The following is a 42,979-nucleotide window of genomic DNA, read 5'->3' as shown; positions in this document are numbered from 1 at the left end:
ACGGCGCGTTCGCGGGCGCGTTTGTCCTCGATGTTGATGATGGCCAGCCACAGCAGCTTGACCACGGCGTCGTCGCCGGGGAAGTGCCCGCGGGCCTTGGTGACCTTGCGCAGCTGGTAGTTCAGGGACTCGATGCTGTTGGTGGTGTAGAGCAGCTTGCGTACCGCCGGGGAGAAGGCGAAGAACGGGATGAAGCGGTCCCAGGCGGTCTCGAACACGCGGGCCGCCTGCGGATACCGCTGGCCCCAGGTGGAGGCGGAGAAGTCGGCCAGGGCGTCGGTGCAGGCGATGAGGATGTCGCGCACGCCCCGGTTGCGCAGGTCGTTCATCACCGCACTCCAAAACCGGGCCGATTCGGCGGCGGTGGCGGCATCGAGCGGGGTCTTGGCCAGCCAGATGCCCAGCACGTGCTTGTCGCCGTCGGCGTCGATGCCGACGACAAGGTAGGCGGGTTTGGCCTGGACGCTGTGGTTGTCGCGGACCTTGACCACGATGGCGTCCAGGAACACCACCGGGTAGACGGCCTCCAGCGGCCGGGCTTGCCAGGTGCGGACCTCTTCCAGCACGGCGTCGGTGATGTTGGAGATGGCCTCGTGACTGAGGTCGGTGTCGTAGATCTGGCGCAGGTGGTGCTGGATGTCACGCACGCTCATGCCGTGCGCGTACAGGCTGATGATCAGGTCGTCCAGGCCGCCGGAGACACGGCCGGCCCGCTTGGGCACCAGCACCGGCTCGAAGGTGCCGGCCCGGTCCCGGGGCACGGCCAGCCGGACCGGCCCCACCCCGGTCTGCACCGTCTTGCCGATCCTGCCGTTGCGGGAGTTGCCGCTCCCGTGGCCGGCCACCTCGTGCTTGCCATAGCCCAGATGGGACGACAGCTCGGCCTCCAGCGCGCGTTCCAGCACCGCCTTGACCAACTCGCCGAGCATCGAACCCTCACCGGTCAGCCGCAGCCCGCCCGCCCCGTCGCGGGAGCGCTCCAGCAGCAGGTCCAGCACCTGATCGCCGAGCAGGTCCCGCAACGGCACCTCGCCGTCACGGTGGGGGGATTTCCCCCGCCATGATGAGCAGCCGCCCCCAACAGCGCCGATGCGTCATCGCGCTGGTCTTGCCCCGCCGCGGCCAGCGCGGTTCTTCCCCGTGTCGTGGACATGATCGTGTTCTCCCCCGAGATGGTGAATGATCTTTACAGACTTCCGTCTACGTTTGGTGACCATTCACACACCTGGAGTGATACCCCCGCCACCCGACAGGAGCGCGCAGGGACGGCCGGGGTTCGCCGAGTTGGTGAGCGAGGTCGGGCTCGGGCATGTGGGGATCGTGCTCGGGGTGGAGGCTCCAGGCTGGTCCGCTCGGGCCGGGACTGGTATCAGTTGATGGAGCTGTGCGCGTTGGCAGGGACGCTGCTCGGCGACAGCGACGGGATCTATGATCCGGCTCAGTACAACGACCGGCTGCTGCTCGGGCTGAAGGGCACCATGTCGGAGGCGGAAATCCACCTGATCAAACAGCGGATGGCGGCGGGACGGCCGGCCAAGGCCCAGCGGGGTGAGCTGTTCTTCTCGGTGCCTGCGGACCACCCCGGCGACGTAGTTCAGGGTCTGATGCGACAAATCGACGGCGGCACGCTGATAGAAAAGCACCTGAAGCTCCTGGTGACGACGGTGTGGATTGTGGGATCAACCCCTCTACCAGGAGCTTCTTGCCGTTACCGGCCGAACCACGGCATCGCAATCCTGTGACCAGGGCACTCGCCGCAGAGCCTGGAAAGGTTTACTGGTCGTGGGTCGGCTCTTCGGGTGGGAAGACTACGTGTTCGGCGTTTCTTTGCAGGAAACGCCATGCCTCGGCGCGGCCGGAGCTGACGGAGAACGCCTCCACGGTGAAATCCTGGTCCAGTTCGACGTGGAGGTCGCCGAAGGGGGATATGCGCACGGTGGTTACGGTGGGTTGTAGTTCTGCGAAGGTGGCGTCGACGCGGTCCGCCATGAAGTCGTACATGGTTCGTTCGCTGTCGGGCTTGCCGGTGTCGCAGACGTCGCTTTCGCGCCAGGCGAGATCTGCGGAGCCGAGGATCACTCGGCTCTGGTAGGTGATTCGGAAGGGGAACTGGAGGTGGAGCGCGAAGGCGCTCCACCTGTCGTCTGTCAACGCGTCCGGTGGTGCCGGATTGAATTCGATGATCCCCATGTTCAGCGCCCGGCCGACGCCGATCGCATGCAGCCCCAGCAGAGTGCGGAGACGTTCCTCCAGACAAGGATGATGATGAGGCGGGTCGGGAAACAGGGTAGTCCTCCGAACGGCTCTGGCGCTGGCGCTGCGCTTTGGGTGGGCAACCCTATGGGCTCCAGGTGGGGCGGATGGGATCGTGTCTCGCCGGTCGTCAGCAGTTGCCGTTGCCGAACATTCCGATGACCTCGTCCAGGATCTTGTGGTAGCCGTACCCCTCACCGATAGGACGGGGTCAGGCTCTTCGGCTGCGACCTCTGCACGCATGTCGCAACTCTCATGATCCTCAACTACCAGTATCACACACTCGGCCGTACCCCCGACGAGGCTGAATGGCGGCTGATCGGGGTGGCTATGCGAGCCAACCAGAACGGCAGCATGATGCAGGAAATCTTCTGGTGACGAGCGTCGAGGGTGCTGTCGGGCGGCGTACCTGAGCGTTGGCCGCCAACTGAGCCTGCTCGTCCCGTTCGGCGGCGCGCTGGGCCGGGGCCTGCCAGATACAGCCGATTCAGCGCAGCAGGTAACGGCCCCGTCCACCGTGTAGCTGACCTTGAAGAGGCGGTTCGACCACCTCGGCGATCCGCGCTAATGTCCAGCACCGGTCTGGCAACCCGGATGCCATCCGTCCTTCATCCACAGAACCTGCTCCAGATACGCGAGCTGGGCATCATCCAGCTTGCACATCACCCTCCCATGCCTCTTGGACAGCAACGCCTCGCGCCCAGCGATCTCACGAGCGTCCGCCACTCGTCAGTGGATATCGCGCGTGCCGATCAAGCTCACTCCGGCGAAAGCATGAGGTATTGATCGACCTCGACACCGGCCCGCGCCGCCGCCAGCCAGCCGATGAGGTGCGCGCCCATCGAGATGCCCTTCTCCCGGGGCTCCTCAGCGTCGCGGAACTCCTGCACCACGATCAACGTCGCCTCCCAGCCCCGGTCGCCGGCGAGATCGCGCAGCGTTTGCGCACCCCGGTCGCCCCACGCCGTCAGCCTGCCGAACACCTCCTCCAACTGGTCCGACCCCACCTGCCGGCCGAGTGCGAGGGTCCATGAACTGAACCCGTACGGCCTGCCCGTCCTAGGGGACGGGCGGCCGTGCCGGGTGGACTCATCGGGTGCGACACCGAGCGCCTGAGTCACCGATTCCGGGTCACCGTCATCGGCGACCAGGCGCAGGTACACGTTGAACATGCGCTACTTCCACTTGTACGCCGACTTGATCTTGGCCTTGCCGTCCTTGCTGATGAGCCAGTAGTAGCCGTCCGACCCCTTGTAGACGTCGAAACTCGAGACCTTGGCGCCACGTCCGAGCTCTTCACGCTTGAACTCGTGTGGATCGAGATCGTACCGCTCTCGCAACTCCTGCTCGAGACGCCGCTCCTTCACCTTGTTGAAGTCGACGCTCTCCTCGGCGGCCTCCTCGGCGGCCCTCTCGGTGGCCGCGCAGTCCTCGCCGGGCCGCTCATCCTCGTTGTGGACGAGCACGTCCACCCCGCCCACGACGACGTGGTAGCTGTTCAGACCGGCGACCGTGAGGTTGTGCACACGCTGCTCACCCGCCGTGCGCTTGGTGACGCCGACGACCCTGACGCGGGTCTGGCCGCTGGTGAGCAGCCACATTCCCCGTTCCAGATCGCCTGCTTCCAGCCAGGCGCGGCGGTCCTGCGCCCAGAAGGGGTGTTCGGCCGTGGCCTCGACGGTGCCCTCGACCGTACTCAGGTCACCGTCGGTGTCGACCGAGACCTTGACCAGGTTCTTGGCGCCGTCACCCACGATGACGGCCTGGACTCGCCTGACGCCGCGTGCACCGGTCCCGGGATCGGCCGCCAGCACCTCATCTCCCACCCGGACCTTTTCGATCGGCTTGGTGCTTCCGTCAGCCATCACCACATGGGTGCCGGGCACGAAGCTGTTCGCCCGTTTAGGCCGTGAACAGGCGCGGCCGAGCGCGGCGGTGGCCTCCTGCACCTTCTTCGAGGCGAACTTCAGCCGATCCTTGGCATTCAGCCAGTTCTTGAACGCGGCGATGGCGTCACCCGCGTGTTTCCAAACCTTCTTGCCAAGTTCGTACGCCTTCTTCCATTTCCACGGCAGGCCGTACTTCGCCGCGAGTTTGCCCGCCAAGCCGCCGGCCAGCGAGCCGAGGACGTTCAGCGCGGTCTCGCCACAGGCACCCAGGTCGCCGGTGCTGAAGCACTTGATGCCGGCGGTGATGCCCAGCTCATCGGCAGCGACCTTGGCGATCGCCATGATGGCGGACAACAGCAGGTTCAGCTGGCGGTCCACGTCGGCTTGCGCTGCCCGCAGCTGCGCCTCGGCCTCCTGCTTACGCTTGACCTTGCAGGCCGTGCTCTTGGGTTTGGCACACGGGTCGGCCGGGCGGGCGTCGTCGATCACCTTGAGTCCGGTCGGGTCGGACAAGCCGACGGGATTGTTACCTGCGTAGGAGTAGGGATTGAGCCATTGCGGTTTCGAGAGATCGAGCAGGGGATCGGTGGAGACGAACCTGCCGATCGCGGGGTCGTAGTAGCGGGCCGACAGGTAGTCCAGCCCGGTGGAGGCGTCCTCGGTCTTGCCGAGGAAACCGCGGTCGGTGAAGGGCAGGTCATCCTCGCCCCTACGCTGCCCGAAGGGCAGGTAGCGTTCGCGGGACACCTGGCCGGAGGCGTCGTCGACAGCGAGCTGCGTCGAGCCGTGCAGGCCGGACGCCATCCACTTCAGGCTGGTTCCGGTACGAGTGGCGACGACGGCCCCGTCAGGACCGGCGTAATAGCGGGTGGCCTTGGCGCCCGCAGCCGTCGCACGGATCTCCATGGAGCCCAGGTAGAGCGTCGCGGTCCCGTCGGGGTCGCGACGGATGAGCCGCTCGCCGTCGGCATCGTAAACCATCGACGTCTCACGGCCCTCGACGACGGCCTTGTCCAGCTGGCCCAGAGCGTCCCAGGTGAAGGTGGCCTGCTGATTCGCGACGGTGCGGGCGACGAGCCGGCCGGCGTTGTCGTACCCGTAGGTGTCGGTGCGGCCGGGCCTGGCGATCGAGCTGACGGCGTTGGGACGGACGGCTGAGGCACCGGCGGCCGGGTAGGTGTAGGTCGCGGTGACGCCGTTGTCGGTGACGCTGGTCAGATTGCCGGTGGCATCGTAGGCGAAGGACTGGTTGTAGGGTTCGATGCCCTGTCCGTCGGCGCCAGCCGTGCAGTCAGCTGCCGTCGTGGTGTACGCGGCGGTGAGTCTGGACAGGCCGTCGTAGCGGAAGCACTCGGCCTGGCCGGGCATGGTGGCAGTGACCGAGGCAGCGTCGAGAACGCGAGCGATCTCGCCTGTGGCGTTGTAGGTGAAGCGGTCGTCCTGGGCGGTCTGGCTTCCAGCCGTGGTGGTGAGCCGGTTGAGCCAGCCGGTGCCCTCATCCCAGGAGAAGGTGCGTTTGACCTGAGCGTTGGCGCCGTAGGAGCGCTCGTTGAGCCGGGCGGTGGCTGAGTAGGCCATGTCCTTGACGTACGTGGTCCCGCCGCCGTAGTCCGACGTGAGGCTCTTGGCGAGGCCCAGGTCGGTGTAGGTCAGGGTAAGAGTTTCGGCGGACAGGTCGCCCTTGCCGGGCATGCCCTGTTCGATGAGGTTGCCGGCGTAGTCGTACTTGGTGGTGAAGGTGTACTCGCCCGCCAGGTCGCCTTCGGCGGCGGGGATGATCACCTTGGTGGCGGTAGGCCGATAGGCGCTGTCATAGCTGACTACCGCGTCGGTGTACGTCCTGCCTCCGACATGGCGGACCGCTGTGGCGGGGCTACCCTTGGCGATGCTGTCGTAGGTCCATTCGGCCAGCTTGGTGCCGGTCTGCGGGTCGCCGACCCACTGGCTGCTCCGGCGTCCCAAGTCGTCGTAGACCAAGGAGACCTTGGTTCCGTTGCCGTCGATGCTCCACACCTGCCTGCCGGCGGCATCGTAGCCGTAGGTCGCCGAGCCGGCGTCCGGATCGGTGGCGGCGGTGCGGCGGCCGAGCCAGTCGTAGGTGAAGGTCCGGACGTTGCCGGCAGCGTCGGTGAGCTTGGTGAGGCCGCCGGCTGCGTTGTAGATGTAGGTGGTGTCGTGGTGGGTGGAGCCGTCCTTCCATTCCTCGGTCCTGACCGTACGGTCGTAGACGTCAGAGACGGTGACGGTCTTGCCGCCGCCGGGCGGAGTGACCTCGATCCGGTCCAGGCCCGGGTACGCGGTGGTGGTGCGGCGGTATTCGGTGGCCTGCTGATAGTCGATGACCGCGGCCGGGCGCTCCATGCTGTCGTAGACGGTCTTGGTCCACGACGGCAGTGTGGTCAGGGCCGGGTTGAGCAGGCCGCTGCCGGGGGCGGCGCCGTTGTGCACGGGCTGGGAGGTGGCGGCGGTCAGGCCGCGCGCGTCGTAGGCGGTGACCGTGACAATCCGGCCGCCGGCCGGAGAGGCGGTCTGCTCTTCCCTGGTGCGGCCGAGCCCGTCGTCATAGCTGTACGAGGTGAGGTAGGTGGTACCGCGCAGGAGACGGCGCAGGGTGGTTTTGGCCGGGGCGGTGGGCTGGCCGAGGTTGCCGTCGAAGGGGATGTCGTAGGCGACGGTCGCGGTTGCCGCGCCGTTGGCCTTCGGCTGGTCAGGCTCCCACAGGGCGGCGGCACGGCCGAGGGCGTCGTAGTCGATCTCGGTGGTCTTGCCGTTGGCGTCCACGACCTTCGTGGGCAGGCCGTTGCGATGCGAGGAGTACGTGGTGACCGCGTGGCCGAGGGGGTTGGTGACCTTGGCGCCCTGGTGCGGCCAGCCGACGGCCGGGATGTAGGTCGTGGTGGTGACCTTGCCCATCGGGTCGGTGGCGGTCAGCGGGCGGCCGTAGTCGTCGAAGGTGTTCTTGGTGACCGAGATCGACGTGGCGCCGGCGTAGGAGCGGGTCTCGGTGATGTTGCCGTCGGACGGGGTGTTGGTGGCCGGGTCGGTGCCGCCGTCGTACAGGGTGATGGTCCTGCCGATCAGCGTCCCTGAGGTGCAGCTGTCGCCGGAGCGTTTCTCCACCGTGGAGGGCAGGCCGGTGATGCCGTTGGCCGGGTTGCGGGCGTAGGTGGTGCTGGTGCAGGTGTTGTCGGTGGTGACGGCGGTGTCGCCGTAGTCGTTGACCGTGGTGGGCTGGCCGTCGGTGTTGTAGGCGGTGCGCTGGTCGCTCCAGCGCCAGGTGCCGCCGGTGACCAGTTCGCGGGTGCGTTCGCGGGTGCGGTGCACGAAGGCCGGGTCCAGGACGCCGGGGCCGGTGCCGGTGGAGGCGATCTGGTATTCGTAGCGGGTTGATTCGGCTTCGGTGTAGGCGCGTGGGTCGGTGGCGGTCAGTTTCCAGGTCTGCTCTTGGAGGAGCTGGCCTTGCAGGGCGCGGGAGTCGGTGGCGGTGGTGCCTTCGAAGGTGGTGATGGTGGCGCCGTCGATGCCTCGGTAGAAGGTGTCGGAGGTGACGGTGTAGCCGTTGGGGTCGCTGCCGGAGCCTCGGGTGGTGCGGACAGTGCTGTAGCCGCGCCAGTCGCTGCCGCCGGGTGAGAGGTCGGGCTGGGCGAAGTTCACCGGGTTGGTCCAGCGCGGGGCGCCGAGGTAGTCGTAGCTGGTGACCATGTCGGGCGAGCTGCCGACCAGGTCGCGTTCGGTCACCTTCATGGCCAGTTGTTTGAAGAAGCGGCCCCAGCTCTCGTAGCCGGTCTCCTCGTTGTAGTCGTAGTCGACGCGGTAGCAGTCGCCGGTGGCGTCGGGCAGGTAGTTGGTGCCGTCGCGGCCCTTGCCGCCACCGCACGGGTCGGCCTGGCCGTAGGTGACCTCGATCCGGCCGCCCATGCCGTTGCCGATCCCCGTGACGCGGGGCACCATGCGCCAGGACAGGAAGTCGGTCCAGTCCGACCAGTTGTCGTAGTCCATCCGGCCCGCGACCATGGCGGCGTCGAAGCTGACCGGCGGCAGCTTCTGCGAGCTCGTGCCGGCCAGGCCGGTCTGCTGCACGCTGTCGAGCCACAGCACCGGGTCGTAGGCGGGGCCGAAGTCGGTGCGGGTGTAGATCCACCGGTAGCGCAAGTCGGTGCGGGTGTCCGGCTCCCACGCGCCGGAGGCAGGGTTCTTGGACTCGGTGAGGATCGAGTCGAGCTTGCGGGTGGAGTAGAACGCGACCGCGTCGTTGGTGGCGCAGGTCGGGCCGCAGGTCAGGTCGGTCGGAACGTCCAGGCCCCCGCGGTCGGAGGTGGTGAACGTCATCCGCGAGGTCGGCGTGCTGCCGGACACCTGGGTGTTGTGGCCGTAGCTGATCTGCTTGAGGAAACCGCCCCGATCGTAGGGCAGCGGCACGTAGACCTCGGAGACACAGTCGGGCATGCAGAAGTAGTTGGTCTCGCGCTCATAGGTGTAGTCGATGACGTTCTCGTTGGCGTCGATCGACTGATCCAGGTTCCACCGCCACACACCAGTGCAGGTCGGCGGGATCATGTCGTTGAAGTACCGGTCCGCGCACGGCTCGGCACGCTGGTTGCCCACGTACTGCAACTGCCACTGCGCGTCCTTGTTGTAGCCGAAGCGGTGCACCTGCCCGTCGGAGGAGGTGACCTTCCAGTACTCCATGCCGTCCGCGCCGCCGGTGAGCTGCTCGATCTTCCAGCCGAAGTCCGGCACCGTCTTCCACAACCCGCTGGTGCGGTCCTTGACGATCGAGGCCGACCGGCCGGCCAGGTTCAGCACCAGCTCCGACTGGGTGTAGTCCTTGGTGACGTCGGTGGCCAACTCGTCGGGCGACTCCCAGCAGACCGCCGAACCATAGGGGCCGTTCTCGTCGGCGTGCCAGATCAGCGCGGCGGTGTCCGGGTCGTACTCGGTCCAGGCGGTGCACCGGCGGTACTTGCGCTCGATGAACCCGGCCGACACATTCCAGCCGATCCCGGTCACGCCGGACTGGTTGTTGGTCCAGTGGCCCTCGCCGTCCACCGACGAGGCGTCGTACTGCAGTGACAGGTTCGGCCCGTTACCGACCGGTGACGGCGCCTCCGGCAGCGGGTAGTCGTAGGAGAAGCCGCCGCCGGACGTGCCGGCCTGCCAGGTGCCGGACGGCTTGAGGTCGGTGGCGCCGAAGTTGCCGTCCGGGCCGGTCATCCCGGCCGCCAGCACGTACACCGACCCGGACGTGAACGCCTGCCCGGCGCGGGCATCGGCCGTCTTGACGTCCTTGCCGCTCTGGCTCTTCGGCAGCGTCAGCGCCGCTGCCTTGCCGGTGGCCGGGTCGGTGTCAAGGTCGGCCGTCAGCGTGCCGGTCTTGACGTCGTTGTGCGCCTTGACCGGCTGCGGGCGTACGACGCAATCGCGCGGGCGCGGCGTCGTCAGCGCACACGCCGGCAGCCGCAGCAGCTGCAGGCGGGTGGCGAAGTTGCCGCCGTAGGCATCGCGGAAACTCGCATACGAGAACTCCGCTCGCACCTTTCCAGCGCTGTCGCCGGTCAGCCGGGCGGCGATGCCTATCCCGCCCAGCTTCTGCACGGTGTCGGCGGGCAGCGTCTCCACCTTCACCGCGCCGACCTCGGCCGCGCCTTTGACCTCGGAGAGCCGTACCGGCAGCGCGCCCGCCGCGACCGCCTTCTCGCCGGGATCCACCTGTGCCGTCCCAGGCTTCGGCCACACCGGATCCTTGCGTTCGACCTTCGGCTGGGACTCCTCAGCCCCCTCGGCCACCTTCGCCTTCGCCACCGGCCGGCCCTCCACCGAGGTCTCAGGATCCGGCCCGGACACCGACGCAGCCGCGGGGACCACAAGATTGTCCGGCACCCCCAACCCGGAGATCACCACCGCCATCGCCACCGCGATGACCAGCACCATCGTCCGTAACCGCCGCCAGACCTGCATGTCGCCACCTCTTCAAGGCACGCTGACGCAGGCCCCGGGAACAGGGCCACACCGCGCCGTAAGGATTTGATAAAGACGATCAGCCTGGATCGTGATCGACAATCACCGCATGGTCAACACGTGCAAGTTCGCTGCAAATGTTACGGAATGTCGCTTATGCGATTCATAGCGAGGCGCACTCCACGTCAACCGGCCTGTAAAAACCGCCCTTACCAGATGGACGATGACCTGTGACATGAGTCACATTGACGAGCCGAGTCAGACATTGCACGAGCTGTCATCCGGAAATGCCTTCGTCGCCGCCGCAGGCGAACCCGTCCCCCGTTGCACCTCTCACACGATGTCGCGTCCACTCAGTACAGAATCCGAGCGACAGGTGAGCCGAGCGCTCGGATGGACAGCTGGATCTGGGCAGTGCGACTGATCAAGTGCGCTCGATCGCGTCCAACGCCTGCCGGGGCGAGCACATCCAGGTCTACGACGTGCGGGTCAAGCCCGCACGTCGTCCAGGCCGGTGACGAGGTCCAGTTCCGGGCATGACGGGCGCGAACGCATCGTGGTCGTCTCCCAATCATCACCAAGCGCGTGGGCGCCGCCGTGGCCGCCAAGTGCTACGTCGACAAGACCCCACTACCTCCTCCCCGCGAGGAGGCCGTGACGGTCGCCGTACCGGCTCGTGGCGCAGGCCATCCCACCAAACGCGAACGCCGCAACATCGACAAGCTACTCGGACGCCGAGCAGCGGAGGAACCGGGGCCGTCTGCGCCGCAGAACCATCCCGTCCGCGACGAGGTACTCATGCCTACCGTGCTCATCCCATCTGGCGTCGGCGAGGAGTTCACCAGATCTGGAACTCACAGGAGCATCCGCACCTGCAGAGCGGGAACGTCTTGCAAGACTCCGGCCGCGAGTATCATTTCGACCAGGCCAAACGCCCGTCGAGCGATAGACGACGGGAGGTCTTGCCGAGGCGCCAATACACGGTGAGTGGCAATCAGATATCGCCCATCAGCCGACATGTTGGACTGGATACGGCTCGAGCTCTCCTAAAGCGGGTGCTGCAGGCTCGAATCCTGCCGGGGGCACTCACCTAGATCGCCATTTATGGCCCCCTGATCTGCGGTTTTACAGCCGCAGGTCTTTTGCTTTCCGGACCTTGATAGGCAGCCGACGGTGCTCGCATGCGGCCGTAAGACCATGATCAGGGGACATGCAAGGGATGATCTTGGAGGCATTTCCCAGGTCAGGTGGTGAATCCGGGCGTGTCGATCAAGCTCACTCCGGCGGAAGCATGAGGTATTGATCGACCTCGACACCGGCCCGCGCCGCCGCCAGCCAGCCGATGAGGTCTGCGCCCATCGAGATGCCCTTCTCCCGGGGCTCCTCAGCGTCGCGGAACTCCTGCACCACGATCAACGTCGCCTCCCCCCGGTCGCCGACGAGATCGCGCAGCGTTTGCGCACCCCGGTCGCCCCACGCCGTCAGCCTGCCGAACACCTCCTCCAACTGGTCCGACCCCACCTGCCGGCCGAGTGCGAGGGTCCATGAACTGAACCCGTACGGCCTGCCCGTCTTAGGGGACGGGCGGCCGTGCCGGGTGGACTCATCGGGTGCGACACCGAGCGCCTGAGTCACCGATTCCGGGTCACCGTCATCGGCGACCAGGCGCAGGTACACGTTGAACATGCGCTACTTCCACTTGTACGACGACTTGATCTTGACCTTGCCACCCTTCCGGGGCGCGCGGCGCACTGGGAAGGACGACGAGCAAGAGCACAGTCGGACGGTGTTGGCTGTTGTGAAAGGTGGGGTGACAGGACGGTTCGTTCTGCTTGAGTCGCGTCGATGTCCTGCGTTTGCGGTGGTATGTCGGACCCTGGGGAGAAGTTCATTGGCCGTGGGCTGGCTCTTCGGGTGGAAACACTACGTGTTCGCCGTTTCTTTGTAGGAAACGCCATGCCTCGGCGCGGCCGGAGCTGACGGGGAATGCCTCCACGGTGAATTCCTGGGCCAGTTCGACGCGGAGGTCGCCGAAGGGGGATATGCGCACCGTGGTTACGGTGGGTTGTAGTTCCGCGAAGGTGACATCGAGGCGGTCCGTTATGAAGTCGTACATGGTTCGTTCGCTGTCGGGCTTGCCGGTGTCGCAGACGTCGCTTTCGCGCCAGGCGAGATCTGCGGAGCCGAGGATCACTCGGCTCTGGTAGGTGATTCGGAAGGGGAACTGGAGGTGGAGCGCGAAGGCGCTCCACCTGTCGTCTGTCAACGCGTCCGGTGGTGCCGGATTGAATTCGATGATCCCCATGTTCAGCGCCCGCCCGACGCCGATCGCGTGCAGCCCCAGGAGAGTGCGGAGACGTTCCTCCAGACGATCATGATACTGAGGCGGATCGGAAAACAGAGTGGCCCTCCGAACGGCTCTGGCACTGGCGCTGCACTTTGGGTGGGCAATCCTGTGGGCTCCAGGTGGGGCGGATGGGCGCGTCTCGACGGTGGTCAGCAGTTGCCGTCGCCGAACATTCCGATGACCTCGTCCACGATCTCGTGGTAGCCGTACCCTTCTTGGTTATCGCGTTGTGCACACGCCTGCGCTCCGCCTTCGTGAGTGAACGGCCGATCTGCTGCTCGGCGTCCTTGATCGCGTCGTTGAACGCCTTGTTCTGGGTCTGGTTGTTGCGGGGGGTGCGGTATCCGTCGTCGCCGTCGCCAGGGTCCCATTCGGGGGAACTCCAATTGTTGGGGTTTACCTGAGGCTGGTAGTCGCGGGTGGGGTCGGTGGTCAGCTCGGCGTCGTGGCTGCGGGCGGGCAGGGCCTTGGGCGAGGCGGCGTAGATGGCTGCCGGGGTGGCGCGGTGCGGCAGGGATCGGTGCGGGCGGTGGTGGTGCAGACGTCGCAGAAGCGGTCGAGAAGCGCCTGCAGGTCGGCCGGGGTGGCCGGTTGGCCGGGCTGCGCGCGGAGCCGATTCTTCGTGGTCTGCTGGAAGCGTTCGACTTTGCTGCAAGTGGTGGGATGGTTGGGGGTGAAGTTCTCCTGCCGCACGTGCAGGCGGCGTAGTTCGTTGGCGTTTCGCCCGCCCTGATCGAATCGCTCCACACATCGACTGGCCATCGACAGGCAGCTCGGCCAGGCACCTTCTTCATCTTGCGTTTGATGATCCGGACGAGGCAGGCAGGGAGCTGGCCGGCCAGTTGACCCGGCCGGAGCCCCTACCACGAACCGTCACCGGACGGGCCCCACCGGCGCTCAGGTGCGTCCATTCGGCGGCCTCAGGCCTCGCCCGGGCTCGTCCTCGAAACACACGTAGGCGCCCAGGTCCGCCGCGGTGCTTTACCATATGCCGCACCTGCTCCTTCCAGGCAACGATGGCCTCCTCATCTCGCTCCAGAGCCCGCCGCGCCGTGACCTGAACCGACCAGCCGTGACGATGCAGCAGCTCGCCCCCTCAATGGGGTAGCCGATATGGAACAGCCGGCCGATCAGCGTCTTGACTCGGGTCAGGGTCCAGCGCTGGTTCTCTTCGTATCCCCAAGGCCAGCGGACCGCGCCGCAGCTCGGCCTCCAGCCGCTCTCACTGCTGGGCCGACAGCTTCTCCTTCGGGACCGACCCCTTGGACAGCAGCGCTTACAGCCGTAGACGGCCGCGCCGCTCCTGTTCTGCGGGTGTGTACCCCACCTCTTTGCCCGCGCGCCGAGCGCTATCCGTCACGACTTGAAGACACTAGGCATCCAACCTATATACGTGCTTCGCGAGGCACGTAGGCGAAGGTGGGACCGGCGCCGCCGGGCAGCGCCATCAGGGCCCGCGCCTGGGCTCTGAGCGTGAACATGGTGCGGGTGGCGTCCGTGAGCCTCTTCGGGTCGCCGTTGAATGCCTGCTCCAGCAGGTTCAGCAGGGTGCTGTAGGTGGTGTCGAACAGATCCTGCGCCGCCCGTACGGCACTTCCCGGCTCGGCGGGCCGTGGGTTGGGTGTCATCGGCAGCACGCCGTCCGGGTCGACACCGACCTTCTCGCCGGTCGGGCCGGTTCTCGGGGTGTCGCCCCGCTGGTAGCGGCGGCCGAGCTTGAGCTCCTGAAAGCGGTAGTAGTGGGCGACCTCTTCCCGTTCGGGGTGGAGGACGTCCTGATCACCGTCCCAGACCTCGCCGCGGGCGTTGCCCTCCCCCTGCTCGACGATCTCCTTCAGCGCGCCGAGCGCGGACTCCAGATCCTTGACGGCGAACAGCGATCCGGCGGTGTGGCGGAAGTGGGTGCCGCTCACCTGCCGGGCCGGGTCGCCGCAGAACACCTCCTTCTCGCCGAGCGTTTCGCACAAGTAGCGCAACCCCTGCTCGATCGCGGCGTAGAACTGTCCGATGGTCTCGTAATCGTCGTCCTCCGGTGGTGCGTCGGGCGGCGCGGGCTGTTCCAGGCGCAGAAACATCTCCAGCGCCTCCGCACCGAACGGCACCAGCGACACCTCCAGATCACCGTGAGGCAGCTTGCGCGGATGCGAAGGCAACATCTCCGGCATGTCCAGACGCGGCCTACCACCAACGGCGTTGAGCAGATTCGCCGCCAGCGCCAGATGCAGCATCTCCTCCACGAAGACGCCGCTCACCACCTCCACAGCCGCCGCATTACGCTCCGGATCCAGCGAATACAACGCCGTCAAGTACGGCGGCAACGTCGCATGCTCCAGCTCGATCGCCCACTGCAGATGCTCACGCAGGCTGCCAAGCGTGCCGATCCGCGGCTCAGGCAACGTCGTCACCCGGCCGCGCGCCGTCCTCCAGCACCTCGACCGCGTCGCGCAGCCCCCGCAGAGCGATCTTCTCGCGCTCGACGTCCGTCGGGTCGTACAGCCACTCGGTGACCGGCTGCCCCACCTCGTCCTCCGCGTGGCTGGCCTCGGCGATGATCAGCTCCTCCTCGATCTCGATGTGGAGCTCGTACAGGAACTCGTTCTCACCGTTCGAGGTGCTCATGTCTCCTCCATGGGATGTAGTCGGCCGGCATCGGCTCGATCAGGGCTGTCCGGACCCCGACCCGCGGGCTCCCGCGCCCTCGTGATCCGATCGCCAGCCAAGACAGGGCAGCCTCGGCTTTTGTGACAGATCCGGCTATTCAACGAGTTTTCCCTCGGTTGAGACCTCGCGCATGAGTGCCGCGAGCTCGGCTGGAATCGGCGGGATGCTCTCCCGCTCCACCGATCCGGGGCCGGACCACACGAGGTTGACCTGCAGCGCGGGGTCGAGTTCCGGGTAGTCGGAGCGGTTGTGGCAGCCGCGGGTCTCGCGGCGCTCGATCGCGGTTTCGATGGTCGCGCGCGCGGCGAGCACCGCGGACTTCAGGTCGAAGGCGTGGGCCAGGTCCTGGAAGCCGGCGATGTCCGGGTGCACGCCCATCCCGCTGATGCGCGCTTCGACCGCGGCCAGCTCGGCGAGGCCTTTGCGCAGGCCGTCCTCGTCGCGTACCACTCCGGCGTGCTCCGTCATGATGTCGCGGAGCGCTCGCTGCAGCGAGCGCACGTTCTCCGGGCCGTCGGCGGACAGGAGCTCGTCCACTTCCTCGCGCGCCGCGGCGAGCGCCTCGGCAGAGCGGCGCTGCGCGTCGAGACCCGCGGAATACTCCGCCGCCGCCTGACCGACGATGCGGCCGAAGACGAGGAGCTCGATGAGGGAGTTGCCGCCCAGGCGGTTGGCGCCGTGCAGGCCGCTGGCCGCCTCCCCGATCGCGTACAGGCCGTCGACGCCCGTGCCGTGGTCCTCGGGGCGTACCCAGACGCCGCCCATCGAGTAGTGCGCGGTCGGCGCGACCTCGATCGGCTTCTTGGTGATGTCGAGCATCTGCAATTCCAGGAGCGTCTGGTAGACGCGAGGCAGCCGCGTCATGATCGTCTCGCGCGGCAGATGTGACACGTCCAGCCACACACCGCCGTCCGGGGTCCCGCGGCCTTCCTTGATCTCTGTGTACGCGGCCAGCGCGATCCGGTCGCGCGTCGACAACTCCATCCGCTCCGGGTCATACCGGGACATGAACCGCTCGCCGAGCCCGTTGCGCAGGACCCCGCCCTCGCCTCGTGCCGCCTCGGAGACGAGCGTGCCCGCCGCGTTCTCCGGCGCGATGAGACCAGAGGGGTGGAACTGCACCAGCTCGGGGTCGCGGATGCGACCTCCGGCCAGGACGGCCAGGCGGAAGGAGTCTCCGGTGTTCTCATCACGCCGAGAGGAGGTGCGCCGCCAGATCCGGGTGTGGCCGCCCGCGGCCAGGATCACCGCATCGGCATGGATGACGTAGCGGCTGCCGTCGTTCAGGTCGAACCCGTACGCGCCGAAGACCGCGTTGTCGCGTACGAGGATCCGCGTGATGTACACCGTGTCGAGGACGCGGACGTCGAGCTGGGCCGCCCGGTTGATCAGCGTGCGCTGGATCTCGAGTCCGGTGTAGTCCCCCGCGTACGAGGTGCGCCGGAAGGTGTGGGCGCCGAAGAAGCGCTGGGAGATCCGCCCGTCCTGCTCGCGTGCGAACGGCATGCCGTACCGCACGAGGTCCTCGATGCCACGCGCGGCCCCCTCGGTGACGATGCGCACCGTCTCGGGGTTGGCCAGCAGGTAACTCTCCTTGAGGGTGTCGGCCGCGTGCTGCTGCCAGGTGTCCTCGGGGTCCATCGTGGCGAGGGCCGCGTTGATGCCGCCTGCCGCGAGCGACGTGTGTGCGTCCGCCTTCGGTCGTTTGCCGACCGCGAGGACGTCCACCCCGCGCTCGGCGAGTTCGATGGCCGCCCGCAGCCCGGCCCCTCCGGTCCCGATGACCAGGACGGACGTGGCGATTCTGCTCTCTGACGCGTACATGATGCTCCTTCAGTTACGTCACCTGAAAGACCGGACGGCGTCGTGATTTGTGACAGATCGCCGCAACAGCGATCGAACTCAGCGGACGATGTCGGCGGCGAGCACTTCTTCCGGCTCGGCCAGGTCGCCGGACTGGGCGGCTGTGACGGCCAGGCCCTGGCGCGGGAGGGTGATCACAATGCGGCTCTTCTCCCACTGGGTCGCGGCGGCCACCTCCGCGACGGGCGTCTCCCGCCGCTCCGACTCCTTGAGCCGGACCAGGACCTCGAAGTCGGCGGTTGATACATCAACCTGAACACATGAGGGACCGTTTCTGTGAGCGAGCAGCAGATCATCGCCGTGGTGGGCGCGACCGGAGCGCAAGGAGGCGGGCTGGTCCGCGCGATCCTCGACGGCCGCGGCGGGCGGTTCGCCGCGCGAGCCCTGACCCGGAACCCGGGTTCGGCGCGGGCCAGGGAGCTGGCCGCGCTCGGGGCCGAGGTCGTCAGGTCAGGGCCGAGCTCGACAACGAGGGCAGCCTGCGCGAGGCGTTCGACGGCGCCCGTCCCTTCCCCGCGCGTGGTCGCCTCCGGGTGAACGTCGCGGGAGGTTCGTTCGTACGCCAGGTCCGAGCGGGCAAGGTGCCGATCTTCAGTGGTGGGACCGCGGTGTTCTCCTTCACTCACGCCGACGACACGGCTATGGCCGTCGCCGCGGCGCTGGACAAGGACGCCAACGGCGTGCTCAACATCGTCGGCCACGAACCAGGCAGGATGACTTCATGCCCACGTCCTTCTTGCTCGAACGCCTGCACGCGGTGGGCTTGACCGACATCGCCGCGGTCGAGCCGGTCACCGGAGGCCTCGCCGCGACCGCGGGGCTCGCGCGCCGCGGTGACGGCACATCGGTGTTCGTCAAGGCGTTCGGCGAGCCGCCCTCGAGCGACGTCTTCGCCGCGGAGGCCGAAGGGCTCACCGTACTGCGTGACGCAGGCGGCGTCGCCACTCCCGAGATCATTCTGGCGGACCGCGACCTGCTCGTGCTGTCCACGCTGCAGCCCCGGCCGGAAACCGGGTCCTTCTGGGAGCAGCTCGCCCATGCACTCGCCCACCTGCACACCACCACGCCCAACCCCCGCTTCGGCTGGCACCGCGACAACTGGCTAGGCCGTCGCCGGCAGGTCAACACCTGGAACGACGACGGGCACGAGTTCTTCGCCCAGCATCGCCTGCTGCGCTGGCTCGGCGAACGTCGCGTCCGGGAAGCGCTCGACGCCGCGGACCGAGCGGCACTCGAGCGGCTGTGCGGCCGGCTGCCCGAACTGCTGCCGGCCAAGCCCGCGTGCCTGACACACGGCGACCTGTGGGCGCTGAACGTCATGGCCACCCCCGACGGGCGGCCCGCGCTCATCGACCCGGCCGTGTCGTACACATGGGCCGAAGTCGACCTGGCCCACCTGTGGACGACGGCACCGCCACCCGAGGCGCACGTGTTCTTCGAGCTGTACGCCGAGCTGACCGGACTCGATCGCGACTGGCGCGAACGCATGCCGATCCTTCAACTACGCCAGCACCTGGCCGTGATCGCCCAATTTGATCCTGACTGGGGCGCCGCCGACATCGTCCGCGCCACCCTCGCCCCGTTCCGGCACCGGCCCGGAGCCACTGCCCCACCCGGAGCGCCCACCACGCCAGCCCACCGGAAAGCGCCATGAGGCCGTCACGAACCAGGCCCCGCACCCGAATTCGACACCACCACCAGCCGCCCCGGACAGCGCCCGTTGACGATGACACGCGGCCCTTGCCGGTCGGGTCCGGGCTCATGACCACCAGGGTGTGGCGCGTACCACCGCGGCCAGGTACGTGGCAGCCGGAGCGGCGTGATACACAACCGACGTGCAAAACATCTTGGAGTTCCCCGAGGTCCTGCGGCTGATCGAAGACCGCTCGGCCGCGTTCCGCGCCGCGCTCGCGTCCGCCCCCGACCTCGACGTCCAGGTCCCGACCTGCCCGGGCTGGACGCTGCGCGAACTGGCGCAGCACCTCGGTGACGGCCGTCGCCGCCAGGCCGCCATCGTCGCGGCGGGCCCAGGCGCTGAGCCCCCGGCGAGGACGGACCCGAAGGGTGCCCCGACCGCGCCCCGCGATCGCGAAGCCCTGGACGCCTGGCTCGCCGAGTCGACCGAGCTCATGCTCGACGCGATGCGTGCGGCCGGCCCGGATCGCGGCTGCTGGACCTGGTGGGGCCGCTCGCAGGCCCCGGAGACCAGCGGGGCCGTGGCCCGGCACCAGATTCAGGAGATCGCCGTCCACACCTACGACGTCCAGCTCACCCAGGGGGCAGCGCAGCCGCTGCCGGCGGACGTCGCGGTCGAGGGTGTCGACGAGTTCCTGACGACCGTCGCGGCGACGTCCGTCCCCTGGCCGTTCAAGCCGGCGACCATCGACCTGCACGCGACCGAGGGCCGCTCCTGGCGCCTGACCCTCGACGCCGACGGCGTCCGCTGCGACGACCTCGCCGCCGACGCGGAGCCGGGCGACATGGCGATGCGAGGTGCGGCGAGCGAACTGGTCCTCTACTTCTATGAGCGCCGCCCGCTCGACGGCCTGGGGACCACCGGCGACACCGAGCCGATGGAACTGCTCGCAGGCTGGGACCCGAACGCGTAGAACGCTCCGAGCCATGTCGCGCGGGTCAAGGAGCGAGGTCAGTGTTTGCGCTTCTTCCGGCGGCCCCGGGCTCCTGGTGGCCGGGTGGGGACGAGGCGGAGCGGGTGTCGAGCGGTCTTGCGGAGCGGCTCGGCCACCAGCCCACGCAGCTCCCGCAAGCCCACGACATCAGGGTGCCCCGACGCCAGGATCGCCTCCAAGAACTCGGACGCGTCCCCGCCCCCCATCCTCTTGAGCTGCTCCACCAGCCCCATCGGCCCCGCGAGCTCCAGCACCGACAGGAAGTTCTCGGCCCCCACCAGCAGGTTCTCCCGCTCACTCAACGACCCGTGGCTCATCTCTCCGGCCTCGATGAGCTGCGTCCACACAGTGGGCCCGAGGACCGGGTCGTGGCGTAGGGCATGCGGCAGCCGCCGTTCGGGAAGGGCGTCGGCCAGCACGCGCAGCATCGCCCCCGCCCGCGTACGGAACGGGCAGTCCCGCACGGCCTGCAGCAACATCTCGACGTCCTGCCCCGGCCGGGCCAGCCACCCCTGGAGCTCCGCGACGGCGTCCTCCGGCGGATAGTGCTGGGCGAGCACCCCCAGCAGCCCGGCCGGCGGGGCGGTGGCCAGTTCGCCGATGAGGGGAGCGTCGCGGCCCTCGGTGAGGAGGCGGTCTCGGACGCCGCGCACGCCGAGCGGGGTGAGGCGGGCCAGCACGAGCTCAGGCTCGGCGAGGGCGGCGCGCAGGCGTTCGACCGCGTCCGGCGGCAAGGGCTGGTCGTCGTGGTCGAGGTCGCTCGCGTAGAGGGGGTCGGCGGGGCCGCGGGTGAGCTCCACGGCCCCGAGGTCGGACAAGACCTCGAACATGCGCCCCAGGTCCCGGGCGGCCTCGCGACGCCAGAGATCGCGCAGGCGTTCGTCCTCCTGATCGAGAACGAAGTGCTCCTGGCAGGCCAGCCACACCGTCTCTTCGAGCCGGACCATCGGCATCTCGTCCAGCCCGTACATGGTGTTGAGCACGTCCGGCAGGATCTCGTCGAAGACCTCGGCCAGGATGGGTTCTGGCCGCCACGTCGCGACGGGCACGGTGACCTCCCGGCCCAGCTCCGGCAGCACCTCGAACGCGCGCCGCCACAGCGCCTCCGGGTCGCGCAGCAGGGGTGCCGCTTTGGCCACGCGGAGGAGCCGGCCCTTGGCGGTGCGGGTCAGGCGCAGCTTCCTGGCCCAGGCGAGCAGCAGGTTGAGCTGCGGCAGATCGGTGGCGCTGCGGACGCGCAGCCGGTCCTCGCCGGTGCCCAGCAGGGCCGACACCTCGAAGGCGTCGGCGACGCGGAGGTTGCCCGCGTCGGTGAGGGCGCGGCCGTCTTTGCCCACCCAATCGGCCAGCGTGATGAGCCGCTGGACGGTCCGGCTGCGCGCGGCGGCCTCCGTCAGCGCGGTGGCGGGTGGCAGGGAGACAGGCGGCTGGGGGAAGGCGCGTTCCTCATCGATGCCGCCGTTCACGAAGCGGTTCTGCATGATCTTGTCGAGCACCTGCTCGTCATACGGAACGCGTCCGGCGTCGAGATCGCGCCTGAACCGCTCGAACGCCCCAGGAACGGTGAGATCGACGCCCTGATCGAGAGCCGTGTACGCCCAGAACGTCGCCACCCCCCGCAGCGTGGGATCGTCGAGCGCGGCGGCGTACTCCGCCCGCGCCCCATCGATGATCTCCTCCGCTTCCGCGAGCGTGGCGCCGCGCGGGTCGCGCAGGCCCGTCACGTCGAAATAGCGCAGGTACGTGCGCAGCACCTCCGGGGCGAGGTCGAGCTCCTCCCGCGAGGCCGTCACCTTGTACGGCACGTACCGCAGCAGGAAGAACCTGATGCCCCTACCGTCCCAGTACGCCAGCCGGCCGTCACGGCTCTCGTGCCGCGCGTCGACGGCGGCGGACAGCAGCAGGCCATCGACCGGATGCCCATGCTCCTCCGCCCAGGTGACACACCGCCGGATCAGCAGGTCCTTGGCGGCCTCGAACTCCTCGGCCTCTTCGGGCTCGAACCAGGTACGCACCGTCCAAGCCTCCCATCACTCCGGGGTCGCCGTCTCGCTCCTCGCCCGGCGAGAGCCCGCACAGCCGGCACATGGGTCTTTGGTACGGCTGGCCCTACCGCCCGTGGGAGGGCCGGCCGTTCTTGGGGTTGGGGGGTCACCGGGGTGGGGCGGAAGCACACCGATTCTTACCGTTGGGGCTGTTCCTCCACTGCGGCTTCCGCTTCGAAAGGCCGTGCCGATGTCCGAGGTCCTCGAACCCGTTCGTACGGCGGTCCCGCGCCTGCACCGCCCGCTGCTGCTGATGGTCGCCTCCATGGTGCTGCTGCTGGTCGTCTCGGCCGTGGGCATGGTGGTCGACGACCGGGTCCTGCTGGGCGCGCCGGTCTGGGGGAAGCCGCTGAAGTTCGCCGTGTCGTTCATCGTGTACGGCCTCACCCTGGCCTGGTTGCTGACCCTGCCGCACCGGGCCGGCCGCTGGACCTGGTGGATGGCGACGCTGCTGGCCGTGACCGGCATGGTCGACGTCGGCGTCGTCGTGGTCCAGGCGGCGCGCGGCACGTTCAGCCATTTCAACCAGGCGGACGACCCGTTCACCGACGGCATCTCGTTGATCTTCGGTGTGGGCGTGCAACTGCTCATGCTGGCGAACTTCGTTCTCGCCGGGCTGCTGATCTTTCAACGGGTCGGCGATAGGGTGCTCACCTGGGCGATTCGGGCGGGGCTGGCTTTCGTGATCGTGGGAATCGGCCTCGGGTTCTGGATTCCGGCACGGTCCAGCGAGGTGTGGACGGCCGTGGACGCGGCCGGGCATGCGATCCCCTTGGGTGCTCAGCACAACGTGGGCGTTCCGGACGGCGGTCCCGGGCTGCCGTTGACCGGCTGGAGCACGGTCGGCGGCGACCTGCGTATCCCGCACTTCGTCGGGCTGCATGGGTTGCAGGTCATGCTGGTCGTGGCGCTGGTGCTCGCGTTCCTGACCGGCCGGGTCGCCCGGCTGCGGGACGAACGGACCCGGGTGGGTCTGATGATCGTGGCCGCCGTGGCGTACGCGGGTCTGATCGTCCTGGTGACGTGGCAGGCGGTGCGTGGCCAGGCGCTGATTCATCCCGATGGACAGACACTGGGTGCGCTAGCTCTGCTCGTGGGCGCCACGATGGCGGCGGGCTGGGCGGTTGTCGCCACAGGCGCCACAGAGGCCACAGGTGCCACAGGCGGTTCGCCGGGCCGCACCGAGTGAAGCGCTCGGTGACCCGGTCGACGCCGGGTCATGCCTCGCCGCCACTCTCCGTTGTCAGGGTTGGGCGCGTATGGCGGCGATGGCGATTTCGCCGCTGACGGCGTGGGCCGCGACCATGGGCGCCACGATACTGTCGACGATGACCGTGGCCTGATCGGCTGAGCCGGATCTGTAGCTCACGCTGTCGATCACCGCCTCCTCCGCGACCACTACCGGCCCGTCGGCGCCGCTCCTGCGGCCGGGGATGTGGATGAGTTGCACCCGTTCCCCTCGTTGCAGGTCGTAAGGGGCCTGATCCGGCTTGAGCGACAGCCCCAGCCTGACCGGCCTCCCCGCGACCGCTCCGCCCGCGACCATCGGCCGGATGAGCAGCGTGCCCGGCAGCACCGTGACCGTCGCCACGGCCCTCGCTACCTGATCACGCTGGGACCAGGGCCAGTACGCGGCTCCGTCGTCGGCGATCCGCGCCTCCTGCAGCACGCCGCTGGTGAAGGGCTGACCGGCGGCGACCCGCCCGGTGACGCGGATGACCGATCTACGCTCTTCCGCGCGCATCACCAGCAGAGTCGTGGCCAGCGCACCGCTCGATCCGCCTGGAGCGCTGCCGGCCGGGCTACTCGGCCCAGGGGCGCGGGAAAGTGTCGCCGTCCAGCCGGTCGCCCGTGGTGAGTTCGAGGGGATCGGTCACGACGTGACCGGTTCCGCCGTAGCGGGTCGCCTCGTCCATGTAGATGATGACGTGTGCGAACCGGGCCTGGTCCGTGCGGTTGGGCAGCGCCATGTGGCCGGTGTAGCCGCTGTGGAAGGTGCAGTCGCCGGCCCGGAGGGGCACGGTGACGCGGGGGATCCAGCGGAGCGACGGGTCCATCTCGAACAGGTCCTCCTCCTGGTGGAGGTCCTGCGGGCGCAGGCCGGTGCGGTCCTGGGTGCCGGGCAGGAAGGTCATGCAGCCCCGCTCCGGCGGGACGTCGACCAGCGCGATCCACGCCGACAGCGGGAGCCGGTCACCCGTGTGCGGCCAGTACGGGCGGTCCTGGTGGAACTCCGTGGCGGCGTTGTTGTGCGGCTCCTTGACCAGCATCTGGTCGTGCCAGAGCCGGAGCGGGAAGCCGGCGAGCTGTTCGGCGATCCGGCCGAGCCGGCGGTCGAACGTGAGCTCCCGCAGCGTGCGGTCGCGTTGCCAGACGTTGACGAGCTGGCTGAAGACGCCCTGCCGCTCCAGGCTCTCCGCGCGATGGGCCTCCAGGAACGCCGCCGCGCCGGCTCGGAAGCGCTCGATCCGGTCGGGTTCGAGGACGCCGCGTACTCGGACGAAACCGTGCTCGCGGTAGGCCGCCACCAGGTCCTCCGATACCCGGCCGTCTGCGCCGATGTCGCTGACTGGGTGCTCGTTCGTGGTCGTCGTCATCGCTGACCTCCAAGGTTGACTGAGACAAGCGTCGCCGTGGGAGGCCGTTCTGGGCTAGGCCGATCCCGGCCTGTGGTCGTACGATCCCGACATGCCTGCCACGCTGCACGCGCATGCGCTGTTCGCCGGGAGCCCCGTCCTGGCAGGCGTGCACCACCTGGACCTCGACGTCGAGCCGCACGCGCACGACTTCCTTGAGATCGCCGTGATCGGAGCCGGTGACGGGCGGCACGTGACCAGCCAGGGTGAACGGACGCTGCGGCTCGGGCAGGTCATCGTGCTGCGGCCCGGCGCCTGGCACGGGCTCCGGGACTGCGCCGGCCTGACCGTCGCCAACTGCTGCCTGTCCGCCCAGGCGTTGCGAGCAGAGCTGGCGCTGCTGTACGACATCCCGATGCTGCGCGGGCTGTTGTGGACCGATCCGGTGGCCTCCGGTACGCACGGCGTGGCGGTCACGACCGTCGGCCCGGCCGTCGCCGAGGAGGCCATCGCGGAGATCGGACTGCTCGAACGGGACCTCGGGGCCGGTCGGAGCCGGCCCGGCCGGGTGCTGGGCCGGCTGGTCACCGTGCTCGGCGTCCTGGCCGACGGCCGCGACCTCGTGCGGGAGGCGCCAGAACCCGCCGTCTCCCCGGCGGTCGCCGCCACCATCGCCCGCCTGGAGGCGGAGCCCGCCCATCCGTGGCGGTTGGACGATCTCGCCCGGGCGGTCAATCTGGATCCCGCCTATCTCGGCAGGTTGTTCGTCCGGCATGTCGGGCTGACGCCGCTGCGGTTCCTGGCCCGGCTGCGGGCCGAGCGCGCCGCCACGCTGCTGGCGCACTCGGCCTTGCCGGCCGCCCGGGTCGGCGCCGCCGTCGGCTGGGACGACCCGACGTACTTCGCCCGCCGCTTTCGTACGCTGGTCGGGCTGACGCCCACCGAGTACCGGCGGCGGAGCCGATCAGCGACCCATTGGAGCGGAGCCGGCCGGCCGGAAACGCAAGAGCCCGCCGGAGGCCGGCCGGAAACGCAAAGAGCCGGTCCCTAGTCCGAGCGGACGAAATTGACCCGCTCCAGATGCGGCTCGTACTCGGCCGGGTTGGCGACGAGCTTCTCCCTGATCAGGTCGAGGCCGGCTCCGCCGGAGAGATCGACCCGTTGGAAGAGCTGAGTGCGGCCACGTTCCCGCTGCACGATGACGTGCGCGTCGTCGTACCAGCCCATGAAGGCGCGGACGTCCTTGCCGCCGAACCGGTGGACGACCTTCCCCGTCGCCGCCTCCACGATGCGGATCTGGGCCCTCGAGTCGTCGTCGCGGACCACCGTGGCGAACAGCCGCCCCGAAGGCGAGAACACCTGCGCGGCCGACCACTCGTCCGGCGCACCGACCCCCGTGTAGTACCGGCGCAGCTGTCCGCGCAGGTCGTAGACGGCGATCCGGCTCTTGGGCGAGGAGTCGTCCGCCTCGTTGTGCCTGGCGAGCACCCGAGCGGACCCGCCGGCGAAGAAGAACCGGAACTCGCGCCCGATGGACCAGTTCGAGACGATGTGGCGAGGTCCTGCTTTGACCAGCCGGGCAACCCGATCGGCCACGTCTAGGGTGATGAAGCCGATGATGGTCAGGCTTCCGTCACGGTGCTCGTCGTACGCGGTCAGCAGAAGTGTGCGGCCGTCCTGCGACCACTCGGGCGACGTCACCGGCGCGGGGAGACGAACGGTGTGCTTCCGGCCGGTCCGGCGATCGATCAGGTCGATCTTCTTCTGGGCCGTCCACAACCGGTAGTCCGGGATCCCGGCCACCCACCGCCCCCCGGGCGCCACCAGCGCCGCGCGGTACGGCGTCTTGACGAACTTCCCGCCCTCGCGCAGGTAACCGTAGTGACCCTGGCCGGCGTCGAAGACGAGCGAGTACGAGGCCAGGCGCAGCTTGCCCGCCTCGTCGTTGACCTTGCCCGACGTGCCGGCCAGCTTGATCCACGGTTTCGACTCCGCGGCCCGCACGCTCCCGGCGAGCGTGCTCGGCTCCTGCGCGCTCGGCTCCTGCGCGCTCGCCGGCTGGACGCCGGTCATCGTCAGCGCCACGGCCACGAACCCGGTGATCAGCGCTCTGATGGTCATGGAGGTCCTCCCCTCGCTATGCACTGTTGGACAGGCGGTCGCGACGTTTGGTTCGTGCCGTCCACAGCCGCTCCCGGCGGGCGGACGATCCCTGATCTGGTTCCGTGCGAGTTTGTCGGTCGGTCACGCCATACTCGCCGCTGTCGATCAAAGGCTGACGGGATTCAGGGTGGGGGTATCGGCATGAGCGTGGAGCGGACGCTGACGTTCGTGGGTGGGGGTTCGGCCAAGTTCTGGGAGGTGCGTCAGGACGGCTCGGAGCTGCACATCCGGTATGGGCGGATGGGTACGGCCGGGCAGACGCAGGTCAAGTCGTTCGGCTCGGCCGCCGGCGCCACGGCGGCGGCGGACAAGCTGGTGGCGGAGAAGTTACGCAAGGGCTACACGGAGGACGAAACGGTCTCCTCGCCACAAACGGCCTCCGATGAAACCACCTCCTCACCGCAGGCGGCCTCCAGGGCGAAGCCGTCGGCCGCCTCCGACGAGGAGCGGCTGACGTTTCCGGCCGCCTGGTTGCGCGCGCTCCACCCCCGCCGCGGCGGAGCGAAGGTCTCCGTGAAGCGGCCGGACCCGGGCGCGCCCGGGAAACTGGCCGCCGAGCTGGACAAACGCCGGAAAGAGCTCGCCGACATGGTGGCGAAGTGCCCGCAGCCGGAGCTCGCGTCCGCGGGCGCGGCATACCTGGCCGGGGAGCCCGGCAGCACGCCGCTGGGCGCGGCGGTGGTCGCCAAGGCGGTGGCCATGTCCCTGCCATGGAACGAGCGCGAGACGATGTCCCTGTTCGCCGACGCCTGGCTGAGCGAACGCGGCCCGGTGTTCGCGGCGGTGGCCGTGACCGAGCTGAGCCCGCTGGATCACGCCCACGACAGGGACACCTGGGTGGTCCGCCGGCTGGGCGACGACGAGGCCCCCGACCCTTGGGCGCCGACGCGGCAGATCGGCGCCCGGGTCCGCGCCGTGCTGGCCGCCGCGTCCGACGCCGAGTACGCCGAGGTCGTCGCGGCGCTGGCGGTGAGCCGCGAACGCGGGCTGCACCACCGTGTGGCGGCCTCCTGCCTGGCGCCCACCGAGACCGGCTGGGTCGCGACCGACTGCGCCGAGGTGAGCCAGGTTCTCCCGGCTCTCGCCGTCCGCCTGATCTCGGCCGTCAGCACGCCGGAGCAGGCCGAGCTGATCATGGACCACGTTCGGGATCACTACGTCGGGGATTCCCTCGCCCTGCCCGTCACGGTGATCGACGGCGTGGGCGAGGCGGCCGTGCCGATGCTGACCGCCTGGGTGGACCGCGCCTACGACGCCGCCAGCAAGAAGCTGCTGCTGGGCGTGCTCGCCGAGCTGCCGTACGACCCGGCGATGCGGGCGCTCCTCGACCGCATCGACCAGAAGTACACCCAGCCGGCCTTCCTGCGCGCGGCCTCCCTCTTCCCCCGCCGCGCGATGCGGATGCTGGCCGAGTCCGGCGGCAAGGTCGTGGACCTGCTGCTGCGCGCCCACGTGGCGGCCCATCCCGACCTGGTGGACGAGGCGACCCGGTCCGGAATGGCCGCCGCCGAACGCATCGACAAGATCGTTAACGTCGCGACCGTCCCCGTCGCTCCGCCGGAGGCCCTGCCCGAGGTGCTGGTCAGCCCGCCCTGGAGCCGCGCGCGCAAGGCGAGCAAGGCGGTCGTGGTGGACAGCCTGGCCTGCACCGACCAGCCGGCCCTCGTGTGGGCGCCTGGCGAGCAGGACAACTGGCGTTCCCGGGCGAATGACGGTTCGTGGGATCGGTCCTGGCGCCGGAGCTGGAAGGACATCGCCGACCAGATCGCCGATGGCCGCGACGGCTACTGGTCCGACGAGATCGCCCTGTTCGTCACCGGGCCCGAGGACCTGGCCGCGCTGCTGATCGGGACGTGGCGCCCCGGCGACCTGTGGGGGGCCGGCGACTGGATGCCGAGGGTGGTGGCCAGATTCGGGATGGCGGCGCTGCCCATGGTGCTCGACAGCGCCCGGCGCGGTCCCAGCGGGGTCGCCGCGGTGCTACTGCCGTTCGCGGCGCCGGAGGTCGCCGTGCTGATGGCCGACTGGCTGGCCCGGCTGAAGTCCGTCCGCGCCACCGCGCTGGCCTGGCTGAACCGCCACCCCGCGGCGGCCGCCAGGGCACTGATCCCGGCGGCTCTCGGCAAGCCCGGCACGGCCAGGCAACGGGCCGAGCAGGCGCTGGCGGCGTTAGTCGCGGGCGGTCACCGCGACGCCGTGGCGGCGGCCGCCGCGGGGTACGGGCCCGCTGCCGAGGCCGCGGTCGCCGGGTTGCTCGCCAACGACCCGCTCGACGCGCTGCCCGCCAGGATGCCCGCGGTGCCCGAGTGGACGGACGTCGCGATCACGACCCCGATCCTCCTGCGCGGCGACGCGGGCGCGCTGCCTCCCGAGGCGGTCCGCCACGTGACGACGATGCTGGCGATCTCCAAGCTCGGCGCCCCGTACGCCGGTCTCGACCTGGTCAAGGAGGCGTGCGACGGCCGCGGCCTCGCCGACTTCGCCTGGGCGCTGTTCCAGTGCTGGCAGCTGGCCGGCTTCCCGGCCAAGGAGAGCTGGGTGATGGACGCGCAGGCGCTGCTCGGCGACGACGAGACCGTACGCCGGCTGACCCCGCTGATCAGGACCTGGCCGGGCGAGGGCGGGCACGCCCGCGCGGTCGCCGGGCTGGACCTGCTGGCCGCCATCGGCTCCGAGGTCGCGCTCATGCACCTGCACGGCATCGCCGAGAAGGTCAAGTACAGCGGGCTGAAGCACCAGGCCAAGCTGAAGATGGAGGAGGTCGCCGCCGAGCTCGGCCTGACGCCGCAGGAGCTGGCCGACCGGCTGGTGCCCGACTTCGGCCTGTCCGCCGACGGCAGCCTGACCCTCGACTACGGCCGCAGGCAGTTCGTGGTGGGCTTCGACGAGCAGCTCAAGCCGTTCGTGGCCGATGCCTCGGGCAAGCGGCTGAAGAACCTCCCCAAACCGGGCGCCAACGACGATCCGGAGCTCGCGCCCGCCGCCCACCGGCGCTTCGCCGGGCTGAAGAAGGACGTGCGCTCGGTGGCGGGCGACGCCATCCACCGCCTGGAGCAGGCGATGGTGAACCGGCGCCGCTGGAGCGCCGCCGACTTCTCAAGGTTGCTCGTCGGCCATCCGCTGCTCTGGCACATCGTACGACGGCTCGTCTGGGGCCGGTACGACCCGTCGGGCCGGCTCACCGGCACCCTGCGCGTGGCCGAGGACCGCACCTTCGCCGACGTCGAGGACGACACGCTGACGTTGCCGGAGGACGCCGTCGTGGGCGTGGTGCATCCGCTGGAGCTGGGGGAAGACCTGGCCGCCTGGTCCGAGGTGTTCGCCGACTACGAGATCCTGCAGCCGTTCCCGCAACTGGGCAGGGAGACGTACGAGCCGGATCCGGCGCTGGTGGCCGAGATCGAGGCCGCCAAGGTCCCCACCCGCGCGGTGATCGGCCTGGAGCGGCGCGGCTGGCGGCGCGGCACGCCGCAGGACGCCGGCTGGCAGGGCTGGATCGAACGGGACGTGCCCGGCGGCAGGACCTACACGATCGGCCTCGATCCGGGCATCGTGATCGGCGATCCCGACTTCGCCGACGAGCAGTCCCTGGGCGAGCTGGGGTTCGACGGCCTCGATCCGATCACCGCCTCCGAGATCCTCCGCGACCTGAAGGACATCGCCCGATGAACGCCCAGCGGCCCCCCGCCGAGATCCGCTACGCCGACGAGCTGGCCAGGCTGCGGGAGCACGACACCGACGCCCGTCCGCCCGGCTGGGCGCTCAGCCTGCGGGCCGCCCGCCGGTTCGTCCTCGGGGACGAGACGCTGGGCGTCAGCCGCAAGTTCGTGGGCGATCCCTCGCTGATCGACCGGTCCCTGGTGACGCTCGCGACCAACCGCGGGCTGATGCTGGTGGGCGAGCCGGGCACGGCGAAGTCGCTGCTGTCCGAGCTGCTCGCCGCGGCCGTGAGCGGCACCTCGACGCTCACCATCCAGGGCGGCGCGGCCACCACGGAAGACCAGATCAAATACTCGTGGAACTACGCGCTGCTGGTCGCCGAGGGTCCCTCCACGCGGTCGCTGGTGGCCGCGCCGCTGCTGCGCGGCATGGCCGAGGGCAAGGTGGTGCGCTTCGAGGAGATCACCCGCTGCCCGCTGGAGGTGCAGGACTGCCTGCTGTCGCCGCTGTCGGACCGGGTGCTCGCCGTACCGGAGCTGAGTGGTCCCGAGTCGATGGTGTTCGCGCAGGAGGGGTTCACCGTCATCGCCACCGCCAACACCCGCGACCGCGGCGTCAACGAGATGAGCGCCGCGCTCAGGCGCCGATTCAACTTCGAGACCGTCTTCCCGATCGCCGACTTCGAGACCGAGCTGGCGCTGGTGGAGGCCGAGGCGGGGGCGCTGCTCGAACGTTCGGGCGTCACCGCGCCGCCGCGCCGCGACGTGCTGGAGGTCCTGGTCACCACCTTCCGCGAGCTGCGCCAGGGGCGGACGGCGCGCGGTGACGCCACCGACCGGCTGTCGGGGGTGATGAGCACCGCGGAGGCCGTCTCGGTCGCCCATGCCGTCGGGCTGCGCGGCTGGTTCCTGCGCGGCGAGCCGGGCACCGCCGCCGATCTGGTCTCCTGCCTCGCCGGTACGGCCGCCAAGGACAACCCGGAGGACCTGGCCAAACTGCGCAGATACCTGGAACGCCGGCGGCACGGCGACCAGTGGCAGGCCCTGTACGACGCCCGCCACCTGCTGCCGGGCTGAGCGATGGCGGTCGTCTTCATCGGCGTGCGGCACCACAGTCCCGCCTGTGCCCGGCTGGTCGCCGACACCATTCATTCCGTACGGCCCGCGTACGTGCTGGTCGAAGGCCCGGCGGAGATGAACGACCGGATGGACGAGCTCCTGCTCGGCCACGAGCTGCCGATCGCCGTCCACACGAGCTACCGCGACGCACAGCGGCGCCACAGCTCCTGGACCCCGCTGTGCGACTACTCCCCCGAGTGGGCGGCGCTGAGCGCGGGCCGCGAGGCGGGCGCCGAGCTGCGCTTCATCGACCTGCCCGCCTGGCATCCCGCGCTGGCCGAACGCAGCAACCGGTACGCCGACGCCGAGGCCCGCTACGACGAGGTGACCGGACGGCTCTGCCGCGCCTTCGCCGTGGACAACGTGGACGCGCTGTGGGACCAGCTGTTCGAGATCGAACCGGCCGACGGGCTGGCCGAACGGCTGGCCACCTACTTCGACCTCGTCCGCGGAGACACCGAGACCGGTCCCGACGACGCGGCCCGCGAGGCGTACATGGCGCGGTGGGTCCGGGCGGCCGCCGGCGACGCGGGCGAGCGGCCGGTGGTCGTGGTCACGGGCGGCTTCCACCGTCCCGCGCTGATCCGGCTGGCTGAGCAGGGCGAACGGAGCTGGCCGGAAGTGCCGGAGCCGCCCGAGGGAGCGGCGGTGGGCAGCTACCTGGTGCCGTACTCTTTCCGCCGGCTGGACGCCTTCGACGGCTACCAGTCGGGCATGCCGTCGCCCGGCTACTACCAGGACCTGTGGGAGCACGGCCCCGGCGGCGCCGCCCGCAGGCTCACCGAGGCGGTGACGGCCAGGCTGCGCGCCAAGCGCCAGCCGGTGTCCACCGCCGACCTGATCGCGGCGCGCGCCACCGCCGACGGGATCGCGCTGATGCGCGGCCACCCGCATCCGGCCCGGGTGGACGTGCTCGACGGCCTGGCCACCGCGCTGATCGGCGAGGCCCTTGAGACCCCGCTGCCCTGGACGTCCCGGGGAACCCTCCAGGCGGGCCACCATCCGGTCGTCGTGGAGATGATCGCGGCGCTCAGCGGTGACCGGACCGGCCGCCTGCACCCTTCGACCCCGCTGCCGCCACTGGTCCACGCGGTGCTCGCCGAGCTGGGCGGACCCGGCGACGAACGGCTCCACCTCGACGGGCAGGCCGGCCGCGAGCGCAGCCGTTTCCTGCACAGACTGCGCGTCCTGGGCATCCCGGGCGTGCTCCGCACCTCGGGACCGCGCCCCGCGGGCGGTCCCGAGCTGGTCGAGCAGTGGACGCTGACCGAGACCGACGACCGCCTGCCCGCGCTGATCGAGGCAGGCGGGTACGGCGTGGACCCGCAGGAGGCGGCGGCCTCCGTACTCGCCGAGCGGATCAGGGACGCCGACCTGGACCGGCTGGCGGACGTGCTGTTCGACGCCGCGCTGTGCGGCATCGGCGAGCTGGCGGGGCGGGTGCTCGACGACCTCGCGCGGGCCGTCGCCGCGGCGGCCGACCTGGGCGCGCTGGGCCGCACCCTCACTGTCGCGCTGGCGATGTGGCGGCACGACGACCTGTTCGGCACCAGTGGCAGCATCACCTTGGGCGCCGTGGTCCGGGCCGCCACCCTGCGGGCGTTGTGGCTGGCCGAAGGCGTGCGCGGCGGGTCCGTACCGGCCGAGCCGCGGCGCATCGGCGCCATGACCGCCGTACGCGACGCGCTCAGGCACGCCGGCCCGCCGCTCGGCCTGGACGTGCACGCGGCGCTGGGCGTCGCCGACCGCATCGCCGCCTGCCAGGACGCGCCGCCCGACCTGCGCGGAGCCTCACTCGGGCTGGGCTGGTCACTGCGCGGCGCCGCCACCGTGGATCCCGCACGGGCGGTACGCGGCGCGTTCGTGCCCGCGTCGGCCGGCGACTGGCTGGCCGGGCTGTTCGCGCTCGCCCGGGAGGAGGTCCTGCACACCGGCGGCATGCTGGAGCTGCTCGACGAGCTGGTCGCGGCGATGAGCGACCACGACTTCCTGGTGGCCCTGCCGGCGCTGCGCCAGGCGTTCGGCTACTTCCCGCCGCGCGAGCGGCACCTCATCGCCACCCGCCTGGTCGAGCTGCGCTCCGGCGCCTCCGCGTGGGACCTGATGCGGCTGGAGGCGGCGCCGGAGCTGGTGGCCGCCGGCATGGCACTGGACGAACGCGTCGACGCGGCGCTGCGCCGGGAAGGACTGACATGACCGATCCCACCCTCGTACGGTGGCGGCTGCTGCTCGGCGAGGCCGGCGGCGCCTGCCTCGGCGGCGGGCAGCTCGGCGCGGAGGCCGCCGGCCGCGACGCCGCCATGGACTGGCTGTACGGCCGCGACGAGGACCTGCGCAGGCGCGGCGTACGGCGGCCGGCGGGGAACGGCCCGTCGGCCCTGACCACCTTCGACTGGCTCGACGACATCACCCGCCTGTTTCCCAAGGAGACCATCGAACGCCTGCAACGCGACGCCGTCGAACGCTACGAGATCCACGACCTCGTCACCGACCCCGACGTGCTCGCCCGCATCGAGCCCAACCCCGCGCTGCTCAAGGCGGTCCTGCACACCAAACACCTGATGAACCCGCAGGTGCTGCGGCTGGCCAGGCGCATCGTGGAGCAGGTCGTCAGGGAGCTCATGGACAAGCTCGCCACCGAGGTGCGCAGCGCCTTCTCGGGCACCAAAGTACGGAGGCCGGGCCGGCTGCGGCTGGCGCGCAACTTCGACATGGCCAGGACCCTGCGCGCCAACCTCGGCCGCTACCAGCCCGACAGCGGCAAGGTCGTGATCGAGACCCCGCTGTTCTTCTCCCGCACCCGCCGCCACCTCGAACAGTGGCAGGTGATCCTGCTCGTCGACCAGTCCGGCTCGATGACCGACTCGGTGATCCACTCGGCGGTCACCGCGGCCTGCCTGTGGGGTCTGCCCGGCGTAAGCACCCACCTGGTCGCCTTCGACACCGACGTGGTGGACCTGACCTCCGACGTGGACGATCCCGTCGAACTGCTGATGAAGGTCCAGCTCGGCGGCGGCACCGACATCGCCCGCGCGGCGGCGTACGGGGCCGGGCTCGTGGACCAGCCGCGGCGGGCCATCGTCGTGCTGATCTCCGACTTCTACGAGGGCGGCGATGCCCACCGGCTGGTACGCATCGTGCGCGATCTGGTCGAGCAGGGCAGCAAGGTCCTCGGCCTTGCCGCCCTCGACGAGCAGGCCAACCCCGCCTACGACCGGGAGCTCGGGCAGCGCCTGGCCGACGCCGGGGCGTACGTGGGCGCGATGACGCCCGGCGAGCTGGCGTCCTTCGTCGCGGAGCACGTGGGCCGATGAGAACGGATCTGCTCGGGCTCACCACGGACGCGCTCGCCGCGCTCACCAATCGCGGGCTGGTCAAGCGGGCCGGGAAGGAGGCGGCGCCGGAGCTGCGTACCGACGCCGACGGGACTGTGCACGGTGACTTCGCGGGTGGGCCGAGCGCGAGTCTGCCGGTCGGGGGGCTCGACGTGGCTCGGTGTACGTGCGGTGCTGCCGGGGTGTGCCGGCATGTTGTGGGGGTGGTGCTCGCGTACCAGCACCGGCATCAGCATCAGCACGCCGGACCCGCCGCCGCACCCGCCGCCGCGCTCGCCGATGGACCCGCCACTGAACCCTCCGATACACCCGCCACCGAACCCGTCGCCGGACCCGCCACCGGGCCTGTCGCTGAGACCGCCGATGGGCCGCCCGGCGATGGGCCGCCCGGCGAGCCGGGACCCTCCGCCTGGTCGCCGGGGCAGGTGAGCGACGACGAGCTGACCGCCAGGATCGGCGCCCGCCTGATGGCCGCCGCCCGCCGTACCGAAAAATCCGGATATACCGCCCGGGTGCGCCGCGCCACCGCCGCCGATCCCGCGCCGCAGGTCGAGCTGGCCACCGCGACCGTGCGGTTCCTGATCCCCGGCGACCTCGGCTTCGTCCACACCGACGCCGTCGCGGGCAGCCGCGACGATGTCATCGCCCTCGCCGTGTGGGCGTTCCGGGTGGCCGACGAGCTGCATCCCGGAAGGCAGGAGGTACGGGTCGACGTCGGCGGCGAGGCCGCGACCGGTGCCGGATCCGGGCTGGAGCGGGCCCTGGGGCTGGCCGGCACGGTCCTGCGCGAGGGCGCGGCGCACCTCGGTCAGGGGCTCGATGTCACCATCGCCGACGTACAGCGTCATCTGGACGCAGCCGGATCTCGCTGGCCGCTGCTGGCCGTCGGCGACCTCGCCGAGCAACTGGCCGCCTACCGCGACCGCGGCGCCCACTACCGTCCCGAGCTGCTCGCGAGCCACCTCGCCGAGCTGCACGCCCGGCATCGTGCCGTGACCCGCCCCGACGCGACCCTCCGCAGCAGCGTGCTCGGCACCGCCGAGGCCGCCGAGACCCCGTTGCGCCGGGCCCGGCTGGAGAGCCTGGGCTGCCGGATCCGCGGTCTCGGGGACCGGCGGATCGCCGAGCTCTACCTGGCCCACAGCGACAGTGCGATGGTCCTGGTGCTGCGCCGCGAATGGGACGGCGACGACGACGGCGCCGCGCTGGCCCGGCGTCGTGTCGCCGGTTCCACGCTGGCCGCCCTGGCCACCGGCAACCTCGTCACGGAATCCGCGGTCCGCAGCGCCAGCCGTACGGTGCGGCTGGCCACCGGGCGGATCTCCAAGACGACGGTCGGCCCGTCGCGCGGCGACTGGGGTGAGCTCTCGCCGTCCCTGGTGGTGACCGACCTCGCCGCGCTCGGCCGCGAACTCGACGCCCTCCCGCTGCGGCCCGTCCGCCCGCGCGTCGAGGCGGAGCTGGTCCGCGTCGTCGCCGTCTCCGAGGTGGTGGCCATGACCTATGCCCCCGGCGACCAGCGCCTCGACGCCCTCATCGCCGATCAGGCGGGCAACATCGCCACCGTCACCGCCACCCACACCACCGCCGCGCCCGGCCGCCTCGACGCACTGGCCGCCGTGCTCGCCGGAGAGGAAGGCGAGCTGCGTTTCGTCAGCGGCGTGGCCGGCCGGACCTTGGGCGGTGTCGTCATCGACCCCGTCGGCCTGGCCGCCGGTGATCGGGTCGTCGTACCCGATCTGCGGCCCGCCGCAGGCGGTGGCCCGCTCGCGGTCGCCGAGGATCAGCACGACCCGCTGACCGCCGTACTGATCGACGCCCGCGCACTGCTCGCGGAGGCGGCCCACCACGGCCTGTCCCACCTGCCGCCGACCTACGCCGCCCGCCTCGACACCGCCGCGCGACGACTGACCACGCTCGGGCTCCTCCGCGTCGCCCAGGCCGTCACGGTGTTCGCGACGGCGCAGTCCCAGGACTCGGGCGAGACGACCGAACGCACCTGGATCGACGCCTACCTGCGCCTGGAGGTGGCCCTGGACCTGGCCTGACCGACATCGACCCAAACTGGGGTCAGCGCTTGTTCACCTCCACCCGGAGTATCCGGTCGTCGCCCGGGCGCGGGTCGGTGCCGCCCCAGGTCGCGCGGTCGGTGTTCGACGTGACCAGCCACAGGGCCCCGTCGGGGGCCACTTCGACGGTACGGATGCGGCCGTAGGCGCCGGCGAAGTGGCCGATGGGGGCGCCCGCCGCGGCATCGCCCGCGACGGGAAGCTGCCAGAGCCGCTGCCCGCCCAGGGCGCCGATCCACAGCGACCCCTCGGCGTACGCGAGGCCGGAAGGGCTGGCCTCGTCCGGGTGGATCGTGGCGATCGGCGGCTCGCCCGTCGAGCCGGCGGTCCCCTCGGTGTCCGGCCAGCCGTAGTCCGCGCCCGCGCGCAGGACGTTGACCTCGTCCCACGTCCGGTGGCCGAGCTCCGACGCGTACGCGGTGCCGTCGGGACCGAACGCGATGCCCTGGACGTTGCGGTGACCGCTGGAGTAGATCGCCGACGATCCCGGATTGTCCTCGGGGACGGAGCCGTCCACCGCGATGCGCAGGATCTTGCCGTTGAGCGAGCCGGGGGTGGCGGCGTTCTCGGGCTCGAAGGCGTCGCCCGTGCCGATCCACAGGTGCCCGTCCGGCCCGACGGCGATGCGGCCGCCGTGGTGCCGGTCGGCGGTCTGGATGCCGTCGAGCAGCACCCGGCCGACGGCGAGGGAGCCGTAGTCGGCGGCGATGGTGAGCGCGACGATGCGGTTCCCGTCCCGCCCGGAGACGGAGGCGAAGACGGTACGGTCGGCCGCGAACTCCGGGGAGGCGGCGATGCCGAGCAGGCCGCCCTCCGAGCTCACGTGCACGCCGGGGACGACGCCGACCGTTCGCGGGGTGCCGCCCTGGGCGGGGATCCGTACGATCTCGCCGGAGATGCGCTCGGAGACGAGCGCCGATCCGTCGGGGAGGAACGTGAGCCCCCAGGGTGCCTCCAGCTCGGTCACCAGCTCGACCGGCTCGCCAAGGGTCGCAACCGCGCCGGCGCTCGGGGTGGCTGTACCAACGCTCGGGCCGGCGCTTGGGGTGGCCGGCCGGGATGGTGCTATCTGCGTCTCACCCGCCGGCGCCGAGCATCCGCCGAGCGCGAGGGCGGCCAGGGCCGCCAGGGCCGCCACCTGCCGTAACCGGTGGCCGCTCATGGCTTGAGCTCCAGCGTCTCGCCGAAACCGAGCCGCCGGACGAACGCCTCTCGCGTCAGATCGCTGAACGCCATGACGTGATCGACCCCGGCATGCGCGGCGTCCACCACGGACCGGAACGGCTTGTCCCCGACGGGAAGGGCGAGGATGCGCCGGATCTCCTCCGCCACGTCCCGCGGATCGGCGGTCGTCCCCGGCGCGAAGAGCTGCTCGTGCGCCTCGTGGGTCCGTTCGACCAGCGGATCGAGCACGGCGTACTGCGCGCTCACGCGCTCGTCCGTGGCCATCGAGGCGTTCGCGAAGTGCCGCGTGCCCTGCGTGATCGCGCCGGGCATCACGATCGAGGTCTCGATGCCGAACTGCGAGACCTCGTACGACGTCACCACGGCGAGCGCGTCGAACGCCGCCTTCGAGGCCACGTACGGCCCGAGGAAGGGCGGGGTGGTCACGAGGATGGTGCTGCCGACGTAGACCAGCGTTCCGGAACGGTTCTCACGGAGGTACGGCAGCACCGCCCGGTTGACCCGGTGCGCCCCGACCGCGTTGACGTCGAGTAGCCGGGCGAGGTCGTCGTCGGTGAACGCCTCGACGTAGCCGAGGTACAGGTGCCCGGCGTTGTGCACGACGGCGTCCAGGCCGCCCGCGTCCGCGAGGATGTGCCGTACGGCATCCTCGGCCGAGTCCTGCGACGTCACGTCGAGCGCGACGACCCGCAGGTCCGCGCCGGTGGCGCGGGCGAGGGCGGCGAGCTCGGACGCGGCGGCGGTGTCGCGGCCCTCGGGGTCGCGCATCGTGGCGTAGACGGTGTGCCCCGCCGCGGCGAGGGTCTCGGCCGTCAGGCGCCCGATGCCGGTGGCCGCGCCGGTGATCATGACGATGGACATGTCCGGTTCCCCTTTCACGCTGCTCCGCCGTTGGCGTACAGGACCTGGCCGTTGACCCAGCGCGCGGGCCCGGCGAGGAAGGCGACGACCTCGGCGATGTCCTCCGGGGTGCCGAGCCGCTCCATCGGGTTCAGCGCGGCGATCCGGTCGATGCTCTCCTGGCTCTTGCCCTCGAAGAACAGCAGCGTCGCGGTCGGTCCTGGCGCCACGGCGTTGACCGTGATGTCCCTTCCGCGCAGTTCGCGGGCGAGGATCAGGGTCAGTGCCTCCGCGGCTCCCTTGGACGCGGCGTAGGCGCCGTAGCCCGGCTGCTGCAGCCGGGTGACCGAGGTGGAGATGTTGATGATCGCTCCCCCGGCGCGCAGGCGCCGGGCGGCGAGCTGGTCGACGACGAACGTCCCGCGCACGTTGGTGCGCTGGACGCGGTCGAAGGTGTCGAGGTCCATGTTCGCGACGGGCGAGAGCGGCATGATGCCCGCGGTGTGGACGAGGACGTCGAGCCCGCCGAACTCGCGTTCCGCGACGTCGAACACGGCCTCCATCGCCGTCTCGTCCGCCACGTCCCCGCCCGCGATGGCGGCGCGGCCTCCTGCGCGCGTCACCGCCTGCGCCACTTCCTCGGCGCGGTCCTTGCTGCCCCCGTAGTGCACGACGACGGAGAAGCCGTCGGCGGCCAGGCGTTCCGCGCTCGCCCTGCCGATTCCGCCGGATCCGCCGGTGACGAGTGCGACGCGTGCTGCGTTGTTCGCCATGTCAGAGCCTCCGCTAGGATATGAACAAGTCGTCCACATACGACGGTAGCACCGAAATGAACAAGTCGTCCATAAAAAGGGGTGGCGATGTCCGAGGAGACTGCCCAGCGGCGCGGCCGGGGCCGCCGCCCGGCCGCGGAGGTGCGCGCCGCGGTGCTCGCGGCGGCCGGTCGCATCCTGCTGGAGGACGGCATGCAGGCGGTGACGTTCGACCGCGTCGCGATGGAGGCGGGTTCGAGCAAGACGACCCTGTACAAGTGGTGGCCGTCGCCGGGCGTGCTCGCGGCCGAGGCGTACTTCGCCCAGAGCCGGCGGGCGCTGGAGTTCCCCGACACCGGGGACGTACGCGCCGATCTGATCACCCAGCTCAAGGCGTTCGTCCGCTGGCTGAAGGAGGAAGGCGCGGAGAGGCCCGTCAGCGAGCTCCTCGGGGCGGCGCAGCTGGACGCGAGCCTCGCGCGCGCCTGGTCGGAGAGCTACGCGCTGCCCCGGCGCGAACTCGCCCGGGAACGCCTGCGCGTGGCCGTGCGGCAGGGGCAGCTGCGCGAGGACGCGGACCTCGACATCATCGTGGACCAGCTGTGGGGGGCGTGCTATCACCGGCTGCTCGTGCTGCGGGTGCCCTTCGACGAATCACTCGCCGAACGCCTGGTCGACCAGGCCCTGTACGGCTCGGCCAAGCACGGCCGGTGAGACGGCCGCAACCTGTCGCCGCTGATGGCCGGCGCTCAATGTGGCATCGACCGGGCGTACCGCGCCGTGAGTTCCGCCCATCGCCCGGTGGCACCGTCCTCGGGCAGCCGGGTGGACGGCCCGCTCACCTGCATATCCCGCCAGCCGTCACCGCCCGACCGAGCCGGCTCGGCGCCGGCTCGCTGGACCAGCACCAGCGCCGTGGCGATGAAGCCCTCCATGAGGGCGTGCAGGATCGGATGGTTCGACCGCTCACCGCATCTCCGCGTCTACGCGCCCCTCGGCCGAGGGGCGCGCGAAGCATCATCACACAGCGCCCCCTCACGCCATCGAGATCCGCACACCCAGCCAAATACGCCGAATCATGGACGACCACGACGCCTCGTGATTGCCGGCGTCAGCCTGCCAGCCGGGCGAGGGCCAGGGCGTGAGCCTGGTCGAGCGACTTCGCGGCAGGGCAAGGGACGTCCGGCTGCACGCCGACGCCCTCCCAGTTGGTGCCTGAGACGGGGTTGATCGCGCGGCCGGTGGGGACGGTGGCTTCCAGGTGGGGATGCACGGTCCAGCCCTTGCACGGGTGCGCGCCCCCGCGGGTGGGCTCGCCGACGACCACGGCCCGGCCGAGTTGCTGCAGGTCGTAGGCCAGTTCCTCGGCGGCGGAGAAGGTGCTGTCGCTGGACAGCACGTACAACGGTTTGCTGCCGCCGAAACGCGCGCCGGGGACGTGCGGCAGGCTCCAGGACTGCTCGGTGCGCTCGCCCCTGCGCCAGTACATGGTGTTGAGGTGGGTGCGCTCGTCCAGGAGGTAACTGCAGACGAAGGCGACGGTGTCCGGGTCGCCGCCCCGGTTGCCGCGCAGGTCCACGATCAGCGCTTGGGCGCGGGAGGCCAAGGTGAGCGCGGCGGCCAGTGGTTCGGCGGCCCAGTCCAGCGGAAACAGCATCGGCGCCAGCTCCACCACGGCGACTCCACCGTCGAGCAAGTCCATCCGGGGCGCACCTCCCAGCGAGGTTTCGAAGTCCCGGCGGATGGACTCCAAGGTCGCCGCGCCCTCTCCGGGGGAGACCGGGTCGGCGTGGTGCTTCAGCCTCAGGTGTTTGTCGTCGTTGATGGACTGCAGGTCCGCGGTGACCAGGCGGGCGAGCTCCTCGGCACCGTCAACGTCGTAGGCGCCCTCGGCGAGGCGTCGTCGCAGCAGGCCGGCGAGCTGTTCGGCTATCTCAGGAAAAACGTAGTGCTCGGTGAGCAGCCGGGCGGTCTCGTCGATGACAGGGGCGGGCTGAAGGTTCGTCAGGGTTGTCATGGCAGGGAGTAGAGCACTGCCCTGACGAACACGTCAAAAGCCACCTGCCGCCTCCTGGGGAGATCGTGCAGACGCCACTGCCGATCGAGATCATCAGGTGTTCACGAACCTGAACTTAAAGCGGCATTTGTGCCAACATGATGACGACATTCCGGCGTAGGAGGCTGATTGGTCGTTTTCGCCTGTGCGGGGTGTGGTGCCGTGGTGACTGCGAAGGTGGCGCGGGTAGCGCTTCCTGATCATGCTGGTCAGAAGTACGGTCATGATCTGCTCTCCGGGCTGCTGGAGCCGGGGACGTACGCGGTGGACCCCGGAGACGGCCGGCCTTGGCGGTCTCTGCAGCCCGAGCCGGAAGAGCAGGGCGGCGTCCGGTTACAGACCTACAGCGTCACCGGACCTCCAGACAGGATCGGGGTCGCGCCGGGTGACGTTCGCGGGACCGTCTTCATCCCGGAGCAACTGGGCGGTTGCTGTTGTGGCTGGGACGGGCAGTACGGGCCCAATCTCGCCTGTGCCGAGTGTGGCCGGCCGGTGGCGAGCCGCATCGACGACTGCGGGTTCTGGCAGGTGGTGTGGCTGGAGCCGGACGCCGTGCGGCCCGTCGCTGTGGCCGGGCCCGTTCAGCGGGTGACGGGGCCCCGGCATCCGCAGACCGGCGAGCTTTGGCCGTGCGACGCGGGAGCGGTGGTGCCGCTGGCCGCGGACGTGTGGACCTACCTGGCGTTCCACGAGCTTCGGCAGGTGTACGGGATGCCCGCCGGTGTTCGCCGGGACGACCCGCCCCCGCTGCTGCCGACCTCACTGTTCCGCGCTGACGGGCGCGTGTTCGTCAGCACGCTGAAGCGGCTGGCGGCGCGGCAGCCGTGGGTACGCCGCGTCTATGACCGGATGACAGACCGTCCGTACGAGGATCCGTTCTGGTAGCCAGGCCTCGCAGCCTGGAAGAGCCGAACAACGCCGATCACATGTCCGCGATGAGCTTGTCCACTCGTTCGTCCACACTCCGGAACGGGTCCTTGCACAGGACGGTCCGCTGCGCCTGGTCGTTCAGCTTCAGGTGGACCCAGTCCACGGTGAAGTCGCGCCGCTTCTCCTGCGCCTTGCGGATGAACTCCCCGCGCAGCCGCGCCCGAGTCGTCTGCGGCGGCACCGATTTCGCCTCGAAGATCTTGATGTCGGCCGCCACCCGCTCCACGGCCCCGCGCCGCTGCAGCAGGTAGAACAGCCCTCGCGTGCGGTGCACGTCGTGGTAGGCCAGGTCGAGCTGCGCCACCCGCGGAGACGACAGCGGCAGGTCGTACTTCTCGCGGTAACGCTCGATCAGCTGGTACTTGATCACCCAGTCGATCTCGCGGGACACCAGGCCCAGATCACCGGTCTCCACCGCGCGCAGCGTGCGTTCCCACAGGTCCAGCACCCGGTGGGTGATCGGGTCGCCGCCGTGCCGGTCCACGAAGTCGATCGCCTTGCTCAGGTAGTCCTGCTGGATCTCCAGCGCCGACGCCTCCCGCCCGTTCGCCAGCCGGATCCGTCGCCGGCCGGTCAGGTCGTGGGAGACCTCGCGGATCGCCCGGATCGGGTTTTCCAGGCTCAGGTCGCGCATCACCACCCCGGCCTC

General features: G+C 70.1%; 33 protein-coding genes and 2 pseudogenes (1 of these 35 running past the window's edge). 14 read left to right on the top strand and 21 right to left on the bottom strand.

Annotated features, from left to right (window positions below):
• Nucleotides 1-959 (bottom strand): annotated as a pseudogene (locus AB0C28_RS42930) (IS256 family transposase); the annotation flags it as partial.
• A gap of 417 nt (nucleotides 960-1,376) precedes the next feature.
• Between AB0C28_RS42930 and AB0C28_RS42925 the strand changes: the two are divergent.
• Nucleotides 1,377-1,742 carry a hypothetical protein gene (locus AB0C28_RS42925; RefSeq protein WP_358081505.1) on the top strand — a complete coding sequence of 122 codons (366 nt, stop codon included), beginning with the start codon at nucleotides 1,377-1,379 and terminating at the stop codon, nucleotides 1,740-1,742.
• 31 nt (nucleotides 1,743-1,773) lie between these two features.
• Here AB0C28_RS42925 and AB0C28_RS42920 read toward each other — a convergent pair whose 3' ends face one another.
• The gene (locus AB0C28_RS42920; RefSeq protein ID WP_358081502.1) at nucleotides 1,774-2,190 is read right to left on the bottom strand and encodes a hypothetical protein; all 417 of its coding nucleotides are present in this window, start codon (nucleotides 2,188-2,190) and stop codon (nucleotides 1,774-1,776) included.
• Nucleotides 2,191-2,508: 318 nt separating this feature from the next.
• Between AB0C28_RS42920 and AB0C28_RS42915 the strand changes: the two genes are divergently transcribed.
• A complete protein-coding gene (locus AB0C28_RS42915; protein WP_358081499.1) occupies nucleotides 2,509-2,631 on the top strand; it encodes a hypothetical protein in 123 nt (40 codons plus the stop codon).
• A gap of 380 nt (nucleotides 2,632-3,011) precedes the next feature.
• Here AB0C28_RS42915 and AB0C28_RS42910 read toward each other — a convergent pair whose 3' ends face one another.
• The 9 genes from AB0C28_RS42910 to AB0C28_RS42870 form a co-directional block, all read right to left on the bottom strand.
• Nucleotides 3,012-3,425 carry a DUF4279 domain-containing protein gene (locus AB0C28_RS42910; RefSeq protein ID WP_358081496.1) on the bottom strand — a complete coding sequence of 138 codons (414 nt, stop codon included), beginning with the start codon at nucleotides 3,423-3,425 and terminating at the stop codon, nucleotides 3,012-3,014.
• Between the two features lie 3 nt (nucleotides 3,426-3,428).
• A complete protein-coding gene (locus AB0C28_RS42905) occupies nucleotides 3,429-10,100 on the bottom strand; it encodes an RHS repeat-associated core domain-containing protein (RefSeq protein WP_358081493.1) in 6,672 nt (2,223 codons plus the stop codon).
• A gap of 1,275 nt (nucleotides 10,101-11,375) precedes the next feature.
• Complete coding sequence (locus tag AB0C28_RS42900) at nucleotides 11,376-11,786, bottom strand: DUF4279 domain-containing protein (RefSeq protein WP_358081490.1); 411 nt, start codon at nucleotides 11,784-11,786, stop codon at nucleotides 11,376-11,378.
• Nucleotides 11,787-11,988: 202 nt separating this feature from the next.
• Nucleotides 11,989-12,405 carry a hypothetical protein gene (locus AB0C28_RS42895; RefSeq protein WP_358081487.1) on the bottom strand — a complete coding sequence of 139 codons (417 nt, stop codon included), beginning with the start codon at nucleotides 12,403-12,405 and terminating at the stop codon, nucleotides 11,989-11,991.
• 474 nt (nucleotides 12,406-12,879) lie between these two features.
• Entirely contained in the window at nucleotides 12,880-13,194 is a 315-nt protein-coding gene (locus AB0C28_RS42890) for a hypothetical protein (protein WP_358081485.1), read from the bottom strand.
• Between the two features lie 43 nt (nucleotides 13,195-13,237).
• Nucleotides 13,238-13,531 (bottom strand): winged helix-turn-helix domain-containing protein, encoded by a 294-nt coding sequence (locus AB0C28_RS42885; protein ID WP_358081513.1) that lies wholly within the window; start codon nucleotides 13,529-13,531, stop codon nucleotides 13,238-13,240.
• Nucleotides 13,532-13,832: 301 nt separating this feature from the next.
• The gene (locus AB0C28_RS42880; RefSeq protein WP_358081482.1) at nucleotides 13,833-14,843 is read right to left on the bottom strand and encodes a ferritin-like protein; all 1,011 of its coding nucleotides are present in this window, start codon (nucleotides 14,841-14,843) and stop codon (nucleotides 13,833-13,835) included.
• Nucleotides 14,836-15,066, bottom strand: a complete 231-nt coding sequence (locus AB0C28_RS42875) for a hypothetical protein (RefSeq protein WP_358081480.1) — start codon at nucleotides 15,064-15,066, stop codon at nucleotides 14,836-14,838. Before AB0C28_RS42875 ends, AB0C28_RS42880 begins: the two co-directional genes overlap by 8 nt.
• A 135-nt stretch (nucleotides 15,067-15,201) precedes the next feature.
• Complete coding sequence (locus AB0C28_RS42870) at nucleotides 15,202-16,932, bottom strand: FAD-dependent oxidoreductase (protein ID WP_358081477.1); 1,731 nt, start codon at nucleotides 16,930-16,932, stop codon at nucleotides 15,202-15,204.
• A gap of 315 nt (nucleotides 16,933-17,247) precedes the next feature.
• Here AB0C28_RS42870 and AB0C28_RS42865 point away from each other — a divergent pair, with 315 nt between their 5' ends.
• The 3 genes from AB0C28_RS42865 (at nucleotide 17,248) to AB0C28_RS42855 (ending at nucleotide 19,580) form a co-directional block, all read left to right on the top strand.
• On the top strand, nucleotides 17,248-17,508 hold the full coding sequence (locus AB0C28_RS42865; protein WP_358081475.1) for an NmrA family NAD(P)-binding protein: 261 nt from the start codon (nucleotides 17,248-17,250) through the stop codon (nucleotides 17,506-17,508).
• Nucleotides 17,509-17,692: 184 nt separating this feature from the next.
• Nucleotides 17,693-18,625: a fructosamine kinase family protein gene (locus AB0C28_RS42860; RefSeq protein ID WP_358081472.1), complete on the top strand. Its 933-nt coding sequence runs from the start codon at nucleotides 17,693-17,695 to the stop codon at nucleotides 18,623-18,625.
• Nucleotides 18,626-18,806: 181 nt separating this feature from the next.
• Complete coding sequence (locus AB0C28_RS42855) at nucleotides 18,807-19,580, top strand: maleylpyruvate isomerase family mycothiol-dependent enzyme (protein WP_358081470.1); 774 nt, start codon at nucleotides 18,807-18,809, stop codon at nucleotides 19,578-19,580.
• Nucleotides 19,581-19,618: 38 nt separating this feature from the next.
• Here the strand turns inward: AB0C28_RS42855 and AB0C28_RS42850 are convergent, their stop codons facing one another.
• Nucleotides 19,619-21,616 carry a hypothetical protein gene (locus AB0C28_RS42850; protein ID WP_358081467.1) on the bottom strand — a complete coding sequence of 666 codons (1,998 nt, stop codon included), beginning with the start codon at nucleotides 21,614-21,616 and terminating at the stop codon, nucleotides 19,619-19,621.
• Between the two features lie 220 nt (nucleotides 21,617-21,836).
• On the opposite strand from AB0C28_RS42850, the gene AB0C28_RS42845 reads away from it, so the two are divergent.
• Nucleotides 21,837-22,835, top strand: a complete 999-nt coding sequence (locus tag AB0C28_RS42845; protein ID WP_358081465.1) for a hypothetical protein — start codon at nucleotides 21,837-21,839, stop codon at nucleotides 22,833-22,835.
• Between the two features lie 54 nt (nucleotides 22,836-22,889).
• Here the strand turns inward: AB0C28_RS42845 and AB0C28_RS42840 are convergent, their stop codons facing one another.
• On the bottom strand, nucleotides 22,890-23,390 hold the full coding sequence (locus AB0C28_RS42840) for a hypothetical protein (protein WP_358081463.1): 501 nt from the start codon (nucleotides 23,388-23,390) through the stop codon (nucleotides 22,890-22,892).
• A 58-nt stretch (nucleotides 23,391-23,448) separates the two neighbouring features.
• Entirely contained in the window at nucleotides 23,449-24,243 is a 795-nt protein-coding gene (locus AB0C28_RS42835) for a phytanoyl-CoA dioxygenase family protein (protein WP_358081461.1), read from the bottom strand.
• Nucleotides 24,244-24,334: 91 nt separating this feature from the next.
• Between AB0C28_RS42835 and AB0C28_RS42830 the strand changes: the two genes are divergently transcribed.
• The gene (locus tag AB0C28_RS42830) at nucleotides 24,335-25,273 is read left to right on the top strand and encodes an AraC family transcriptional regulator (protein ID WP_358081459.1); all 939 of its coding nucleotides are present in this window, start codon (nucleotides 24,335-24,337) and stop codon (nucleotides 25,271-25,273) included.
• Here AB0C28_RS42830 and AB0C28_RS42825 read toward each other — a convergent pair.
• Nucleotides 25,270-26,343 carry a hypothetical protein gene (locus AB0C28_RS42825; RefSeq protein WP_358081455.1) on the bottom strand — a complete coding sequence of 358 codons (1,074 nt, stop codon included), beginning with the start codon at nucleotides 26,341-26,343 and terminating at the stop codon, nucleotides 25,270-25,272. The genes AB0C28_RS42830 and AB0C28_RS42825 overlap by 4 nt on opposite strands.
• A gap of 183 nt (nucleotides 26,344-26,526) precedes the next feature.
• Here AB0C28_RS42825 and AB0C28_RS42820 point away from each other — a divergent pair, with 183 nt between their 5' ends.
• The 5 genes from AB0C28_RS42820 to AB0C28_RS42800 are packed head-to-tail and all read left to right on the top strand — an operon-like array spanning nucleotide 26,527 to nucleotide 36,546.
• Complete coding sequence (locus tag AB0C28_RS42820; protein ID WP_358081453.1) at nucleotides 26,527-30,054, top strand: DUF4132 domain-containing protein; 3,528 nt, start codon at nucleotides 26,527-26,529, stop codon at nucleotides 30,052-30,054.
• The gene (locus AB0C28_RS42815; protein WP_357852621.1) at nucleotides 30,051-31,121 is read left to right on the top strand and encodes an AAA family ATPase; all 1,071 of its coding nucleotides are present in this window, start codon (nucleotides 30,051-30,053) and stop codon (nucleotides 31,119-31,121) included. The genes AB0C28_RS42820 and AB0C28_RS42815 overlap by 4 nt, the downstream gene beginning before the upstream one ends.
• Nucleotides 31,122-31,124: 3 nt before the next feature.
• Complete coding sequence (locus AB0C28_RS42810; RefSeq protein ID WP_358081450.1) at nucleotides 31,125-33,359, top strand: DUF5682 family protein; 2,235 nt, start codon at nucleotides 31,125-31,127, stop codon at nucleotides 33,357-33,359.
• A complete protein-coding gene (locus AB0C28_RS42805; RefSeq protein ID WP_358081447.1) occupies nucleotides 33,356-34,477 on the top strand; it encodes a VWA domain-containing protein in 1,122 nt (373 codons plus the stop codon). The genes AB0C28_RS42810 and AB0C28_RS42805 overlap by 4 nt, the downstream gene beginning before the upstream one ends.
• Nucleotides 34,474-36,546 (top strand): hypothetical protein, encoded by a 2,073-nt coding sequence (locus tag AB0C28_RS42800; RefSeq protein ID WP_358081445.1) that lies wholly within the window; start codon nucleotides 34,474-34,476, stop codon nucleotides 36,544-36,546. The genes AB0C28_RS42805 and AB0C28_RS42800 overlap by 4 nt, the downstream gene beginning before the upstream one ends.
• A 22-nt stretch (nucleotides 36,547-36,568) precedes the next feature.
• Here the strand turns inward: AB0C28_RS42800 and AB0C28_RS42795 are convergent, their stop codons facing one another.
• Genes AB0C28_RS42795 through AB0C28_RS42785 form a run of 3 tightly spaced genes read right to left on the bottom strand, consistent with a single transcriptional unit; the run spans nucleotide 36,569 to nucleotide 39,365 of the window.
• A complete protein-coding gene (locus tag AB0C28_RS42795; protein WP_358081443.1) occupies nucleotides 36,569-37,729 on the bottom strand; it encodes a PQQ-dependent sugar dehydrogenase in 1,161 nt (386 codons plus the stop codon).
• Complete coding sequence (locus AB0C28_RS42790) at nucleotides 37,726-38,613, bottom strand: SDR family NAD(P)-dependent oxidoreductase (RefSeq protein ID WP_358081441.1); 888 nt, start codon at nucleotides 38,611-38,613, stop codon at nucleotides 37,726-37,728. Before AB0C28_RS42790 ends, AB0C28_RS42795 begins: the two co-directional genes overlap by 4 nt.
• Before the next feature lie 14 nt (nucleotides 38,614-38,627).
• On the bottom strand, nucleotides 38,628-39,365 hold the full coding sequence (locus tag AB0C28_RS42785; RefSeq protein ID WP_358081439.1) for an SDR family oxidoreductase: 738 nt from the start codon (nucleotides 39,363-39,365) through the stop codon (nucleotides 38,628-38,630).
• An 87-nt stretch (nucleotides 39,366-39,452) separates the two neighbouring features.
• On the opposite strand from AB0C28_RS42785, the gene AB0C28_RS42780 reads away from it, so the two are divergent.
• Entirely contained in the window at nucleotides 39,453-40,058 is a 606-nt protein-coding gene (locus AB0C28_RS42780) for a TetR/AcrR family transcriptional regulator C-terminal ligand-binding domain-containing protein (protein ID WP_358081438.1), read from the top strand.
• 35 nt (nucleotides 40,059-40,093) lie between these two features.
• Here AB0C28_RS42780 and AB0C28_RS42775 read toward each other — a convergent pair.
• Together AB0C28_RS42775 and AB0C28_RS42770 are read right to left on the bottom strand one after the other, a co-directional pair.
• Nucleotides 40,094-40,300, bottom strand: a pseudogene (locus tag AB0C28_RS42775) (DUF6086 family protein); the annotation flags it as partial.
• Between the two features lie 155 nt (nucleotides 40,301-40,455).
• The gene (locus AB0C28_RS42770) at nucleotides 40,456-41,361 is read right to left on the bottom strand and encodes a S41 family peptidase (protein ID WP_358081434.1); all 906 of its coding nucleotides are present in this window, start codon (nucleotides 41,359-41,361) and stop codon (nucleotides 40,456-40,458) included.
• Nucleotides 41,362-41,562: 201 nt separating this feature from the next.
• Between AB0C28_RS42770 and AB0C28_RS42765 the strand changes: the two genes are divergently transcribed.
• The gene (locus AB0C28_RS42765) at nucleotides 41,563-42,285 is read left to right on the top strand and encodes a hypothetical protein (protein WP_358081431.1); all 723 of its coding nucleotides are present in this window, start codon (nucleotides 41,563-41,565) and stop codon (nucleotides 42,283-42,285) included.
• Between the two features lie 37 nt (nucleotides 42,286-42,322).
• Here AB0C28_RS42765 and pafA read toward each other — a convergent pair whose 3' ends face one another.
• Nucleotides 42,323-42,979, bottom strand: partial view of a Pup--protein ligase gene (gene pafA, locus AB0C28_RS42760; RefSeq protein WP_358081429.1) — the final stretch only. It continues 702 nt past the right edge of the window; 657 of the gene's 1,359 nt are visible here — the last part of the coding sequence; the start codon falls outside the window, past its right edge; its stop codon occupies nucleotides 42,323-42,325.

The sequence above is a fragment of the Nonomuraea sp. NPDC048892 genome, from assembly GCF_040649735.1.
Taxonomy (GTDB): domain Bacteria; phylum Actinomycetota; class Actinomycetes; order Streptosporangiales; family Streptosporangiaceae; genus Nonomuraea; species Nonomuraea maheshkhaliensis.
The sequence above is the reverse complement of the archived record's forward strand: the minus strand, read 5'-3'. Positions and strand labels throughout refer to the sequence as shown.

What these genes read in the sequence shown, in the direction of transcription:
- AB0C28_RS42795 (WP_358081443.1), bottom strand. Translation starts at nt 37,729, where the DNA reads ATGAGCGGCCACCGGTTACGGCAGGTGGCGGCCCTGGCGGCCCTGGCC.
- AB0C28_RS42810 (WP_358081450.1), top strand. Translation starts at nt 31,125, where the DNA reads ATGGCGGTCGTCTTCATCGGCGTGCGGCACCACAGTCCCGCCTGTGCC.
- AB0C28_RS42770 (WP_358081434.1), bottom strand. Translation starts at nt 41,361, where the DNA reads ATGACAACCCTGACGAACCTTCAGCCCGCCCCTGTCATCGACGAGACC.
- AB0C28_RS42915 (WP_358081499.1), top strand. Translation starts at nt 2,509, where the DNA reads ATGATCCTCAACTACCAGTATCACACACTCGGCCGTACCCCCGACGAG.
- AB0C28_RS42925 (WP_358081505.1), top strand. Translation starts at nt 1,377, where the DNA reads ATGGAGCTGTGCGCGTTGGCAGGGACGCTGCTCGGCGACAGCGACGGG.
- AB0C28_RS42815 (WP_357852621.1), top strand. Translation starts at nt 30,051, where the DNA reads ATGAACGCCCAGCGGCCCCCCGCCGAGATCCGCTACGCCGACGAGCTG.
- AB0C28_RS42860 (WP_358081472.1), top strand. Translation starts at nt 17,693, where the DNA reads ATGCCCACGTCCTTCTTGCTCGAACGCCTGCACGCGGTGGGCTTGACC.
- AB0C28_RS42895 (WP_358081487.1), bottom strand. Translation starts at nt 12,405, where the DNA reads ATGGGGATCATCGAATTCAATCCGGCACCACCGGACGCGTTGACAGAC.
- AB0C28_RS42920 (WP_358081502.1), bottom strand. Translation starts at nt 2,190, where the DNA reads ATGGGGATCATCGAATTCAATCCGGCACCACCGGACGCGTTGACAGAC.
- AB0C28_RS42845 (WP_358081465.1), top strand. Translation starts at nt 21,837, where the DNA reads ATGTCCGAGGTCCTCGAACCCGTTCGTACGGCGGTCCCGCGCCTGCAC.
- AB0C28_RS42780 (WP_358081438.1), top strand. Translation starts at nt 39,453, where the DNA reads ATGTCCGAGGAGACTGCCCAGCGGCGCGGCCGGGGCCGCCGCCCGGCC.
- AB0C28_RS42800 (WP_358081445.1), top strand. Translation starts at nt 34,474, where the DNA reads ATGAGAACGGATCTGCTCGGGCTCACCACGGACGCGCTCGCCGCGCTC.
- AB0C28_RS42910 (WP_358081496.1), bottom strand. Translation starts at nt 3,425, where the DNA reads ATGTTCAACGTGTACCTGCGCCTGGTCGCCGATGACGGTGACCCGGAA.
- AB0C28_RS42790 (WP_358081441.1), bottom strand. Translation starts at nt 38,613, where the DNA reads ATGTCCATCGTCATGATCACCGGCGCGGCCACCGGCATCGGGCGCCTG.
- AB0C28_RS42840 (WP_358081463.1), bottom strand. Translation starts at nt 23,390, where the DNA reads ATGCGCGCGGAAGAGCGTAGATCGGTCATCCGCGTCACCGGGCGGGTC.
- AB0C28_RS42830 (WP_358081459.1), top strand. Translation starts at nt 24,335, where the DNA reads ATGCCTGCCACGCTGCACGCGCATGCGCTGTTCGCCGGGAGCCCCGTC.
- AB0C28_RS42825 (WP_358081455.1), bottom strand. Translation starts at nt 26,343, where the DNA reads ATGACCATCAGAGCGCTGATCACCGGGTTCGTGGCCGTGGCGCTGACG.
- AB0C28_RS42900 (WP_358081490.1), bottom strand. Translation starts at nt 11,786, where the DNA reads ATGTTCAACGTGTACCTGCGCCTGGTCGCCGATGACGGTGACCCGGAA.
- AB0C28_RS42905 (WP_358081493.1), bottom strand. Translation starts at nt 10,100, where the DNA reads ATGCAGGTCTGGCGGCGGTTACGGACGATGGTGCTGGTCATCGCGGTG.
- AB0C28_RS42835 (WP_358081461.1), bottom strand. Translation starts at nt 24,243, where the DNA reads ATGACGACGACCACGAACGAGCACCCAGTCAGCGACATCGGCGCAGAC.
- AB0C28_RS42870 (WP_358081477.1), bottom strand. Translation starts at nt 16,932, where the DNA reads ATGTACGCGTCAGAGAGCAGAATCGCCACGTCCGTCCTGGTCATCGGG.
- AB0C28_RS42805 (WP_358081447.1), top strand. Translation starts at nt 33,356, where the DNA reads ATGACCGATCCCACCCTCGTACGGTGGCGGCTGCTGCTCGGCGAGGCC.
- AB0C28_RS42820 (WP_358081453.1), top strand. Translation starts at nt 26,527, where the DNA reads ATGAGCGTGGAGCGGACGCTGACGTTCGTGGGTGGGGGTTCGGCCAAG.
- AB0C28_RS42785 (WP_358081439.1), bottom strand. Translation starts at nt 39,365, where the DNA reads ATGGCGAACAACGCAGCACGCGTCGCACTCGTCACCGGCGGATCCGGC.
- AB0C28_RS42875 (WP_358081480.1), bottom strand. Translation starts at nt 15,066, where the DNA reads ATGAGCACCTCGAACGGTGAGAACGAGTTCCTGTACGAGCTCCACATC.